The organism is Geobacillus thermodenitrificans subsp. thermodenitrificans DSM 465, from assembly GCF_000496575.1.
Classification (GTDB): domain Bacteria; phylum Bacillota; class Bacilli; order Bacillales; family Anoxybacillaceae; genus Geobacillus; species Geobacillus thermodenitrificans.
In genome coordinates, this window is sequence record NZ_AYKT01000017.1 from 1 (window position 1) to 54,795 (window position 54,795).

64 protein-coding genes, 1 tRNA gene and 1 pseudogene (1 of these 66 only partly in view) are annotated in these 54,795 nt (G+C 50.7%); 19 read left to right on the plus strand and 47 right to left on the minus strand.

Features of this window, described 5'->3' with window-relative positions:
- Positions 1–642 precede the first annotated feature (642 nt).
- Positions 643–1,461, plus strand: coding sequence for a protein-glutamine gamma-glutamyltransferase (locus tag DSM465_RS0114630; RefSeq protein ID WP_008881779.1), 819 nt, complete (start codon positions 643–645; stop codon positions 1,459–1,461).
- Here DSM465_RS0114630 and DSM465_RS0114635 read toward each other — a convergent pair.
- Entirely contained in the window at positions 1,432–2,340 is a 909-nt protein-coding gene (locus tag DSM465_RS0114635; protein ID WP_008881780.1) for a DMT family transporter, read from the minus strand. The genes DSM465_RS0114630 and DSM465_RS0114635 overlap by 30 nt on opposite strands.
- A gap of 57 nt (positions 2,341–2,397) precedes the next feature.
- Here DSM465_RS0114635 and DSM465_RS0114640 point away from each other — a divergent pair, with 57 nt between their 5' ends.
- Positions 2,398–3,075 (plus strand): MgtC/SapB family protein, encoded by a 678-nt coding sequence (locus tag DSM465_RS0114640; RefSeq protein ID WP_008881781.1) that lies wholly within the window; start codon positions 2,398–2,400, stop codon positions 3,073–3,075.
- Between the two features lie 69 nt (positions 3,076–3,144).
- Positions 3,145–3,217 (plus strand) — tRNA-Ala (locus DSM465_RS0114645).
- Positions 3,218–3,383: 166 nt separating this feature from the next.
- On the opposite strand, the gene DSM465_RS0114650 is transcribed toward DSM465_RS0114645, so the two are convergent.
- Positions 3,384–4,973 carry a DnaD domain-containing protein gene (locus DSM465_RS0114650; RefSeq protein ID WP_029761670.1) on the minus strand — a complete coding sequence of 530 codons (1,590 nt, stop codon included), beginning with the start codon at positions 4,971–4,973 and terminating at the stop codon, positions 3,384–3,386.
- Positions 4,974–5,280: 307 nt separating this feature from the next.
- On the opposite strand from DSM465_RS0114650, the gene DSM465_RS0114655 reads away from it, so the two are divergent.
- Positions 5,281–6,153, plus strand: a complete 873-nt coding sequence (locus DSM465_RS0114655) for a thermonuclease family protein (RefSeq protein WP_394359150.1) — start codon at positions 5,281–5,283, stop codon at positions 6,151–6,153.
- Between the two features lie 161 nt (positions 6,154–6,314).
- On the opposite strand, the gene DSM465_RS0114660 is transcribed toward DSM465_RS0114655, so the two are convergent.
- The 5 genes from DSM465_RS0114660 to DSM465_RS0114680 form a co-directional block, all read right to left on the minus strand.
- Entirely contained in the window at positions 6,315–6,563 is a 249-nt protein-coding gene (locus tag DSM465_RS0114660) for a hypothetical protein (protein ID WP_029761672.1), read from the minus strand.
- Between the two features lie 56 nt (positions 6,564–6,619).
- A complete protein-coding gene (locus tag DSM465_RS0114665; protein WP_008881786.1) occupies positions 6,620–7,120 on the minus strand; it encodes a GNAT family N-acetyltransferase in 501 nt (166 codons plus the stop codon).
- Positions 7,121–7,140: 20 nt separating this feature from the next.
- Entirely contained in the window at positions 7,141–7,419 is a 279-nt protein-coding gene (locus DSM465_RS0114670; RefSeq protein WP_050772226.1) for a hypothetical protein, read from the minus strand.
- A 277-nt stretch (positions 7,420–7,696) separates the two neighbouring features.
- Positions 7,697–10,879 (minus strand): efflux RND transporter permease subunit, encoded by a 3,183-nt coding sequence (locus tag DSM465_RS0114675; protein WP_008881788.1) that lies wholly within the window; start codon positions 10,877–10,879, stop codon positions 7,697–7,699.
- A gap of 1,514 nt (positions 10,880–12,393) precedes the next feature.
- Positions 12,394–12,591, minus strand: coding sequence for an H-type small acid-soluble spore protein (locus DSM465_RS0114680; protein ID WP_008881789.1), 198 nt, complete (start codon positions 12,589–12,591; stop codon positions 12,394–12,396).
- Positions 12,592–12,704: 113 nt separating this feature from the next.
- Between DSM465_RS0114680 and DSM465_RS0114685 the strand changes: the two genes are divergently transcribed.
- Positions 12,705–13,700, plus strand: coding sequence for a potassium channel family protein (locus DSM465_RS0114685; RefSeq protein ID WP_029761673.1), 996 nt, complete (start codon positions 12,705–12,707; stop codon positions 13,698–13,700).
- Here DSM465_RS0114685 and DSM465_RS0114690 read toward each other — a convergent pair.
- Together DSM465_RS0114690 and DSM465_RS0114695 are read right to left on the minus strand one after the other, a co-directional pair.
- Positions 13,697–14,101, minus strand: coding sequence for a YugN-like family protein (locus DSM465_RS0114690; RefSeq protein ID WP_011888104.1), 405 nt, complete (start codon positions 14,099–14,101; stop codon positions 13,697–13,699). The two genes, DSM465_RS0114685 and DSM465_RS0114690, sit on opposite strands and share 4 nt — an antisense overlap.
- 333 nt (positions 14,102–14,434) lie before the next feature.
- Positions 14,435–15,784: a glucose-6-phosphate isomerase gene (locus DSM465_RS0114695; protein ID WP_008881792.1), complete on the minus strand. Its 1,350-nt coding sequence runs from the start codon at positions 15,782–15,784 to the stop codon at positions 14,435–14,437.
- Positions 15,785–15,855: 71 nt separating this feature from the next.
- Between DSM465_RS0114695 and DSM465_RS19455 the strand changes: the two genes are divergently transcribed.
- Positions 15,856–16,026 carry a hypothetical protein gene (locus tag DSM465_RS19455; protein WP_008881793.1) on the plus strand — a complete coding sequence of 57 codons (171 nt, stop codon included), beginning with the start codon at positions 15,856–15,858 and terminating at the stop codon, positions 16,024–16,026.
- Here the strand turns inward: DSM465_RS19455 and DSM465_RS0114705 are convergent.
- Positions 16,021–17,184 (minus strand): iron-containing alcohol dehydrogenase, encoded by a 1,164-nt coding sequence (locus DSM465_RS0114705; protein WP_008881794.1) that lies wholly within the window; start codon positions 17,182–17,184, stop codon positions 16,021–16,023. The two genes, DSM465_RS19455 and DSM465_RS0114705, sit on opposite strands and share 6 nt — an antisense overlap.
- 149 nt (positions 17,185–17,333) lie before the next feature.
- On the opposite strand from DSM465_RS0114705, the gene DSM465_RS0114710 reads away from it, so the two are divergent.
- On the plus strand, positions 17,334–17,567 hold the full coding sequence (locus tag DSM465_RS0114710; protein ID WP_008881795.1) for a DUF378 domain-containing protein: 234 nt from the start codon (positions 17,334–17,336) through the stop codon (positions 17,565–17,567).
- 32 nt (positions 17,568–17,599) lie between these two features.
- Here DSM465_RS0114710 and yugI read toward each other — a convergent pair whose 3' ends face one another.
- The 4 genes from yugI to DSM465_RS0114730 all read right to left on the minus strand — a co-directional run bounded on the left by yugI (position 17,600) and on the right by DSM465_RS0114730 (position 20,062).
- Positions 17,600–17,965, minus strand: a complete 366-nt coding sequence (gene yugI, locus DSM465_RS0114715; protein WP_008881796.1) for a S1 domain-containing post-transcriptional regulator GSP13 — start codon at positions 17,963–17,965, stop codon at positions 17,600–17,602.
- Positions 17,966–18,070: 105 nt separating this feature from the next.
- Positions 18,071–19,243: an aminotransferase gene (locus tag DSM465_RS0114720; protein ID WP_029761674.1), complete on the minus strand. Its 1,173-nt coding sequence runs from the start codon at positions 19,241–19,243 to the stop codon at positions 18,071–18,073.
- On the minus strand, positions 19,240–19,740 hold the full coding sequence (locus tag DSM465_RS0114725) for an Lrp/AsnC family transcriptional regulator (RefSeq protein ID WP_008881798.1): 501 nt from the start codon (positions 19,738–19,740) through the stop codon (positions 19,240–19,242). Before DSM465_RS0114725 ends, DSM465_RS0114720 begins: the two co-directional genes overlap by 4 nt.
- 55 nt (positions 19,741–19,795) lie before the next feature.
- Positions 19,796–20,062 (minus strand): DUF1871 family protein, encoded by a 267-nt coding sequence (locus DSM465_RS0114730; protein ID WP_029761675.1) that lies wholly within the window; start codon positions 20,060–20,062, stop codon positions 19,796–19,798.
- Between the two features lie 81 nt (positions 20,063–20,143).
- Here DSM465_RS0114730 and DSM465_RS0114735 point away from each other — a divergent pair, with 81 nt between their 5' ends.
- The gene (locus DSM465_RS0114735) at positions 20,144–21,304 is read left to right on the plus strand and encodes a MalY/PatB family protein (RefSeq protein WP_029761676.1); all 1,161 of its coding nucleotides are present in this window, start codon (positions 20,144–20,146) and stop codon (positions 21,302–21,304) included.
- A 152-nt stretch (positions 21,305–21,456) separates the two neighbouring features.
- Here DSM465_RS0114735 and DSM465_RS0114740 read toward each other — a convergent pair whose 3' ends face one another.
- The 11 genes and pseudogenes from DSM465_RS0114740 to DSM465_RS19340 form a co-directional block, all read right to left on the minus strand.
- Positions 21,457–21,981: a superoxide dismutase family protein gene (locus DSM465_RS0114740; protein ID WP_008881801.1), complete on the minus strand. Its 525-nt coding sequence runs from the start codon at positions 21,979–21,981 to the stop codon at positions 21,457–21,459.
- A 57-nt stretch (positions 21,982–22,038) separates the two neighbouring features.
- Complete coding sequence (locus tag DSM465_RS0114745) at positions 22,039–22,254, minus strand: hypothetical protein (protein ID WP_008881802.1); 216 nt, start codon at positions 22,252–22,254, stop codon at positions 22,039–22,041.
- 74 nt (positions 22,255–22,328) lie between these two features.
- Complete coding sequence (gene kapD / locus DSM465_RS0114750) at positions 22,329–22,949, minus strand: 3'-5' exonuclease KapD (RefSeq protein WP_029761678.1); 621 nt, start codon at positions 22,947–22,949, stop codon at positions 22,329–22,331.
- Positions 22,950–23,120: 171 nt separating this feature from the next.
- Positions 23,121–23,444 (minus strand): monovalent cation/H(+) antiporter subunit G, encoded by a 324-nt coding sequence (gene mnhG, locus DSM465_RS0114755; RefSeq protein WP_049756697.1) that lies wholly within the window; start codon positions 23,442–23,444, stop codon positions 23,121–23,123.
- Between the two features lie 22 nt (positions 23,445–23,466).
- A complete protein-coding gene (locus DSM465_RS0114760; protein WP_008881805.1) occupies positions 23,467–23,748 on the minus strand; it encodes a Na(+)/H(+) antiporter subunit F1 in 282 nt (93 codons plus the stop codon).
- On the minus strand, positions 23,745–24,221 hold the full coding sequence (locus DSM465_RS0114765) for a Na+/H+ antiporter subunit E (protein ID WP_008881806.1): 477 nt from the start codon (positions 24,219–24,221) through the stop codon (positions 23,745–23,747). Before DSM465_RS0114765 ends, DSM465_RS0114760 begins: the two co-directional genes overlap by 4 nt.
- A 6-nt stretch (positions 24,222–24,227) precedes the next feature.
- The gene (locus DSM465_RS0114770) at positions 24,228–25,700 is read right to left on the minus strand and encodes a Na+/H+ antiporter subunit D (RefSeq protein ID WP_029761679.1); all 1,473 of its coding nucleotides are present in this window, start codon (positions 25,698–25,700) and stop codon (positions 24,228–24,230) included.
- Positions 25,693–26,034 (minus strand): Na(+)/H(+) antiporter subunit C, encoded by a 342-nt coding sequence (locus DSM465_RS0114775; RefSeq protein ID WP_008881808.1) that lies wholly within the window; start codon positions 26,032–26,034, stop codon positions 25,693–25,695. Before DSM465_RS0114775 ends, DSM465_RS0114770 begins: the two co-directional genes overlap by 8 nt.
- A complete protein-coding gene (locus tag DSM465_RS0114780; RefSeq protein ID WP_008881809.1) occupies positions 26,035–26,451 on the minus strand; it encodes a Na(+)/H(+) antiporter subunit B in 417 nt (138 codons plus the stop codon).
- Positions 26,444–28,840, minus strand: coding sequence for a Na+/H+ antiporter subunit A (locus DSM465_RS0114785; RefSeq protein ID WP_008881810.1), 2,397 nt, complete (start codon positions 28,838–28,840; stop codon positions 26,444–26,446). The genes DSM465_RS0114780 and DSM465_RS0114785 overlap by 8 nt, the downstream gene beginning before the upstream one ends.
- A gap of 285 nt (positions 28,841–29,125) precedes the next feature.
- A pseudogene (locus DSM465_RS19340) lies at positions 29,126–29,245 on the minus strand (RNA-guided endonuclease TnpB family protein); the annotation flags it as partial.
- 139 nt (positions 29,246–29,384) lie between these two features.
- On the opposite strand from DSM465_RS19340, the gene DSM465_RS0114795 reads away from it, so the two are divergent.
- Positions 29,385–29,738 carry a hypothetical protein gene (locus tag DSM465_RS0114795; RefSeq protein WP_008881811.1) on the plus strand — a complete coding sequence of 118 codons (354 nt, stop codon included), beginning with the start codon at positions 29,385–29,387 and terminating at the stop codon, positions 29,736–29,738.
- Entirely contained in the window at positions 29,681–30,115 is a 435-nt protein-coding gene (locus DSM465_RS19460; RefSeq protein WP_161627863.1) for a hypothetical protein, read from the plus strand. The genes DSM465_RS0114795 and DSM465_RS19460 overlap by 58 nt, the downstream gene beginning before the upstream one ends.
- A gap of 66 nt (positions 30,116–30,181) precedes the next feature.
- On the opposite strand, the gene DSM465_RS19645 is transcribed toward DSM465_RS19460, so the two are convergent.
- Complete coding sequence (locus DSM465_RS19645; protein WP_008881813.1) at positions 30,182–30,340, minus strand: hypothetical protein; 159 nt, start codon at positions 30,338–30,340, stop codon at positions 30,182–30,184.
- Between the two features lie 204 nt (positions 30,341–30,544).
- On the opposite strand from DSM465_RS19645, the gene DSM465_RS0114810 reads away from it, so the two are divergent.
- Positions 30,545–31,153: a biotin transporter BioY gene (locus DSM465_RS0114810; RefSeq protein WP_008881814.1), complete on the plus strand. Its 609-nt coding sequence runs from the start codon at positions 30,545–30,547 to the stop codon at positions 31,151–31,153.
- A gap of 35 nt (positions 31,154–31,188) precedes the next feature.
- Here the strand turns inward: DSM465_RS0114810 and DSM465_RS0114815 are convergent, their stop codons facing one another.
- The 3 genes from DSM465_RS0114815 to DSM465_RS0114825 form a co-directional block, all read right to left on the minus strand.
- A complete protein-coding gene (locus tag DSM465_RS0114815) occupies positions 31,189–32,187 on the minus strand; it encodes an inorganic phosphate transporter (RefSeq protein WP_029761681.1) in 999 nt (332 codons plus the stop codon).
- 17 nt (positions 32,188–32,204) lie between these two features.
- Entirely contained in the window at positions 32,205–32,825 is a 621-nt protein-coding gene (locus DSM465_RS0114820; RefSeq protein WP_008881816.1) for a DUF47 domain-containing protein, read from the minus strand.
- Positions 32,826–33,022: 197 nt separating this feature from the next.
- Entirely contained in the window at positions 33,023–34,516 is a 1,494-nt protein-coding gene (locus tag DSM465_RS0114825) for a leucyl aminopeptidase (RefSeq protein ID WP_029761683.1), read from the minus strand.
- A gap of 195 nt (positions 34,517–34,711) precedes the next feature.
- On the opposite strand from DSM465_RS0114825, the gene DSM465_RS0114830 reads away from it, so the two are divergent.
- Complete coding sequence (locus tag DSM465_RS0114830) at positions 34,712–35,524, plus strand: cobalamin-binding protein (protein ID WP_029761684.1); 813 nt, start codon at positions 34,712–34,714, stop codon at positions 35,522–35,524.
- An 18-nt stretch (positions 35,525–35,542) separates the two neighbouring features.
- On the opposite strand, the gene DSM465_RS0114835 is transcribed toward DSM465_RS0114830, so the two are convergent.
- From DSM465_RS0114835 to DSM465_RS0114860, 5 genes are all read right to left on the minus strand, one after another.
- Positions 35,543–36,163 carry a 3D domain-containing protein gene (locus DSM465_RS0114835; protein ID WP_029761685.1) on the minus strand — a complete coding sequence of 207 codons (621 nt, stop codon included), beginning with the start codon at positions 36,161–36,163 and terminating at the stop codon, positions 35,543–35,545.
- Positions 36,164–36,420: 257 nt separating this feature from the next.
- On the minus strand, positions 36,421–36,744 hold the full coding sequence (locus DSM465_RS0114840; RefSeq protein WP_008881820.1) for a YuiB family protein: 324 nt from the start codon (positions 36,742–36,744) through the stop codon (positions 36,421–36,423).
- Between the two features lie 62 nt (positions 36,745–36,806).
- Entirely contained in the window at positions 36,807–36,944 is a 138-nt protein-coding gene (locus DSM465_RS19465; protein ID WP_008881821.1) for a YuiA family protein, read from the minus strand.
- Positions 36,945–37,066: 122 nt separating this feature from the next.
- Entirely contained in the window at positions 37,067–37,570 is a 504-nt protein-coding gene (locus DSM465_RS0114850; protein ID WP_008881822.1) for an NUDIX domain-containing protein, read from the minus strand.
- 119 nt (positions 37,571–37,689) lie between these two features.
- Positions 37,690–38,913 (minus strand): NAD(P)/FAD-dependent oxidoreductase, encoded by a 1,224-nt coding sequence (locus DSM465_RS0114860; RefSeq protein ID WP_011888116.1) that lies wholly within the window; start codon positions 38,911–38,913, stop codon positions 37,690–37,692.
- 278 nt (positions 38,914–39,191) lie between these two features.
- Between DSM465_RS0114860 and DSM465_RS0114865 the strand changes: the two genes are divergently transcribed.
- Positions 39,192–40,190: an NAD(P)/FAD-dependent oxidoreductase gene (locus DSM465_RS0114865; protein ID WP_029761686.1), complete on the plus strand. Its 999-nt coding sequence runs from the start codon at positions 39,192–39,194 to the stop codon at positions 40,188–40,190.
- A gap of 255 nt (positions 40,191–40,445) precedes the next feature.
- On the opposite strand, the gene erpA is transcribed toward DSM465_RS0114865, so the two are convergent.
- The 3 genes from erpA to DSM465_RS0114885 all read right to left on the minus strand — a co-directional run bounded on the left by erpA (position 40,446) and on the right by DSM465_RS0114885 (position 42,101).
- A complete protein-coding gene (erpA, locus tag DSM465_RS0114875; RefSeq protein WP_008881826.1) occupies positions 40,446–40,811 on the minus strand; it encodes an iron-sulfur cluster insertion protein ErpA in 366 nt (121 codons plus the stop codon).
- A 46-nt stretch (positions 40,812–40,857) separates the two neighbouring features.
- Positions 40,858–41,730, minus strand: a complete 873-nt coding sequence (gene dapF / locus DSM465_RS0114880; protein WP_029761687.1) for a diaminopimelate epimerase — start codon at positions 41,728–41,730, stop codon at positions 40,858–40,860.
- Between the two features lie 131 nt (positions 41,731–41,861).
- Entirely contained in the window at positions 41,862–42,101 is a 240-nt protein-coding gene (locus DSM465_RS0114885; RefSeq protein ID WP_008881828.1) for a YuzB family protein, read from the minus strand.
- Positions 42,102–42,270: 169 nt separating this feature from the next.
- Between DSM465_RS0114885 and DSM465_RS0114890 the strand changes: the two genes are divergently transcribed.
- The gene (locus DSM465_RS0114890; RefSeq protein ID WP_029761688.1) at positions 42,271–43,341 is read left to right on the plus strand and encodes an NAD(P)/FAD-dependent oxidoreductase; all 1,071 of its coding nucleotides are present in this window, start codon (positions 42,271–42,273) and stop codon (positions 43,339–43,341) included.
- A 182-nt stretch (positions 43,342–43,523) separates the two neighbouring features.
- Here the strand turns inward: DSM465_RS0114890 and DSM465_RS0114895 are convergent, their stop codons facing one another.
- Positions 43,524–43,853 carry a YuzD family protein gene (locus DSM465_RS0114895; protein WP_008881830.1) on the minus strand — a complete coding sequence of 110 codons (330 nt, stop codon included), beginning with the start codon at positions 43,851–43,853 and terminating at the stop codon, positions 43,524–43,526.
- Between the two features lie 84 nt (positions 43,854–43,937).
- On the opposite strand from DSM465_RS0114895, the gene DSM465_RS0114900 reads away from it, so the two are divergent.
- Complete coding sequence (locus DSM465_RS0114900; RefSeq protein ID WP_011232431.1) at positions 43,938–44,180, plus strand: NifU family protein; 243 nt, start codon at positions 43,938–43,940, stop codon at positions 44,178–44,180.
- 41 nt (positions 44,181–44,221) lie between these two features.
- On the opposite strand, the gene thrB is transcribed toward DSM465_RS0114900, so the two are convergent.
- The 5 genes from thrB to yutH all read right to left on the minus strand — a co-directional run bounded on the left by thrB (position 44,222) and on the right by yutH (position 49,705).
- Positions 44,222–45,136 (minus strand): homoserine kinase, encoded by a 915-nt coding sequence (gene thrB, locus DSM465_RS0114905; RefSeq protein WP_011888121.1) that lies wholly within the window; start codon positions 45,134–45,136, stop codon positions 44,222–44,224.
- Positions 45,133–46,194 (minus strand): threonine synthase, encoded by a 1,062-nt coding sequence (thrC, locus tag DSM465_RS0114910; protein ID WP_008880199.1) that lies wholly within the window; start codon positions 46,192–46,194, stop codon positions 45,133–45,135. The genes thrB and thrC overlap by 4 nt, the downstream gene beginning before the upstream one ends.
- Positions 46,194–47,492 carry a homoserine dehydrogenase gene (locus DSM465_RS0114915; RefSeq protein WP_029761689.1) on the minus strand — a complete coding sequence of 433 codons (1,299 nt, stop codon included), beginning with the start codon at positions 47,490–47,492 and terminating at the stop codon, positions 46,194–46,196. The genes thrC and DSM465_RS0114915 overlap by 1 nt, the downstream gene beginning before the upstream one ends.
- Positions 47,493–47,584: 92 nt before the next feature.
- Positions 47,585–48,559 (minus strand): 2-hydroxyacid dehydrogenase, encoded by a 975-nt coding sequence (locus DSM465_RS0114920; RefSeq protein WP_008880201.1) that lies wholly within the window; start codon positions 48,557–48,559, stop codon positions 47,585–47,587.
- Between the two features lie 144 nt (positions 48,560–48,703).
- Positions 48,704–49,705: a spore coat putative kinase YutH gene (gene yutH, locus DSM465_RS0114925; RefSeq protein WP_029761690.1), complete on the minus strand. Its 1,002-nt coding sequence runs from the start codon at positions 49,703–49,705 to the stop codon at positions 48,704–48,706.
- Positions 49,706–49,995: 290 nt separating this feature from the next.
- Between yutH and DSM465_RS0114930 the strand changes: the two genes are divergently transcribed.
- On the plus strand, positions 49,996–50,493 hold the full coding sequence (locus tag DSM465_RS0114930) for a phosphatidylglycerophosphatase A family protein (protein WP_008880203.1): 498 nt from the start codon (positions 49,996–49,998) through the stop codon (positions 50,491–50,493).
- A 41-nt stretch (positions 50,494–50,534) separates the two neighbouring features.
- On the opposite strand, the gene DSM465_RS0114935 is transcribed toward DSM465_RS0114930, so the two are convergent.
- Together DSM465_RS0114935 and DSM465_RS0114940 are read right to left on the minus strand one after the other, a co-directional pair.
- On the minus strand, positions 50,535–51,305 hold the full coding sequence (locus tag DSM465_RS0114935; RefSeq protein WP_008880204.1) for a TIGR01457 family HAD-type hydrolase: 771 nt from the start codon (positions 51,303–51,305) through the stop codon (positions 50,535–50,537).
- A gap of 204 nt (positions 51,306–51,509) precedes the next feature.
- Entirely contained in the window at positions 51,510–51,947 is a 438-nt protein-coding gene (locus DSM465_RS0114940) for a DUF86 domain-containing protein (protein ID WP_011888125.1), read from the minus strand.
- A 97-nt stretch (positions 51,948–52,044) separates the two neighbouring features.
- Between DSM465_RS0114940 and DSM465_RS0114945 the strand changes: the two genes are divergently transcribed.
- Complete coding sequence (locus tag DSM465_RS0114945; protein ID WP_008880206.1) at positions 52,045–52,314, plus strand: DUF3055 domain-containing protein; 270 nt, start codon at positions 52,045–52,047, stop codon at positions 52,312–52,314.
- A 57-nt stretch (positions 52,315–52,371) separates the two neighbouring features.
- Positions 52,372–52,656, plus strand: coding sequence for a hypothetical protein (locus DSM465_RS0114950; protein WP_008880207.1), 285 nt, complete (start codon positions 52,372–52,374; stop codon positions 52,654–52,656).
- Positions 52,657–52,790: 134 nt separating this feature from the next.
- Here DSM465_RS0114950 and DSM465_RS0114955 read toward each other — a convergent pair whose 3' ends face one another.
- Positions 52,791–53,066 carry a YutD family protein gene (locus DSM465_RS0114955; RefSeq protein ID WP_029761691.1) on the minus strand — a complete coding sequence of 92 codons (276 nt, stop codon included), beginning with the start codon at positions 53,064–53,066 and terminating at the stop codon, positions 52,791–52,793.
- Between the two features lie 112 nt (positions 53,067–53,178).
- On the opposite strand from DSM465_RS0114955, the gene DSM465_RS0114960 reads away from it, so the two are divergent.
- Positions 53,179–53,865 (plus strand): YhcN/YlaJ family sporulation lipoprotein, encoded by a 687-nt coding sequence (locus DSM465_RS0114960; protein ID WP_008880209.1) that lies wholly within the window; start codon positions 53,179–53,181, stop codon positions 53,863–53,865.
- 65 nt (positions 53,866–53,930) lie between these two features.
- Here the strand turns inward: DSM465_RS0114960 and lipA are convergent, their stop codons facing one another.
- Positions 53,931–54,795, minus strand: the 3' portion of a protein-coding gene (gene lipA, locus DSM465_RS0114965) for a lipoyl synthase (protein ID WP_029761692.1). The gene runs 32 nt beyond the window's last position; only the last 865 of its 897 coding nucleotides appear in the window; its start codon lies beyond the right edge, outside the window — the gene reads right to left on this strand; the stop codon is at positions 53,931–53,933.

Consider the following 54,795-nt stretch of genomic DNA (forward strand, 5'->3'; position numbering starts at 1 on the left):
CGTTTCGTTCAGTTTTCAAGGAACGAGATTAGTCGATATAAATTGCTTTCTCTTGCAAGAACCAGTTCATCGAACTTATCTCTCGCAAGCAGCTTCTTTATATTAGCATAACATCTTTCCGATGTCAACCACTTTTTTCTTTCTCATCACCGCCGAACATCTTGTTCAGCAGCGACGCTATTTAATATACCACCCTAATCTCCAAAATGCAATACCTTTTTTTAAAATTTTTTTTGGTTTTTTTAAACTGTACTCTTCTCAAAAGTCCCCACTTCCCATTATCTTAATACGTAATCCTTCTCCTTGGCAACCTCTCTAATCCTCCACACAACGATATTCGTTGCGAACCCTTTTCTTGATCCCACCATCAATAGTCATTACACAAGAAAGCAAAATCGACAGTCCCACTTCTTCCCCGTATTATAAAAAAACGTTTAGAGATAGGCTCCTTCCTACCTTCTATAACTGAAACATCAAGCGGGGTTGTGTATGCCTCATTGTTGTTACCAAAAACCATAAAGGACAGTACCTGATCTTTCTTACACCATAACTGATCAGTTTTGTTCAAAATGAATGAATACGCCCACCGGCGGACGCATACATTTCAATATAATATGTTGTTTTCAAGGAGGCATCTAGACTTTGATCCGCATTTTAGCTTTACCGTCCGGTTTGAGCCCGTCTTACTCGTCTTCCCTTTCGAAAAACGAGCAGGCGATCCTAAACGCTCTTATTTCTTCGCCCGTGCTGTACACATATCCAAATGAACAACAGCTGCGATTTGAAATTGCGCTGCGTGCTAACATCGTCCAAGCTGCAGTCGACTTAGCAAAGAGCCGGGCGCGGTTTGCCATTTTTCGTTTTTCACGCTGCAACAGCGAGTTTTGGGAGCGGGACGAGCGAGGTGGTTTTCAGCTGCGACCGGGCATCCCTCCTTCAGAGGCCATCAAAGACATTTTCGTTAACAGTGAACGATACGCCTTTGAATGTGCAACTGCCATCGTCATCGTCTTTTACAAAGCCGTGCTCGATACGATTGACGTATCAGCGTTTAATCGCCTGTTCGCCGATCTACTCCTGTATGACTGGCATACTGACCGCGATCTTGGCATCCATACAAAAAAGGGAGAACACTTTCTCCCTGGGGACTGTCTTTATTTTAAAAACCCGGAGTTCGATCCGACGACGCCGCAATGGCAGGGGGAAAATACGATTTACTTGGGCAACGGCTTGTTTTACGGGCATGGCATCGGCATTCACCCAAAAGAGGTCATTATCGATGCACTCAATCGGAAGCGAAAACCGGGAGCGACGAAATCCGCCTATCTTCTCCCCCAAATTACGCAAGTCAACTTCACGTATTTGTCCCAATTCGCCCGCCCGTTGAACGAATTCCGCTTGCCGCTCCGCCCATCGTTTATCATCGGAACGTTAGGGTCCGCTACTTTCTTGTATCGTTAGCGGCCCTTTTTCGTTTTTCTCCCACAAATACAAGCCAATTCCTGTTAAAATAAAAATACCGCCGATCCATTGAAACAGGCGGATCTGTTCGTCAAACAGCCAATACGCCAAGGCTGAAGCGCCAATAGGTTCCAATAAAATGGCCATCGACACGGTCGATGCGCTCACCCATTTGACTGCCCAGTTCATTACGGAATGGCCGAACAGTGTCGGGATGATGGCTAAAGCAAGAAAACAAAGCCAGTCGGTCGGTTGGTACGCTGTTAGGGAAAAGCGGGATAGTACGGTATACAAATACAATGTCGCAGCGCTGATGCCATAGACGATATATGTATACGTCATAAGCGACAATCGCTGGCGCAATTCTTGACCGAATAGCCAGTACGCTGTCACCATCGCGCACGCCAATAATGCCAACACGTCCCCATACAGCGCTTCTCCACTGGCGCGAAAGTCGCCCCAGCTGATGAGGATGCTTCCGACAATGGCCAAAAGAGCGCTCCCGATCGCACCGATCGTTAGCCGTTCACGGAAAAAGATCGCTCCTCCAGCAAAAGCAAACAGCGGCTGCAACGTCACAAGCACGACTGAGCTCGCAACAGAGGTATAGTCGAGCGATTCAAACCAAAGAATAAAATGAAACGCAAGTAGCACGCCGGAACAAACGGAAAACAACCAGTCGCGCCGGGAGATGCGCTTTAGTTCATCGATATGACGGAGACAAAACGGCGTCATGATCACGACGGCGAAAAAGAGCCGATAAAAGGCAATAACCGCCGATGGCGCTTGTGACCATTTGACGAAAATGGCCGATGTCGACACAGCGAGCGCACCGATCAATAAGGCGACATACGCCTTTGCCGAACTTGGCGGTTTCATCTCTCCATCTCCTTGCCAACTGTTTTCTTACATTATATCACGAACGAGGTGAGAAAAATGGTGTTCGATCCGTTCCTCAAATTAGGGATTTCAGCCATCCTCGGGTTGATTATCGGGCTGGAACGGGAATTGAAACGAAAACCAGTCGGTTTAAAAACGTGCCTTGTCATTTCCATTTCCAGCTGCTTGTTGACGATCGTTTCGATTGAATCAGCGTACATCTTCCCATCGAAAGATCATATTACGATGGATCCGCTCCGTCTGGCCGCCCAAATCGTATCCGGGGTCGGTTTTTTAGGAGCTGGCGTGATTTTACGCCGCGGTAACGACAGCATCACCGGATTGACGACGGCTGCGATCATTTGGGGGGCCGCGGGCATCGGGGTGGCCGTCGGCGCAGGCTTTTATTGGGAATCAGCGTTCGGTGTGGCGCTGCTCATTGTCAGTGTCGAACTCATTCCATTTTTAATTAATTTTTTCGGACCGAAGCAGCTGCGTGAAAAAGAAGTGATGCTGCAAATTACAGTCGCCGATGAAAACAATATTACGAAAGTGATTGATCATTTAAAACAGCAGCACATCAATATTAAAACGATGCGCATTAAAGATGTGGAAGAAAACCAGCATTTATTGAAACTAAGGGCTGTCGTCGACCAACGACGCTCGACCGCTGACATTTATTACACCATCCGCTCCATTGACGCGATCGTTCATGTCGATATTGAAAGCGGCTGATAAAAAAAGATTGCCAACAGCCATTCATCTAGATATAATAGGAACTGGACAAATCATCCATATTCTTTTGGGGCATTAGCTCAGTTGGGAGAGCGTCGTGCTGGCAGCGCGAAGGTCACCGGTTCGAGCCCGGTATGCTCCATTCACCCCCCCTTGCGTGGCAAGGGGTTTTTTGTTTGACTGGGAAAGGTCTCACACCGAAACGCTTCGTCGACGAATCCGCGGCCGTAATCTCCTAACGAACGGCGGGCGGCAAAGTCACATGCGAGGGACGCCCGCCGTTCCCTTCATCCCATGGAGATCGTCTTTCAGGATGGTTCTTTATATTTTTTTAAGCGCTCCTCGAGCTCCCGGCGCGCTTGTTCGATGTCAAAGTCGTCATCTTCCGGCTGGCTGTAGTCCATGTTCAGCCAATCCGGCACGATCTCTGTGCGAATCGGCTTCCGCATCGTTCGACTGCTCTCCGTTGAAGAAGAGGTAGACCGTTGGTTCAGCCGCTGCTTTCGAAACGCAAGCCGTGCCGCACGCACTTCGTCGACCGTTCGATACCCTTTTTCCATCCAGTCGCGCAAGATCGTCTCGACGTACACCCACCGTTTCGCCCCGTTTTCCACCGCAATTTTTAACGCTTCTAAGACTAATTCCTCGGACGTGTCATCCACCCACATATTGATTTTTTCCCGCAAATATCCTCCGATCACCCCAAATCCGTTTTGCTCATAGAAACGAACAATCTCCTTGTAGGCGCGCACGCGCTCATCATCTTCTTTCTCTTCTCTGTTCCTCTCTGATGTGATCTCTGTCGTATTCTCTGGTATCGGGCTGTTCACATTGAGCACCCCGATTGACCAATTTGACCAGCTGGACGGCTCAGTTTGAACAGATGGTCGGGCGATTTCGCCCGTCGGCCGCCCGTTTTGGGCAGATGGACGGTGGATTTCATCCATCGACCACTCATTTTGGACAGACGGCCGAACCCATTCATCGACGGATCGTCCAATGAAAACCGGCAAATCGGCCACTTCATCTGCTGGCCGCTCATGTTGAACCGATGAATGGGCAATTTCATCCGCCAGCTGCCCGATGGGAACGGGTGGGCAGGCCATTTGCTCTGTCGCCCATCTATTTTGAATCGACGGATCATCCGATTTCCCTTTCGTCCATCCATGTTGAACCGATCGATCAGCCAATTCATCGCTCAGTTGTCCATGTTGAGGAGGTGGATCGGCCGTTTCACCTGCCATTTGTTCGTTTTGGAAAGATGAACAAGCGATGTCTCCCTCTGTCCGTTGATTTGGTATCGTCAGAACGATCGGCATGCCATCAAAAGACGCCCCACGGTCGTCTCGAGCGATGGAAGCGGCATCGGAACCTAGCCCCTTGCCGTCTTGAACGGTTGACATGCCTCCTTGAAACATCGGCATGCGATCTGGAACAGTTGAATCGCCATCGTGGGACATCGACGCACCATAAGAAACAGTTGCAAGGCGATCGAGAACGGTTGAACCGCTGTCCCCCGCTGGACCGCCATTCGCCCCCGGTGGCTGTTCCTTTTGCCTAGCTATTATTTTTTGCGTCCATTCGGCCAGTTGGTTGTAATCGATCCGATACCATTTCGTTTTATCGATTTTGGAGCGGTTAAAATTCGCCGAAACGATGATCCCGAGCTTTTCGAGCTTTGTGATGATCCGGCGAATCGTACTTTCCGACCAAAACGGGAATTGCTTCTGCCAATCTCCATACGTGTTGTACACCCATTTGTAGCCGTCACGAACATTTTCACTTTTCTCGAGCCAATAGTGCAATTGCTGTACGATAATGCTTTCGTTCAATCCGATCGCCACAGCGAGCTGTGGTAAAATGATTAACGGCTCGTCGTCTAAAAGCAATTTGGTCATCGTCCCTCTCCCCCTTCATAAACGATGAATGAAGAACTCGTTCGCAGCGAAATGGCTTTATGATTGCTCCCTTTCTTTGATAAACTTTATTTCGAATGCCATCAAATCACCTAATGGCGCGACAGCAGCGATTTTAGCCCGATTTCACGCTAAAAAACGCCAAAAATACGCCAAAAACGGTTGAATATGCGTTCAAAGAGCAAATCGACATGTTCCGTTGCTTTCATCGCGTCTTTGCTGAAACAGCAACACCTTTTCGATCGGAGGGAGAGCTTTGAAACAAACTGCGATTTTGTTTTTTTGCCTGATGATTCTATTTCCCGCTTCCGTTTTCGCCCATCCAGGCACATTGGATGAATTGGGCGGGCATTTCCGCAACAGTGACTGCACCTACTTGTTGCACGAACCGACCGCATTGGCGAAGCAGGCGAAAACGAAAGAAGAGCTGGTCAAGCTCATTCAAAAATATAACGGCAATGAACGGTGCAAACGGAACCTCACTCCAGAACGGATTGACTTAGACGGCCATACGCTCGGGGGAAAAGAGGACAATGCTTCGCTGCGGCTTGGCCGGACATACAAAGCGGCATTGGTGAAGTGCATTGACGGAGACACGGCCAAATTCCGTGTGAACGGCCACGTGTATACGACGCGCTTTTTGTTCATCGACACCCCAGAAAGCACCATCGAAGTCGAACCATACGGAAAAGAAGCGAGCCAGTTTACGTGTTCCCGACTGAAAAAAGGGGACATTGTGCTTGAAACAGATGGAAATACGTTGTTTGACAAATACCAACGGCTGCTCGCTTGGGTATGGGTCGACGATCGCCTGTTGCAAGAAGAGCTCGCTAAAGCCGGGCTAGTCGAGGACTTTTATGACTATGGCGATTACAAATACGAACAACGCATCCGCAAAGCATACGAGGAAGCCAGACAAAATGGCGTCGGCATATACAGTGGGCACTCTGCCGAGGAGAAGCCGAAAGTCGATTCGAAAACGAAAGCAGAGCCGGCGCAAACCAATCCGCAGACCGAAGAGGAGACGAACGAAGCCGATCGTGAACGTAACCGTGAGCAAGAAGAACGAACTTCGGAGCCATCAAGCGGTCTCGCCCTTTATACGTTGCTCGGTGCAGCGGCGGCTGCAGGGGTGTATTGGCTCATCCGCCAGCTGAAATAACGACCGCCAACACCAAAAAGACCTGTCCGTGTCGGACAGGTCTTTTTTCATCGAAAGCAAGTTGCCGGTTTTGCTTCAAAAAAGTTATTCATTCCCGCCTTGGCTTTGAAAACAGCTTCCTTAATGATTTCCGTAAACAAATGTTTCCCCGTTGTTTCTTGTCATTGCTTCGGAAGCAATTCTTCAACACCGGCATCATTGGCCATTCGCCCCGGCTCCATCCCGAGCCGACGGAAGCCGTATTTTTCGAGGCGCATGATTTGCTCATCGGTCAATTCTGTGTACGCAATGACCGACGGGGTGCCAGACGATTTGTAAATCAAGTTGCCGGTCACCGGGCATTGAAACGCGTCGGCGACAAACCCCTCCCCGTCTTGAATCGTAAACAGCCGGATGGGCATCACATTCATGTTATTCCCTCTTTCCATACATCGTCATGATTATAAGTGCCCGATCCATCACCATTTTATACGAGCCGTTTGCCGACGATGACTAAATCGCGCTCAATGCCGTCAAGCTCAGCAACACGCGGAAAATAGCCCCACCGTTCAAACCCGAAGCGAGAGAACAGCCGCAAACTCGGTTCGTTATGGGCAAAAATAAAACCGAGCAGCGTCTTCATTCCAAGCGCCGGCGCCTTGTCGATCGCCCGCTTGAGCAGCTTCGTCCCAAGCCCTTGACCGCGGTGCGATTCGGCAATATAAATGCTCACTTCGGCCGTATGGCGGTACGCCGGGCGGCCGTAAAACGATTGGAAACTAAGCCAGGCGCAAATGACACCGTCATCTTCGACTACCCAGAGCGGCCGATGGTGCGGATCGTGCGCTTCAAACCACGCTCTCCGGCTTTCCACTGACACCGGCTCCAAGTCCGCCGTCACCATCCGGCTTGGAATCGTTTCATTATAAATGCGGACGATTTGCGGCAAATCCGCCGCCGTTGCATCACGAATCAACCATCGCTCCATTTGGCATCCCCCTTTTTCCATCAGCCTTTCATTTCAAAAATCAGAAACATCTCTATGTACAGCGAAAGAACACGAAACGCCAGCTCGTTTTGTATCGTGTCGCTTGCGGCGTTTCTCAGCCCGTGTTCCCAAATGACGCGCACTCCTATTTTATCAGAAATGGGGGACGTTCGCGCCTTCTTCATATGTTCACCTGTGCCTCGCTTGTTATTGCCGGCGCGCCCGCACCGCAAAGCGACTGTCCCCCGCCCAATCACCCGTGTCCCCCATTTAGGACGGCGGCCCGTTTCTTTCTCCAAGACGCAGCCCGCTCTCCCACGAAGGCCCCGCCTTCCTCCGACAAAGGCAAAAAAACGGCGTGAGTTCGGTCATCCCAGACTCACGCCGTTTTGTGTTTACCAGAATGGCAACGCCCATCTGCAAAACAACGCAACCGTCTTATCTTTACGTCACCCCAATGAAGCGACAACGTCGAATGACGAAGGCATGAACATTTCTTCCTCTAACGCAGCGACAAAGCGGCGTCCAACGATCGGCGAGCATCCCCGCCTATAGAAGTCAAGACGCGAGTGCTCGTCACTCGCTTGCGGAAGCGCCTTTTTTCTTCCACTTCATCAAGGTCTCATAAACGATCGGGACAATGATCAGGGTCAAAAGTGTAGAGCTCGTCAATCCACCGATGACGGTCACGCCGAGTCCTTTCGAAATCAACGCCCCGCCTTCCATTCCAAACGCAAGCGGAAGCAACGCGCCGACGGTCGCAATGGCCGTCATTAAAATCGGGCGCAAGCGCGTTCCGGCCGCTTCCAAAAGCGCCTCGCGCGTCGACAATCCGTCGCGTTCTTTATGAATGACACGGTCGATTAAGACGATCGCATTCGTCACCACAATCCCAATCAACATCAACATGCCGATCAGCGCCGATATGCTGATGGTTTCGTCAGCAATAAACAGAGCCAGCAGCGCACCGATGACGGTAAACGGCAGCGAGAACAAAATCGTAAACGGCGCCAGCCCGCCACCAAACGTGACGACAAGCACAAAATATACGATCGCTACGGCAGCGAGCATCGCCAATCCGAGCTGGGTGAACGCCTCTTCGATATCTTCGGTGACTCCTCCCATGTGGACATCGACATTGGACGGAACGCGCAGCTTGTCGATGGCCTTTTGCACGTCTGCCGACACAGCGGCGACGTCTTTCGTTTTCACTTCCGCCGACACGCTCGCGTATACTCGGCCGTCATAGCGCTGAACCTCACTGTACGTATGTCCTTTTTTCAACTCGGCCACATCTTCAATCGGCACTTGAACACCGAGCGGCGACACGATCGTTTTCTTCATCAAATCTCGAATATCGTCGTATTGCTCTTTTTCCGTTGCAATGTAGACGTTGAGATCTTCACCATCTTGCTTAACCGTCGCAATCGCTTGGCGCTCGCCATTCTCGGACAACGCTGCGGCGATTTGTGCAGCAGTCAGCCCGAATTCACTTAATTTTTTCTGGTCGGCGACAAGCGTATATTCTTCAAACCGGGCGGACATGCTTGTTTTCACATTGGTCAACCCATCATGATCGCGCAAAATGTCCGCTACTTTCTCAACAATTGGCTCGATTTCTTCCATTTGATCTCCATACACGTTAAGCTCAATCACATTGGATGTCCCGGTGCCCGAAACGTCCTGGCTTTGCCATTCCCCTTTGTCTCCGCGCTCATCAAGCGCCTTCATCACTTTTTCCTTCTCTTCGGCAAAGTTTTTCACATCGGGGTCATACTCGACATAAAACAGCGCTGCATTGTCCTGACCCGGGTTCATCGGGTTGCCCCCGCCGACAGACAGTTGAATGTTCTTTACTCCGTCGCGCTTCTCGAAAAACGCCTCCACTTCTTTGGCAATGCGTTCCACTTGATCCACCGTTTGCCCCGGAGCAGGACTGTACGTAGCAACGATCATTTTTTGCTCATCAGATGGCAAGAAGCTGACCCCAACATACGGGACGAGGAACAAACTTGCGACAAGCAGCAGCACGGCTGCGCCGCTCACGATGAGTTTATGATCCAACGACCAACGGAGCACCGTTTTATACCAAGACGCCAAGAGGCTTTTTCTTTCCTTTGCCCGGACGCGTTTCGCTGCCACGCCATTGCGGAACAGCCAGTGAGCCAACGCCGGAACAACGGTAACCGCAACAATTAGCGAGGCGAGTAACGCAAACACGATCGTTAGCGCAAACGGCAAAAACAGCTCGCCAACCATCCCTTTGACCAATCCGAGCGGCAAAAAGACGGCCACCGTTACAATCGTCGACGACGCGATCGGGATAAACATTTCTTTCGTTGCCGAGACGATCAGTTCTTTTCCAGTGAGCGGTTCATCCGGCAATGTCATGCGCCGGTAAATGTTTTCCACAACAACGATCGAATCGTCAATGACGCGGCCGATCGCCACCGTCATGGCACCAAGCGTCATGAGATTGAGCGTAATATCCATCTCATACAGCAGCAAAATCGCAATCAACAGCGACAGCGGAATCGACACGACGGAAATCAACGTCGTGCGGATGTTGCGCAAAAACAGGAAAATGACAATGACCGCAAACAGTGCGCCAAACACTGCTTTGTCCACCATCGTGTTCACCGAATCTTCAATCGGCTGCCCTTGGTCAAACACGGTGATAATGCGCAACCCGTCATAGCGCTTCTCGAGATCTTTGATTTTTTCCTTGACGGCGTTGACGACAGTGACCGTATTAGCGTCTTGCGCTTTCACGATTTGCACGCCGATTGACGGTTCACCGTTCGTCCGCGAAATCGATTCTGCTTTAGCGACGACTTCCACTTCAGCCAGATCGCTCAACGAAACAGAAGGAATCGAAGGAGATGTACCTGCTTGGCCGGAAGCGGCGCCTTGCATTTGGGCCGCTGCTCCTTGACCTGCCGCGATTCCTTGCATCTGACCGGCCGCTCCCATTCCTTCGCCGCCTGCCATCGGTGACTGCGCTGCTCCATTAGCAGGGGCGATCGGAATGCGGAGCGCTTTTAAGTCATCGACCGTGACGATGCGTCCGTCGATGACGACCGATTTTTCCGTATCTCCAAACGTGTACAGACCGAGCGGAAGTGAAACAGCGGAAGCCTGAATGACGTTGATGACCGATTGTTCAGTCAGCCCGTACTGCTTCAACTTCTGTTCATCGAATCGAATGTTCACTTCTTGCATTTGCTGGCCAGCGACTTCAACCGAATCAACGCCGTCGATGCCCTCCAATTCCGGGACGACATGACGCTCAACCGTTTCCGTCAGCTCAGCCAACGATTCGTCCGGATTGGTCACGCTTAATGAGATGACCGGAAAAGCGGAAAAGCTAATCCGGGAAACGTCTGGCTCCTGCGCCCCATCAGGCAGCTTCAAATGACTAAGCGCCTCTTTCACTTCATTTTGCGCTTTTTCCATATCTTTGTCGAACTCATATTCAATTTGTACAAACGATGCATGTTGAAAGGAAGAGGAACGGACAACCGTGACACCGTCCAAATGTTCGACCCGCTGTTCAATCGGCTCCGTCACCTTCTTGGCCACTTCTTCCGGCGTAGCCCCCGGATAGACCGTCGAGACGGAAATGAACGGAACGTTAATGTTCGGGATCGTTTCGAGTTTCATGTTCATTCCCGAATACAACCCTGCCACAGCAACAATAATCGTCAAAATCCAAATGGCGAGCTTATTATTGAGCGAAAACTGAATGACTTTCCTCACGCGCTTCTCCCCTTTAAATCCATGATCATATTGGTTCCACTCCACTATGACTGTACGGTCACAAGTTATATACTAATTGACCAAATGGTCATTTGTCAAAATGGGAAACCCACCTCATCTGATTGCTGAACATCGATCCGACATGCTGCTATGTATTCGAGCCTATTTCTAGGCCAACCATCCCGTCTTTTCTTCATTCAGGTTCCACCTTATCACACACCTCCCATCTTTTGTTATGCTCTAGCGACATATTTTTAATTACGACTCAAGACGTATTTTGGATTCAACTGTGTAAAAAAGACATGGATGATCTTGCTTCTGCGGTTGGCTTTTGTTTTTTGACCGTAAAATTACGTGAACAGCCGCGCGGCGAATACATCCGGTTGGGACAATCCGGCAATCGCCACGTAGATAAGCAAAACAAAGGATATAAGAAAAGCAAGATGGAGGATATGTGCAGTTACCGTATGGAGCTTGAAAAAGCGTCGGGCTCATGCTCCTTTTTCACTTGATTAGATGACTCACCGGCAGGAAATAAAAAGTTCTTGAAAGAGCGCCTGCTCCATCAAGTCCCCAAACCATTTCCTAACTATGTTGGTTTAATAGCTTCTTTTCATTGTTTGACTACATGTTCTATCCATTCTAAAGATGTGAATCCAATAGAAAATCAAATTCCGTATGTAATTGAACAAAGTCTTCTTTCTCTTTTTCGGATGTATTCGTACTCCTAAAAACAAGCAAAGCGTTCTAAGACATCCTTTCATTGCTTCATGGATAAAACTAACTAACGATTGTTCCGACGACCCCATGTCTTGATGAAACGTTCCAACTAAAAAGTCAGCTATTCCTCAAAAGCTGATGATGATTCATTGATTCTCCCCTTATATTGATGTTTCTCCTTTATTTAGTTGAATGGCCTGTTGGAATAACCCTACCTTTTTCGTCTTTTTTTAACACAATATTTGCTCAATATTAACTCTGGTTTCGACGGGACATTTATTATGAGAAAAAAGAGTTAACGAAGCGTATGCAATTACAACAGGAAGTGCAACAAAAAGATACATGGGAGCCCCTTGATTAGTTATACAATGCCTTTGGATTCTAGTTATTCGGGCCATCGAATAAAAAATGGAAGGATCTACGAGGTCCTTCCCGAGAATTTTACACTGATGAGAAAAACATAGTCAGATTTGTGATTTTGAACTGAAATAATTGGAAAAAGACAGTTCAAAATAATGTGCTAGTTACATTCTCATTTTTAATCTTAGCTTTTGTAAGATGTCTTTTTCAACATAATATACACCTTGACCGTCGGTATGACTTCCATACATCATTTGTTCATTAAAACACCAACAAAAATCCGCCCTCGTTCAATGAGAGGGCGGTTCATTCGGGTGGAAATCGACACAAAGGCCCCGACGTCTTTTATGACAAGAAGGCGGTAAACGGTGGGGGAACGATTGCTGTCTTGCATCTACACTGGATCGAAACAAAGGCTGTCTTGGCTCATTCGGTTAGTGGGCAGCTTCTCCTTTTTCCTCCAGTTCGGCCACCGGCACGTCCCGACGCTCATTGAGCCGGCCGTCGCGCAAATGGACAGTTGCCATTTGGTTTTCTTCGTCATACCCGTCAATCCAAACCGATACCCCGTTGTAATACACAGGAATATCGGCAGGTGATGAAACGATTTGTTTCACACGGTTCATATCCATAACCCACTATCCCCTTTCACTGACGTTTCGTTTCCTAGTATGGAAAAGAACAGGAATGTTTATGCAAAAACCGTCCACACTAAAGAAGGAATCAACCAAAAGAGGGATAGATGATGAAAATGAGGAACTTGCTTGTTTCCTATTGGCGGATGTCAACCGTTCTCCGTCTGTTCGCTATCGCGAGCGCCATTATCGTCTTGTTTGGTGCACTGATGCATGTGATTGAGCCGGAGACATTCCGCAACATCTTTGATGGCATTTGGTGGGCGAGCGTGACGACAACGACGATCGGCTATGGGGATATCGTTCCGAAAACGCTCGCGGGAAAGCTTGCTGCGATGGTGCTTATCGCCCTCGGCACTGGAATCATCGCTGCTTATTTCGCTTCGATATCGGCAGCAGCAGCTTCTCGGGAAACGGCGCATACGAACGGGCAGCTTCCATATACAGAGCGGGGACACGTCATTATTGTCGGTTGGAATGAGCGGGCACGCGAAATGCTGCTTCGCTTCGCTAGACAAGATTCGCTGCCCCGCTTTGTCCTGATCGACGCTACTGTACCATCCCATCCGCTTCCACACGTTCCTTTTCATTTTATTAAAGGGTCGGCACACGATGATGCGGTACTTGAAAAGGCCAATATTGGCCATGCTCAGTTTGTGATCATTACCGCCGACCCGCATAAAGCAGAAGAGGACGCCGATAAAGATACGATCGTCGCGCTGCTCGCTGCCAAGAGCCTCAACCCGTCGGTGTATGCCATCGTGGAAATATTGACCGCCCGCAATGTCCAAAACGCTTTTCGCGCCGGAGCGGATGAAGTGGTTCAAACGAACTTGCTGGCGAGCACTGCGATGGCGGCCAGCCTTCGCTCACCGGGAGTCGCCGGCGCCATCGAGAGAATGCTCGGTCGATTTGGCGAACAAACCTTGCGCCTTCTCCCCCCCACCGAGCAACAAATCGGCCAGCCGTTCGCCACCGTTCAGCAGCTGCTGCTTGAGCAAAATATCACGCTGCTTGGTGTCATCCGCGGGGACAATGGGAACCTTTCCATTTTGCCGCAGCGCCCGATCGAAGAACATGATCGCCTGTTCGTGTTTGTTCCTTAATCGAGCAGGAGGCGCTCCAGGTCTTGAACGAGCGCTTTGCCGACGGAAATATATTGCTCCGGAACGGTCGCATCCGGGTCTTGCGGTTCGGAAAACTGGTTGAATGCCGCTCCCACATTGCCGACATCAGCAAAATCGTCAATGCCGCGCTGATATTTATGCGCAAGCAAAAACGGACGCCCGAGCTCGACCGTTGTGCCATGTGAATCGAGCTGTCCATCAACTGCTTGAAACGGCACGCGCAAAAATTGGTAACCTACATGGTCAGCGATTTTATAGTCAAAATAGCCATGATCGTAATCCCAGCCGCCGCCAATCACATAACCGAGCGGCTTTAATTTTTGCTCTAAATCATAAAGTTGAAACTGCTTTCCTTCTAACCGTGATGGAATTTCAATCATGCACAACCCCTCCTTTCCTTTTATCGTTTCCCGTTTAGCGGCAATTATTTGCCCATCCCAGACTCTGGCACTTGGCGAAAAATGGACTGATGAGATGCAAACAAAGCCATGCAGAAACGATGGACTGTCTTTCAATGGCAACATGCCGCCGCGGAAGGAATTCATCGTTCACCATTTCTGCCATTCGCCTTCAACGAGCGTCAAAGTCATAAACAAAAAACGCCTCTTCCCCCGACTAAAGGAGAAGAGGCGTTGTTCGTTTCGATTCACTCTGGAAAATGCGGCCGAAACCGGCCGTACATGCCGAGAAAAAGCGGCTTGACCATCCTTTTGTTATTTCAACCGTTTCTCCAGTTCGTCTTTCAGCTCTTCGTAACCCGGTTTGCCTAAGAGGGCGAACATGTTTTTCTTGTACGCCTCAACACCTGGCTGGTCAAACGGGTTCACCCCGAGCAAATAGCCGCTCATGGCGCATGCCTTTTCAAAGAAGTAAACGAGATAGCCAAACGTGTATTCATCAAGCTTCGGCAAAGTGACAACCAAATTCGGCACGCCGCCGTCCGTATGGGCGAGAAGCGTCCCTTCGAACGCTTTCGTGTTGACGAAATCGACCGTTTGGCCGGCTAAATAGTTCAGCCCGTCTAAGTCGCTTTCTTCCGCTTCGATGACCAATTCATGGCGCGGCTCTTCAAGTTTCAGCACCGTTTCAAACAAATCACGGCGACCTTCTTGAATGTATTGGCCGAGCGAATGCAAGTCGGTCGAGAAGTCAGCCGAAGCCGGATAAATGCCTTTTTGGTCTTTCCCTTCGCTTTCGCCGAACAGCTGCTTCCACCATTCAGCGAAATAGTGCAAGGCTGGTTCGTAGTTAACGAGCAACTCGATCGTTTTTCCTTTGTTGTACAAAATGTTGCGAATGGCCGCATATTGGTAAGCTGCGTTTTCTTCGAGCTCCGAGCGGCTGAAGTCTTCGCGCGCCTTCGCTGCCCCTTCCATCATGGCGTCGATGTCAGCGCCGCTGGCAGCGATCGGCAGCAATCCAACCGCCGTCAACACTGAATAGCGACCGCCGATGTCATCCGGAATCACAAACGTTTCGTATCCTTCCTCGTCAGCGAGCGTCCGCAGTGCGCCGCGTGCACGGTCGGTCGTTGCGTAAATGCGGCGGCGTGCTTCTTCTTTGCCGTATTTGTCTTCAAGCAGCTTGCGGAAAATACGGAAAGCGATCGCCGGCTCAGTCGTCGTTCCCGATTTGGAAATGACGTTAATCGAGAAGTCTTTTCCTTCAAGGAAATCAATGACATCTTTCATATACGTCGAGCTGATGTTGTTGCCGACAAAGATGATTTGCGGTGTGGACCGCTTCTCTTTCGGCAAGGCGTTGTAAAACGAATGATGCAGCATCTCAATCGCCGCACGCGCCCCGAGATACGAGCCACCGATACCGATGACAAGAAGGACATCGGAGTCTGATTGAATTTTTTTCGCCGCTTGCTTGATGCGCGCAAATTCTTCTTTGTCATAGTTGACCGGCCAGTCTAACCATCCTAAAAAGTCATTGCCGACTCCAGTTTTTTCATGGAGCGAATGGTGTGCGACTTTCACCGCATCGCGCAAGTATGTAAGTTCGTGTTCACCAAAAAAAGCGAGCGCTTTGGAATAGTCGAAACGAATATGGGTCATTCAATTCTTCCTCCCATTCAATAATCATTGCCTTCTTTCACTTTAGCGGAACGGGCAAGGGAAATCAAGCGATGCTCTCAATTGAAAACGGATTCAATTCCGACAATTTTTTGCCGATCTATACGGCTTTCTTCGGCAGCCAACGTGCGATGGTCGGGGCCGCTACATTTGACATGTGGCTGCCATCAAAAAAAGCCGACCTAGCATTCAAGTCGCCGGCCGGCTTTGAAGGTTTCTTATAAAGACGCACGCAAAATGGCGAGCACATCATCACGATTTAACGTTTTGAAACGGCCAAACTCACCAAACGCCATCGCTTTATCCGCCATCAGCTCGAGATTTTCCTCGCCGATGCCATAATCAGCCAAGCGAGACGGCGCCCCGAGGCTCGACCAAAACGCGCGCAACCGCTCGATGCCCTCAAGCGCCACGTCGCGCTCCGTTTTGCCCGTCGGATCGACGTCAAAGACGCGCACCGCCAGTTGGGCGAAACGGCTGACATTTTCATCAAGCACATGTTTCATCCAATTCGGGAACAAAATGGCCAATCCCCCGGCGTGCGGGATATCGTATACAGCAGAGACCGCATGCTCGATATCATGCGTCGCCCAATCACCGCGCACGCCCATTTGCAGAAAGCCGTTTAAGGCGATCGTGCCCGAGTACATGATCGTCTCGCGCAGCTCGTAGTTCTCTAAGTCGTCTACCAATTTTGGCGCCGCCTCAATGACCGTTTTTAACACTGCCTCGCACATCCGATCTTGCAGCGGCGTGTTCGGCGTATGATGGAAATATTGCTCAAACACATGGGACATCATATCGACGATGCCGTAAACGGTATGGTCTTTCGGCACCGTCATCGTGTACGTCGGATCCAAAATCGAAAATTGCGGGAATGTCACCGGGCTGCCCCAGCCGTATTTTTCTTTCGTCTCCCAATTGGTGATCACCGATCCGGCGTTCATTTCCGATCCGGTCGCCGCCAGCGTCAGGACCGTCCCAAACGGCAACGCCTCAGTGACAGTCGCTTTTTTCGTAATGAACTCCCACGGATCGCCATCAAATTTCGCGCCGGCTGCAATCGCTTTCGTACAGTCGATCACACTGCCGCCGCCAACGGCAAGCAAAAATTCAATTCCTTCCCGTCTGCAAATGTCTACCCCTTTTTTGACGGTCGAAAGGCGCGGGTTCGGTTCGACGCCTGGCAGTTCAACGACTTCGGCGCCAATGTCCGTCAATAGGCTCATGACTTCATCATATAGTCCGTTTCGTTTAATGCTGCCGCCCCCATAGACAAGCAGCACTTTTTTGCCATATTTCGGCACTTCTTCTTTGAGCTGCTCAATTTGTCCTCTCCCAAAAATGAGTTTGGTCGGATTGCGAAACGTAAAATTTTGCATTATGTATCTTCCTCCTTTTGCTTCTTATTATGGGGACAGACGTCGTTGTTGTAAAGCCGGACGCTTCGACGGCAAATCATGCATATTTTCTGCGGCTATGATTCATCCTATAAGTGACTGAAGGAAATTTTTCAAAGGAGGTATACAGGATGGGAACATGGCAACGCATTGCCTTGTTGTTGACAATCATTGGTGCGATCAATTGGGGACTGATTGGATTTTTTCAATTTGATTTAGTTGCCGCCATTTTCGGTGGACAAGATTCGGCTTGGTCACGCATTATTTACAGCCTTGTCGGTCTCGCCGGCTTGGTCAACTTAGCGTTGTTGTTCAAGCCGGCTGAAGAGCTTGAGCGCACCGAACCAAACCCGACACGCACATGACGGGAGACACTCACCGCCTGGCGGTGGGTGTCTTATTTTTTCGGTAAATCTTCCTTCTTGGATTGCTCAATCCATTCACGCAACTTTTCTTTTAACGGACGAAAGCCAGGTTCAAACGACATTTTCATGCGCGTCTGGCGCTTTTGCTTCTCTCTACCTGGCTCAAGCGCCTTTAAGGACAGGCTCGCTCGCCCTGCCTTATAGTCGACATCGAGCACTTTGACGGTCACTTCGTCACCGACATGGACATAATCGCGCACATTTTTTACAAAGCGGTGCGAAATTTCTGAAATATGAATGAGCCCTTGCATGCCGCCCTCAAGCTGGACGAACGCGCCATATGGCTGGATGCCTGTCACCTTCCCTTTCACAATCGCTCCTCGTTTCATCGTTGGCAAGCAAAACACTCCTATTGGCTAGTTTCATCTACGTTTCTGTATTATAACATAACCGAAAGGGAAAACCCAAAAAAAGATGTCCTGCCCATGGCAGAACATCGTCGATTACAAGCGTTCCAAAAACCGTTTCATCCGCTTAATCGCTTCCTGCAGCTGCTCAAGCGACGAAGCGTACGAACAGCGAATATAGCCTTCTCCGCTTGTACCAAAGACATTGCCAGGGACAACGGCCACTTTTTCTTCCAAAAGCAACCGCTCGGCAAACTGTTCGGACGTCAAGCCGGTATGGCGAATGGATGGAAACGCGTAAAACGCGCCTCCCGGCAAGTGGCACGGCAACCCGATTTCATTGAGCGAGGCGACGAAATAATTGCGTCGCCGCCGGTAGCTGTTGCGCATTTGTTCGACCTCGTGCTCCCCGTTGCGGAGCGCTTCAAGGGCGCCGTATTGCGCCATCGTCGGCGCACACATCATCGCATATTGGTGGATTTTCAACATCGCCTGCAAAAGCTCTTCCGGCGCTGCCGCAAAACCGAGCCGCCAACCGGTCATCGCAAATCCTTTGGAGAAGCCCGAAATCAAAATCGTCCGTTCGCGCATGCCGGGAACAGCAGCTATGCTTGTATGCTCACCTTCATACGTGAGCTCGGCGTAAATTTCGTCGGCAATGACCAGCAAATCATGCTTCTCCGCCAAGCGGGCGAGCGCTTTGAGTTCCGCTGGGCTAAGCACCGTTCCGGTCGGATTGTTCGGCGAACAAATGATCACGGCCTTCGTCCGCTCAGTGATCGCTCGTTCGATGTGCGCCGGCATGAGCTGAAACCCGTCGGCGCCAGACGCATGGACGATCACTGGCGTCCCGCCGGCGAGCACAACAAGCGGTTCATAAGCGACAAAACTCGGTTCCACCACGATCACTTCATCACCTGGATTGACAATCGCCCTTAGCGCCAAATCAATCGCTTGGCTCGCCCCAACCGTCACTAAAATTTCTGTCTCCGGACGGTATTCCACATGAAACTTGCGGCGCAAATAGGCGGCGATTTCTTGGCGCAGCTCGAGCAAACCGGCGTTGGCTGTATAGGACGTATAGCCTTGCTCGAGCGACAAAATGCTTGCCTCGCGGATGCTCCACGATGTGACAAAGTCCGGCTCGCCGACACCGAGGGAAATGACACCGTCAAGGCTCGAAGCGAGATCGAAAAACCGGCGGATGCCGGATGGCTTTAAGCTGGCAACCGTTTCTGACACATACATTTTTTTCGTTTGCGGATTCATGGTGCCACCACGATGCGGCGATCTTGATCTCCTTTGTCGAATATCGTGCCGTCATGTTTATATTTTTTCAAAATGAAATGGGTGGTCGTCGAAATGACGGAATCAAGCGTTGACAGTTTTTCCGAAACAAACTGGGCGACTTCCGCCATCGACCGACCTTCAATGACGACCGACAAATCATAGGCGCCGGACATTAAATACACCGATTTGACTTCCGGGAAACGGTAAATGCGCTCTGCCACCTCATCAAAGCCGACGCCGCGCTTCGGGGTGACTTTCACATCGATCATCGCCGTCACCCCTTCGTGGCCATCGACCTTCCGCCAATCGACAAGCGTCGTATACTGGACAATCACGTTCGCCTCTTCTAATTTGTGGACGAGCGCCTCTGTTTCTTCCACCGGCAAATCAATCATTTTCGCCAGCACATCGATCGGAGTCCGCGCATCTTTTTCCAATATTTCGATAATTTCCAGTTCTTTATCGCTCAGTTTCACGGAACATCCCTCCCTTTAAACCGTTTCGCTAAACCGATAGCCCGGCTGACCGTCGTCATGCCGGGAATGAACAAGATGCCATCCGTTTCAGCTCGAGCAGCCGATTAGCAAGTTTTAGGCAGTCGCGAAAAGGAATTGTTTTGTCAAACGCGAATTCATATATAGACTGAATGCAAGCAGCGAGCGTGTGGGCATCATCCGTATGATATACGGCCTGAAGCACGTCAATCGCTTCTATCTCGTACGCGTCATTTCCGTAGCCGAACGGATCCCAGGCGCCAATGGTCTCAAGAAGCAGCCGGTTCAATTGTTGTCCGTCCATGCGCCGCCATCCACCTTCTTTCTTGATTGGGATATACCAATTATAAGCCATCGACCTGAAAAAAAGAAGGGAGAAGATACGATGTTTTCATTTGACCAAGTCATCGACCGCCGGGGCACGCAGTCGGTGAAATGGGATGATGTTGAGCGTTTGTTCGGCCATAAAGATGTGTGGCCGATGTGGGTCGCCGACATGGATTTTCCGGCTCCCAAAACCGTACAAGAAGCGCTGCAAGCGCGAATAGAACACGGAATTTTTGGCTACACCGTCATTCCTGATTCGTTGAAAGAAGCGGTGGGCGAATGGCTCAAACGTCGCCACGAGTGGGAAATCGATCCGACCTGGCTTGTGTTTGCCCACGGTGTCGTGCCGGCGGTCGCCGCTGCCATTGAGGCGTTTTCAGAGCCTGGAGACCGCGTCGTTGTCTTTTCCCCCGTTTACCGGCCGCTGTTTGATCTCGTCCGCCGCCATGATCGCACGCTCGTGCTTAGCCCCCTTCGCTTGACTGAAGACAATTATGTCATCGACTGGGACGACTTGGAGCGAAAACTGCCTGGAGCAAAATTGCTCATCCTTTGCCACCCGCATAACCCCGGTGGCAAGGTGTGGACAAAAGGAGAACTCGAACGGCTTGGGGAACTATGTTTCAAACATGGCGTCTTCGTCCTTTCCGACGAAATTCACGCCGATTTGACGTTCCCACCCTATCGGCATATTCCGTTCGCCTCCCTCCATCCGGAGTTGGCGGCGCAAAGCGCCACGTTCCGTGCGCCGACGAAAACGTTCAACCTCGCCGGTTTGCAGGCGGCCGAAGCGATCATTCCCGACGAGTCGCGGCGTCGGGCGTTCCGCCGCGTTCAACAGCGGCAAGGGTTTTTCACGCTCAATGCATTTGCCATTGCCGGAGCGGAAGCGGCTTACCGCCATGGCGAGGCATGGCTTGACGCCTTGCTTGCGTATTTGCAGCAAAACATCGACACAACCATCGCCCATCTCGCAGCGGAACTGCCCATTCTTCGCCCCATCCGCCCGCAGGCGACCTATCTCGTCTGGATCGACGGCCGTGGTCTCGGCCTGTCCGAAGCCGAACTCAAAAAACAGCTTCTCGAAAAAGGAAAAATCGCCGTTGAGTTCGGCAGCAAATTCGGGGCGGAAGGGAGCGGCTTCCTCCGTCTGAACGTCGCCTGCCCGCGCTCGACGCTAGAAGAAGGACTGCGTCGGTTGGTTCTCGCGCTGCGCTAGATCATGCCCATCCATCGGCATGAGGTGGGAGTCTTAAACGCCACGTGTCGTTTGTCGCTCCTCAATAAAAAAGGTGTCCCGTTGCTTATGTTGGGACACCTTTTTATGATCTCAAACCGCGATGCCTCCCCCGGAAGTGCAGGAGAGAGCGTTCAAGATGACTTGATTTTCCCGCAGGCGATGCGCTCGTCGGCATCTCCCGCCGGTTGGGTCATGCCGTCGTCTTTCTTGGCATGAATAACGATTGACGTTCCGTCCTTCGTCAACAACGACCCTTTTTCTCCTTCTTTTAACGTCACGTTCGGCGCCGTCAGTTCGACGTTGACCGTGCCGTCCTCTTTGACAATAATGTTTGGCAAATCACCGGCATGCGCGCCTTCTGGGTGGAGAAGTCCGTGCTTTTTCCCGTCAGGGTTGTAATGTCCGCCAGCCGATTGAAAATCGGGCGGCTCGCAACTTCCTTTTTCATGAATATGAATGGCATGCTCTCCTGGCGGAAGCCCTTCTAAGTCAAGCTTCAGCCGGACTCCCTCCGCTTGTTCCGTCAGTTCAATCGTGCCAATCGGATCACTGTCGGCATTGATCATCTCCACCGTCCGACTCATACCGCTCTGTTGGCCGCAGCCAGCTAAAACGAGCGCCACAGCCAAAAGAATCCCATATTTTCCCTGCAACACAAAACTCCCCCCAGCATGGCAGATGTTACCCGCCAGTATTGCCGAAGGGAGCCCATTTTATACATCCGACCTCGGCCCGGACTCGTCCTTGTTGCCATACAGCTCTTGCTCGAGCCGTTCCGCTTCTTTCTCTTGACGACGCGAAATGACAATGATGAGCCGCATCGTGAACACCGCAATGAGCAAAAACACGGTCATTGAAATGACCGCAGGAATATACTCCCTCTTATCTTCCGGAAAGTATAAAAATAGATTCAGCACCCATGGCCACATCGTTAGACAACCTTTCTGACTCAAAATCGTCCATCCTCATTATAGCACAAAAAAAGCTGCCACCAATACAGCAGCTATAAAGCGAATTTTTTCCGCAGCTGGGTGAAATCGATCCGCTCCCCAATCGTCGGCGGCTTTGTCTTCGCCAAATATTTTTTATCGTTTTCAATGAGCCGGAAAATCGTATACGCGGTAAATGCGTCATCGAGCGCACAATGGGCTTTTCCAATCCCTTCGTTTCCGTACTCTTGCACAGCCTTGCGCAACGCCGTTTGATTTTTGTTGCCGAAAAAGCGCTTATACTCCATCGCCAAATCGCGGTGCTCTCCGGTAAATGGAAATTCCACTCGCGCCGACTGGCAGTTTTCCCGGAGCACTTTCATATCCATGTTTCCCCACGTTACAACCGTCGTCGGGCGCTCGCGGTCATATTGCCGAAGCAAGGAAACGAGCTCATAAAAACTCATTCCGCTGTCAATTTGCTCTTGGGTGATATTGAGAAACGACTTGCACCGGTCGGTGAGTTGCGGAAAACGGAGCGGTTTCACATAAGAGGAAAATTGGTTCACGATTTGCTCGTCAACGACCGCTACAAGGCCAACTTCAATAATTTCCGGAGAAAACCCGTTCGGGGTCGTTTTTGTTTCCGGCATCGTAAATTCAAAATCGAGAAACAAATATTGCGGGACGTCCATCATCGCTTCCCTCCTTTCCGCACAGCCACAGTCCGTCTTACTATTATTATATCACGGGAAAGCGATTGTTTATTTCTTTTTTCAGAAAATGGCGAAAAAGGGGCGGATGTCGGAAAAAACTTGACTGCTTTAAGAGAAAGAAGGACATCCCGCTATTTTGATTTTGTCTCCTCACTTTGCACGTTTTGCTAGTTTTTCTCTCTGTTTTGCCAAATCATCACGAACCGTCCCTTCCCATGGCCGAACCCCGGAGTAGTATGCGGCACGGCTAATCAAATGAGCCGACACCGGGGATGTTAAAAAAATAAAGACAATGGCCAGCAACAAACGGGAATTGAAATGGTGGTGCTTCAACCAAAAGTAAAATAACGTCCCCGTTAAGATGAAGATCATTCCAAGGGTAGTGCTTTTGCCAATGGCATGGCTTCTCATATAAACGTCGGGAAGGCGGAGGGCGCCGATGGCGGAGATCAACGTTAATAGCGCACCAGCCATGACGAGCAATACGATCAACCCATCAATGATTTCCGTCACGTTCAATCACCACCCCTTTTTGCAAAAACTTGGCAAACGCCGCCGTGCCAAGAAACGCCAAAATTCCGATCAACAAAATAATTTCTAAAAACACACTCGTCTCTAACACGATTGAAAGCACCGCCACAATGCCTGCAAGACAAATCCCGATCGCATCAAGCGCAATAACCCGATCCGCCACGGTCGGTCCCTTGACGACCCGATAGAGGAAACAAACAATGGCGAGCGACAAAAGAGCGAGCGCGATATAGAACATCACGGTCATCGACTCACCTCCAAAATCGTTTTTTCAAACGATGTCTTGATTTGCCGGATGACTTCGTCCACATCCGGCGCATCAATCGCATGAATATAAATCTCTTTCTTGTCATCAGAGACGTCGACTACAAATGTCCCGGGCGTCAATGTAATCAAGCTGGATAACAATGTAATTTCCCAGTCTTTTTTCACTTCAAGCGGAAAGGCGAAAATGCAAGGCTTTATGTTCAACGACGGAGAAAGGACAATTTTTAAAACCGCCCAGTTGGCCAACAACAATTCTTTGATGAAAATGAGCGCCAACTTCCCGATCACAAACAACGGTACGACATAAAACCGCGTCGAGAAATATCTTCGCAGCGCAAAAATGATGCCTAAACCAAGGAGATATCCAATGACAAACGATGACCCGCTAAATGAATCAGCAAGAAACATCCAAACGAACGCCAATAGAACGTTGAGCAGCAATTGCTGTGCCATTTGCCTCTACTCCTTCAGAACGGACTCAATATACAGCGACGGATCTGCCAACGTCGCCGCCGCTTGGGCGATGTATGGACGAACAAATTCGGCCCCGATCCCGTATAAAACGGCCAAGGCAAGAAGCGCAACAATCGGCACATACAGCGGGGCGACTCGTTTTTGCTCATATCCGCGCGCTTCTCCCCAACAAGATTGAATAAAAATTTTCATGACCGAATAAAGCACGAGTAAACTGGACAATAACACAATCAGTGCGAACAGAAGCTGTCCTTTTTCAAACGCCGCCCGAATAATCAGCGCTTTTCCGATAAACCCGCTAAACGGAGGAATGCCGCTAAGCGCAAGAGCGGTAAGGAATACGGCCCAGCCAAGCAACGGATACGAACCAAGCAGCCCGCTAAACCGTCCGAGTTGATTCGTTCCTGCGACATACGCGATCGCACCGACAATAAAAAAGAGCGCAGTTTTCATCACCATGTCTTGCAGCAAGTAAAAGATCGTGCCTTCCAAACTTTCTTTTGTCATTAAAGAAATGCCAAACGCCATCACACCGATAGCCGCGACAATGTTATAAATGGCAATTTGCCGCATATCGCGGTAAGCCACCGCACCAATGACGCCAAGCACAATGGTCGCCATCGCCAACCACGCTAAGATGGTATGAGTATAACCGATATCTTGGCGGAAAATCAGCGAAAAAGTACGCAAAATCGAATACACACCGACTTTCGTCAACAAGCCGCCGAACAACGCAAGCACAGCCGATGGCGGAGCAGAATAGGCCCCTGGCATCCAAACATAAAACGGAAACAACGCCCCTTTTAACCCAAATACAATGAGAAAAAGCAAACAAATGACCGTCAACACGGCTGTGTTTTCCGCTCCAGAAATCCGTACGGCTAAGTGCGCCATATTCAATGTGCCGGTCACAGCGTACAAATAGCCGACGGCGATGACAAACAACGCGGAAGAAAACACATTGATGATCATGTATTTCATCGTTTCCTGGAGCTGGATTTTGGTGCCGCCGTGAACGAGCAGTGCATACGATGACATGAGCATCACTTCATAAAACACGAATAAGTTAAAAATATCCCCTGTACTAAACGCCCCGTTCACTCCGACAATGAGGAACTGAAAAAAAACATAGTAGTACATGGACGCCTGCTTCGAGTCAATCGTGTAAAAGGAATACAATAGACCAGCAAGCGCGATCACGCTCGTCGTCAACACTAACAGCGCCGAAAGCATGTCGGAGACGAGCGTAATCCCAAACGGCGCCGGCCAGTTTCCGACGTCAAGCTTTTGCACCCCTTCATGATCGACAAGGCGCACAAGCCAAGCGCCCGCAGCGATGAGCGCCCCCGCTGAAACGAGGGAAATCACCTTTTGCGCCTTCAACGATTTCACACAAAAAATCAAGATAACCGCCGTCGTCAATGGAATGGCAATCGGAAAAATTACTGCATTAGTCATGGTCTTCCTTTCCCCTCATTTGTTCAATGTTGTCCGTTCCAATCTCCTGATAAGAACGATACGCTAAAACGAGCAAAAAAGCCGTGACACCAAAGCTAATGACAATCGCCGTCAAAATAAGCGCCTGCGGAACGGGGTCGACATATTGTTCCGCCTGCACACCAAGCAACGGCGGTGCTCCTTTTTTCAATCCTCCCATCGTCAATAAAAGCAAATGCGCTCCGTGGCTTAACAATCCTGTGCCGATAATGATCCGAAGCAAACTTTTGCTCAACATTAAGTACGTGGCACCGGCAAACAAACAGCCGATGACGATAATCATGACGACTTCCATTTATTCTTCCTCTCCTATCGTTTCGATAATCGTCATGGTGACCCCGACAACGACGAAATAGACTCCTAAGTCAAACAAGACGGCCGTATGGAGCGAAACATCTCCAAGCAACGGCAGCATGACATGGCCGTGAGCATGCGTTAAAAATGGGACATCGAATACAAGGCCGCCAAGCCCCGTTCCTAAGGCAAACAGCAGTCCGATGCCAATGAGCGTCCGATAAGAAATAGGGATCATCGATCGGACCGTTTTGATGTCAAACGCCAACAGCAACAAAATGATGGCACCGGCGGTAACGAGGCCGGCGATGAATCCGCCGCCCGGATAATAGTGGCCGGCGAAAAAAAGCTGAATCCCGAACAAAATGATGATAAACGTGACAACGGCCGTCACCGTCCGCAAAATGAGTTCATTCATACTTGCCGTTCTCCCCTTTCGGAGCTTTCAGCTTCACTAAGGCGTAAATGCCGAGCGCCGCGATCGCCAGCACACAAATTTCAAATAGCGTATCAAATCCGCGGAAGTCGACTAAGATCACGTTAACAATATTTTTTCCAGCCGCTTTTTCATACGCGTTTTCGATATGGTATTGGGCAATCGACGCAAAGTTTTTCTCGCTGTACGCCAACAGGGCGATCACGCTGACCAATGCGCCGACGCCAAGCGAAATGAGGGCGTTCCCAAGACGGAAACGGACGCCTTTCTCATGGCGGCTAAGCTTCGGCAAGTGATAGAAACAAAGCAAAAACAGAGCGACGGAAATCGTTTCAATGACAAGTTGGGTTAATGCCAAGTCAGGCGCCCGGAAGAGCACAAAGAAAAGCGAGACCGTATAGCCGACCGAACCTAAAGCGATAATGGCGACAAGGCGTGATTTGGCCACTAAAGTCGTCACCGTTCCGACCAAAGCTGCCAACACCAACATCAGTTCATGGACGCCCACGTCCGCTAAATGGCTTAACGAAAACTCCCCATCCACTTTCAGAACGATCGTCACAATAAGCAACGCGAGCATCGCGGACAAAATATACAAGAAATACGTCCGAACATACCCGGTCATGTAACGGCTTGTCAAGGAATGAGACCGCTCTTCCATCTGCCGCACAACCGTGTCATATAAGTGATTCAATGAAAGGCGCTGCGAAAACGCACCGTACACGCGCTTCCATGAATCAAACGTCCGATACAGCAACACGCCAAGGACAATCACTCCGATGGTCATCCATACTTCGATCGTCCATCCGTGCCAATGGCTAATGTGCACAGAAAGCCCTTCCTGGCGGAACACACCGTTGACAATGGCATCGGCCGCCGGAGCAATCACCGCATTGGACAACACATTCGGAAACAGTCCGAAGCCAATGACAAGGACAGCCAAAACGACCGGCGCCACAAGCATCCCCACCGGAGCTTCATGCGGCTGTTTCGGCCATTCGGAAGGCTTCGGGGCGCCAAGAAACGTTTTCCCAACAAAAAGAAGACTATATAAAAAGGTAAACACGCTTCCTACCCAAGCGAGCACCGGAAATAAGATCCCCCAGACATCAAGCGAAAACCAATGGGCGTTCGCCACTTGCACCATCGCAGCAAAAAACATTTCTTTGCTTAAAAATCCGTTAAACGGAGGAACACCCGCCATCGACAACGAACCAATGACCGCAATTGTAAATGTGATGGGCATGAAGCTAAGCAAGCCGCCAAGACGCCGGATATCTCGCGTCCCGGTCTCATGATCGACAATGCCGGCAGTCATAAACAAACTTCCTTTGAACGTCGCATGGTTGATCAAGTGAAACACCGCTGCAACCACGGCTGCCATATACAAGCGGCGATCACTCGGATCACCATGAAAGGCCAGCGCCCCAGCGCCGAGCAACGACATAATCAACCCGAGCTGGCTCACCGTCGAATAGGCGAGCAACCCTTTCAAGTCTGTCTGGCGGGCGGCATGAAATGACGCCCAACAAAGCGTCGCCATTCCAATGCCCATCACAAGCCAAACCCATAGCGAAGAAACAGCAAAAATCGGGGTGAAACGAGCCACTAAATAAATGCCGGCTTTCACCATCGTCGCCGAATGTAAATACGCACTGACTGGGGTGGGCGCTTCCATCGCGTCCGGAAGCCAAATGTAAAATGGAAACTGCGCGGATTTGGTGAACGCGCCAAGCAAAATCAAGAGCATCGCTGGCAAGAATAACGGATGTTGCGGCCACGCATCCGCCATATCGATCCAGTCACGAATGCTGTACGACCCTCCGCTCATGACCGAAAGCAATAAAAATCCACCAAGCAGAGACAGCCCGCCAAGCACGGTGATGAGCATGGATTTTTGGGCCCCGTATCGGGAACGTTCACGCTCATTCCAGTAGCCAATCAGCAAAAAGGATGAAAACGATGTCAATTCCCAAAACAGATAGAGCGCCATGGCGTTGTCTGAAAGAACGACGCCAAGCATCGCTCCCATAAACAAAAGCAAATACACGTAAAAGTGACCAAGTTTTTCCTTTTCCTTTGGCAAATAATAAATCGAATACAACACGACAAGAGAGCCGATCCCTGTGATTAACAGCGAAAAGAGCAAGCCTAACCCATCCATATAGACTTGAAAATCCATTCCGAGAGACGGAATCCAAGGGATCGTTTGTCCGTAGGGTTCAAGAGGGAGATGTTGAATAAAATACACAAACAATAAGACCGGAAGAGGGAGCACAAACCATCCAGTATGAATCGAACGCACATATTTATACAAAAACGGAATGAATAAAGCGAAAATCAGTGGTGAAACAATTGCCAAGTTTAACATAAACCATCCTCCTTCCCTAACTAACCAACTGTCATGTTTCCTTTTCCCCCTCGCATCGCCCCGCTTATCCTACTTCGTATTGTATCATAAACTCCCGCCTCTGTCGGCACAACGGTCTGCTGGAAATCAAGTCAGACTCTCGCCGCCTACGTATGTACGAAAAATTCCCCAAAAAGTTTCACCTTTCGCTGCCAATCCCATTGTTTCTATGGCACCGGCTTGCAGCGCAGCGAGTATATAAGTATTGACACTCCACACGCCTAAAGACGCGGGATTCTTGGATCGTTTGCTTATTGCTTTATTCAGCTCGGGATGATCCAACAGCCAATTGGTAAATTGGGTGTTGATCTCAGTCATCTGCTCGTATATCTCCTGTTTCGATTTGGTTGGCTTGTGAAGCTCCATCCAATTTTAAGGTGATCGCAGGCATCTTTTTACCTCCTGATGTTTATGATAGCATTAGGCTCGCTTTCATTCCGCCCCTAAAGGAGTGGGCTTTCTCGCTCGCGGGTCTGTAATCACGTAGGAAAGGAGGAGCCATCGAATGTTTTATTTCCCGCACCCGTCGGCATGGGCAAGGCAGTATCCGCCAATCGACCCTTCTATCTTCTCCCAATCGGCCGTCACCGCCCAGACACTCATGAACGATGTTGGAGTCATTTTAAAAAGGCTGGCCGAATCGCGTCCATTTGCCGCCTCGGTCATGTCCGCCGCCCAAGAAGGGAAAACCGAAGAAGTGAACCGCCTCATTCGTTCACTCGGCATCCGCTCGCAAACCGAAGTGTATTTCAATCCCGACGGCATCCGTCTGACGCTGTCGCCCCCTCCTGGAGCTCCTCGATGTTGCCAGCTCGTCATCGGCTTGCGTTGGAATGTGTTTCCGCCTTTGCGCCGATAGCCTTCGCCATCGCGGCGGCAAGCGAAATAGGAGGAAATGGTTGGCGAGCCGTCGCTTTTCGCCTTCATCACTTTGGCCGCCGTTGGACGATGAGCGGCCACACTCGATGCGACAACACCGCTTCCACCCGGGCGCTGGAAGCGGGCTGTCGTTGGCGTCTTGCCGCTCCAGAAGCCTTTTTCACACAAAAACAGTTCTTGCTGATGACGTTCGTGAACAAAAAAAGACGGCGATCGTCCCATCCCCGTCCAATGTCTTGGCGAACTCGCCGGCCTCTTCCGTTTCCATTGCGCATCCAATTGCGTGCGTCGATAGAAGATATCACCGAAAATGATCGTGACAACGAAATCAACATCATCAGCTTAACCGCCTTGTAGTCTAAAAAGCGCAGCATTTGTTCTTCAAACATGTAAACGAAAGAGGTCCGATCCATCCGTGCTCCTTCACGCATTGTCGTTTTCATCAAACGGCTGCCGCTTGCCGATTTCCGCCGGGGTGCGCAAATCGTAGCCGTCGTCATTTTTGCTTGTATGAATGATGTCTTCGTTTGCCCCCATTTTGCTCGCCCATCTTATCTCCTCATCAGGCATAAACCGCTCCATCGCGATCCCTCCTTTCGTTTTCCTTGCTCTCATCGCCCTTGATCCGTTTATGTCGCTCCTTCTCGCAACATGGCAGCTTGAGGACAGCGCTTTTGTTTAGCATGCCCCGCGGCGAATCACATCATCCGTCGAAAAAAGAGGATTGACAGTCAACCGTTTGTTCGATATGATTTTGTTAACTTAAAAACAAAAGGAGGTTTACATATGGACGGACAACAGACTTCCCTTCGCCCGCTCGATATGACGCTCGCCGCCATGTTCGTCGCCTTGATGGCAATCGGTGCAAACATCACGTCATGGGTGCCGTTTCTTGTTGTCGGCGGCGTGCCGATCACGTTGCAAACGTTCTTTTGCGTGCTTGCCGGTGCCGTATTAGGGCGGCGGCTCGGTGCGGTCGCAATGACTGTGTATATGCTCGTCGGCCTTGCGGGCGTACCGGTGTTCGCCGGCCTCAACGGCGGATTATCGATGATGTTCAAACCGACATTTGGCTTTATTCTTTCATTTATCGCCTCCGCTTATGCGACCGGTTGGATCATCAATCGCGGCCCGCAGCCGGCGTCAACCGCCCGCTTTATCACCGCAGCGCTCATCGGCATGGTGATCAACTATGTCATCGGCACGAACTGGATGTATATGGCGTATCAATTATGGGCCGAAGCACCGGAAGGGTTGTCGTATCAAATGGTGTGGGGGTGGATGCTCGCTCCGCTGCCGAAAGATATTGTGTTATCAGTCGTCGCCGGTTTGATCGCCCCACGTCTTTGTCGGGCGATTGGCCGATCCGTTTCCGCAAGCCGGCCCGCCGCATAAAAAAACGCGCCTGTTTATAGCAGGCGCATCTCTCGTTAGAAAAACAAATTGAACACTTGGTATAGAAAAGCAGCAATTAACGCCGAAATCGGCAATGTGATGATCCATGTGAGCACAATCCGGCGGGCGACGCCCCATTTGACTCCTTTCACCCGCTGAGCGGCACCAACCCCCATAATCGCCGAGGAAATGACGTGCGTCGTACTAACCGGCAGATGGAACGTGGTTGCTGAAAAAATGATGAGTGCGGATGATAAGTCGGCTGCTGCCCCGTTAATCGGGCGGATTTTCATGATCTTTCCGCCGACCGTTTTAATGATTTTCCATCCACCGACGGCTGTCCCAAGCCCCATCGCTGTAGCAGCGGAAATGCGCACCCACTCAGGGATGTCGGTCGTCGCGTGATATCCGCCGGCGATCAATGCCATCGTAATGATCCCCATCGCTTTTTGGGCGTCGTTCGTCCCATGCGTATACGCCTGCAATGAGGCGGTTACGATTTGAAACAGCCGAAAACCTCTCGTCGTGCTGTATAAGTTCGCGTTTTTAAAGATAATGCGAAAAATCGTCATAACGACAAAGCCGACTGCTAACGCCAAGAACGGCGAAAAGATGAGCGATTGTAAAATTTTCAAAAATCCGCTGTAGTTTAAAATCCCAAACCCAGCCGCGGAAATCGCCGCTCCGGCAATCGAACCGATCAGCGCGTGCGAGGAGCTGCTCGGAATGCCGTAATACCAAGTAATCAAGTTCCAAGCGATCGCTGACGTGAGGGCGGCTAAAATAATGACCGGTCCGTTTTCTAAGGCAAATGGATCGACGATGTCTTTCGTAATCGTTTTGGCCACGCCCGTAAATGTCAAGGCACCAATGAAGTTCATCGTAGCAGCTAAAAAGATCGCGCGGCGCGGCGTGAGCGCTCTTGTCGATACAGAAGTGGCGATGGAGTTGGCTGTGTCATGGAAGCCGTTAATAAAGTCAAACGCCAGCGCAAAAACGACAATTAATACCGTCAAGACAAGGATCATATCCATGAAAACAACGTCCCCTTTTATGCGTTGCGCATGATGATCGTTTCAAGCGTATTGGCGACATCTTCACAGCTATCGGCAATCTCTTCAAGCATTTCATAAAGCTCTTTATATTGGATGAGCTTAATCGGATCTTTTTGCGTCACAAACAAGTTTTTGATCGAAGCGCGCAAAATTTCGTCACATTTTGTTTCATAGTCTTTAATCTTAATGGCGTGTTGACGCATATCGAGCAATTTTTTATGCGAAAGCAGCTCTAAGGCATGCACAATTTCGATCGTGCTTTGATAAATGTAGTCGAAAAACTTCACCATATGTTCGTCAATATCCGTAAACGAGAACATTTCGAACCGAGCCGAACATTGCTCAAAGCCATCAAGTACATCGTCCATTTTCATTGCTAATTGGTGGATGTCTTCCCGCTCAATCGGCGTAATAAACGTTTTGTTTAAATGAACGACGAGTTCATGGATGTATGAATCGCCTTTCCGTTCATACTCCTTCATGACGCGGGCGAATTCTTTCAAGTCGCTCACACTTTGAATTTTATACTCAACAAAATATTGAGCTGCTTCCTTTACATTTTCGGAGATCGTGAACAACATGTCGAAGAAAACGTCCTTTTTTGGCGAAAAAATCATACCGGACACCCTCCATTGTTGGAATCAAAAAAAATCACCGCTACCTATTTTAACAATTTCAACTTCATTTACAATAAGCAAATAAGAAACTTTACACGAAATTTACATTCCCTTTACGTTTTGTTCGCCTCTTTGTACTATGTAGCGTGCCAAAAGAAAGCTGGAGCTATGCAACTTCGCTCCAGCTCTTCAACCGCTTATTCAAATCGTTCGACAAACGCCGTCAGCGTTCGCACCATTACACCCGTCGCCCCTGCTGGGCCGAGATCACCGTCTTTCTTCGTGGTCGCCGTGCCGGCAATATCTAAATGCACCCACGGTGTGTCTTCAGCAAATTCGCCGATGAACGCCCCGCCCATAATCGCGTGCCCTTCACGTCCTGGAGAATTGTTTAAATCAGCAATTTTGCTGCTTCGCACCCGCTCGCGGTCTTTTTCCGTAATCGGCAGCCGCCAAATGAATTCCCCGGTCTCCATGGATGCTTCCAGCAGCTGTTCAAACAGCGCTTCGTTGTTCGTCATCGCACCGGTTTTATCCGTGCCAAGCGCAACGATCACTCCGCCGGTCAACGTAGCAACATCAATCAAATAACGAGCGCCATGCTGTTTCGCGTAGGTGATCGCATCGGCCAAAATGAGCCGTCCTTCAGCATCCGTGTTTCTCACTTCAATCGTTTTTCCGGAAAGCGATGTAATGACGTCATCCGGCTTAAACGCCTCAGCACTAATCATGTTGTCGGTTGCCGGAATGACGGCGAGCACGTTTTGCTCCGGACGGAGTTCGCCGATCGCTTCCATGGCACCGAGCACCGCGGCGGCGCCGCCCATATCTGTTTTCATGTCGATCATGCTGTCGCGCGGCTTCAGGCAATATCCTCCCGTATCAAATGTCACCCCTTTGCCGACGAGGCCGATCACGTTCTCCCATTGCTCTTTTCCTTGGTATTTTAGAACGATCAGCTTGGGCGGCTGCTTTGACCCTTGATTGACCGCCAATAGCGCGCCCATACCGAGCCGCTCCATCTCTTCTTTTTCCAAAATTTCATAGTCAAAATCGTACCGTTTCGCCAACTCCACGGCATAATCAGCCAAATCGGATGCCGTCAGCAAATTGCCCGGCGTATTGACGAGCGTGCGCGCTGAGTTGGTCGCCTTCCCGTATACGGAGCCGACAAATAAGCTTGCCTCGATTTCTGCCGCATCGGCCGCCGTATATACGGTGAGCGATTCAAGCGCATAGTCTGGTTCCGACTTTTTCTGCTTATAGCCTGGGAACTCATATGTCGCCAAATAGTACGCCTCGGCTAACGCATGCGCCGCCTCGTTCGGATCGACCGTTTCTGTCGTAAATGTGTCAAGAGCGATCGCGGCCTCGGTCCGTTTCGCCTGCTTCCATGTGCGAAACAGCTTGCCGAACACTTCACGAAGCCGTTCAAACGTCAGTTCTTCTTTTTTGCCAAAACCAACAAAATACAGCCGCTTGACTCCGGTCGGCAACATCGTATGAATGGTGGCAATGCGCCCCCGTTTGGCGGAAATGTCGCCTTCTTTCCGCAGGTTGGACAACTGTCCACCGAGACGGGAATCGTACTCGCCGGCAAGCCCAGACCACGAATCTTTCCCCTCAAACAATCCAATAGCCAACGCCTCGTGCACCACTTCTGCCGATGACCATGGTTTTACCGTAAACATTCTTTCATCCCTTTCATGGTGATTCATTCCATTTCTCATTATAGCGAAACATGGCGATTATTTCGATTGTCTAATGGATTTTCCCTCTTTTCTTTTACTAGAAAAACGGATGAGTCGTCGGAAACAACGGAAGGGAAAATGATGAGACAAGGCGAATGAGTAAAAAAACGATGGATGAAGAAAGGACTAGCGCCCATGAGAATCGTTTCTCTTTGCCCAAGCAATACGGAAATGCTCGCCTACCTTGGCCGGCTCGATGATGTCATCGCCGTTGACCAGTCTTCCGACTGGCCGCCCGCAGTAAAGCAGCTGCCAACCGTCGGGCCGGATTTGCGCATCGATATGGATGAAGTCGAGGCGCTCAAACCGGATCTCGTCGTCGCCTCCTTAAGCGTGCCTGGGATGGAGCGCAACGTCGAGGAACTCGCGCGCCGCCGCCTTCCCCATCTCGTGCTGGCACCCCATTCGCTTGACGACATTGCCTCTGATCTCCTTCGATTGGGGGAAGCGCTCGGTGAAAAACAAAAAGCGGCTGAACTGGCTCGCCGCTACCATGAATGTCTGAACGAGTACCGCGAATGGGCAGCCGCTGTCACCGAACCGGCCCGCCTGTATTGGGAATGGTGGCCGCGCCCATTGTTCACCCCAGGCGGTGCCAACTGGCTGAGCGAGCTCAGCGAACTCGCCGGCGGACGCAATATTTTCGCCGACTGCGCCAAAGCGAGCGTCCAGACGGAATGGGACGAAGTCGTCGCCCGCAACCCGTCGCACATTTTGCTTGTGTGGGTCGGCGTGCAAACAAAAAAAATGAACGCAAATGCCGTGACCAAGCGCCCAAACGCAGAACAAACCGAGGCAGTCCGCACCGGGCGCATCCATCTTCTCGAGGAGGCGCTCTATTGCCGGCCGTCGCCACGCCTGCTTATCGGATTAAAAAAATTAGCGCCGCTGTTGCATCCGGCGCTGTTCCCTCCCGCTGACGACAGCGACCCGCTCTTCGATCGCTGACGGGCGGGAGCCCCTCTATTAACTTTTCGACTCTAAGTATTGCTGGCGGAACACTTGCATCGTTTCATCCTCATTCAGCCGCGTCAACTCTTCCTCGGACAACGTGCCGTTTCCTTTTTGCACAATGTAAACTTTCACTTTCTTTTTTCCCCAATATTTATATACATCTTCGACCGTTTCATAGTATAAGTCAATGCGGTGGCCTTTGATCGCCCCGCCTTTATCGGCTACAACACCGAAGCCATAACCAGGGATAAACAAAATCGTGCCAATCGGAAAAATGCTTAAATCCGCCGCAATCGTTGAATAAAGGTCACGTTTCACACGCACTCCCGAGTACGTAATGCCGTACTCAGGATGATCAGGGGTTTTCCCGGTCGATTCGACGCCGGCCGTATAGCCGGTGGCTATGACTTCAACCGACGGATATTTCGACCAGTCAAACTGTTCCTCAAGCCGCGGGGCGGATCCGTTGTTGCTTTTGGCGCTTCCTTTCACTCCCCGATCCGGTTCATGATCTGCTGGTGAACCAATAAGCAAGGGACGGAGAACTGTGTTTGCTTCAACCCCGGAAATGGATTGAAATGTAGAGAGCAACGCCATGATGAACAACAGCGTCATCGCGATTCGGCGTGCCATTTGCCTAAAACAATCCAATGTCCTCAACTCCTCCCACACCTCTATTTATCTCCATCCAAAATCGAAATATTCATTGCAAGAAACACAAAAAACGAAAAACTGTTTTTTCAGAAACATCCGTTTTCGATTTTTGTTTCTCTCCTCGTATCATAAAGGCTTTATTCACCGAAACATTCGCCTATCCATTGGGCACGAAAACGGCCATGGGCGCATACGTTAAGCAAAAATAAAAACGCCCCCGCTTGCGCGGAGGCGCTTTAAAACATTTGATATCCTTTTGCCCTTAACGTCCGAATCGCCCACCCAGCACAAAGAGCGCCGGCAAAGCCGCTAGACAAAATCAACAAATCGGCGGCTGCCAATGAAGTGATTTTCCGGCCGAGTGCTGCGAACGAATCAGACGGTGCGGTCAAATAACGAGTCCAAGGCACATCGTCAATAATGAAGATCGCGACGATCGGAAAACAAACGGCCATAATCCATGTCATGCGCAGCAACATATTTAACAAAAACCCAATGCCAAAAAATAAGACGAAAAATAAAAGCATAGAAATCAGCACAACCGGCAAACTCATTTGCATCCGCCCTCAAACCTCCCTTACACTCTTTTTCAGTGTACTGGATGGGCGGATGACAGTCAATGTCAATGCTTGTCGTCTTCTTCTGGCTCACTTCCTGTTCCTTGGCAACCGTAGCACGTCTCCGAGCCGCCTAGTAAGAGCTGGACGTACCCGTGTCCCTCACAATACGGGCAAGCGTTAATCGTAACCGTTCTTCTCATTGATGTCCCCTCCACTTCTTTTCTGTTAATATATCAAAATTTTCTGTAAAAACAAACAACGATTCTCCCTTATTTTTGTTCATGTAAGCGAATACATCTGCATCTTACTTTTGTTTTCTTGATTATTCTTTATATTTTGATGATTTAAAATAAAGGCGGTATTTCGTGTACCCGAATGGATCACCTGGGTTTAAGCCATCATGGGGGGAAAGAGAGGCCAACGGTTCCAACGCCAACAAATAGCGAATCAGCCCTGATGTCGCTGGATCGTTACTAAGCGCCTCTTTACTTAAAAACGCTGCTGCATGCAGCTCATCTTTCTGCACGGTAATGTCTTTCGAGCGCGGACGAAGAAGAAAAATGGCCATATTGTCACTGATTTCTTCATTGATGACACCGGTGCGCAAGCCGAGAAAGGCGACCGGTTCGGCGTCGATCCCTGTTTCTTCCTTCACTTCCCGGACAGCTGCTTCATCAATCATTTCCCCCGGCTGGACAAACCCGGCCGGCAGCGACCATTTTCCTTTCAGCCCGCTATATTTTTTCTTAACGACAAGCCACTCCCCTGCTTCATTGATGACGAGCCCGGCCGCCGCAATCCATACGTTTCCGCGTTTGTTGTTCATTGTCCTCATCCTTTTTCCATATCGTTTGACACGATTTGTATTTCGACAAAGAAGCGGCCGTTCCCTGTTTTTTGCCATAACAAAAAAGCTTCCGCCATCGCGGAAGCTTTCGTGACCGATTAGAAAAATTTAAATTTCCCTTTTTTCATGACAAGCGACGAACCGCCGATTAAATACAAGGCGCGGTTGTCAATCACTTTTTTCATGAAGCTAGCCTTCGTTCCCCACAATTTTTTGCCGAATACAACACCGATCGCATCATCATGGCCAAGCGAGCAGACCGTCCCTTTAATATCGGGTTTGAACGACTCGAGTTCCCCTTGACCGCGGATGAGCACGGCCAAGTTTTTCGCACACAGCTGGCCTTCTTGCATTGCGATTTGAGCCGTTGGCGGATACGGACGGTTCGTTTCTTCATTAATGATGAGCGCACAGTCACCAACGACGAAAATGTCTTCATAACCAGGAGCGCGCAAGAACGGGTCGACTTTAATGCGCGAGCGCATCGTTTCAAACCCGGATTGTTCAAGAACGCTGCTGCCGCGGACGCCAGCGGCCCAAACGACGGTACCCGCTTTAATTTCCTCGACTTCGTCACCTTTGGCGACAATGATTCCATCCGGTGTGCACTCTTTAATCGCCGTGCCGATTTTAAATTCGACCCCTTTGCGTTCAAGCTGGCTGACCGCGTATTCAACAAGCTCCGGATCAAAGCCTGGCAACACCGTCGGCGCCGCTTCAACACAAATGATGCGCACTTTGTTCGGATCAATGTCATACTCGCGGCACAACTCCGGAATCCGGTTGACGAGTTCGCCTAAAAACTCGATGCCGGTGAACCCTGCCCCGCCGACAACGATCGTCAGCCGCTCGTCTTTCTTTTCCTCTTCCACATTGTACGTCGCAAATTGATACTCAATATGTTCGCGAATTTGCCGCGCTGCATTGACATTGGCGATCGAAAATGCGTATTCTTTCAATCCTTTAATGCCGAACGTTTCCGATTCAAACCCAAGGGCGATGACAAGGTAATCGTACTCCAATTCGCCATTTTCGAGCAGCACTTTCTTTTCATTCGGAGCGATTTTTGTGACAGTGTCTTTAATAAACTTTACTTTGTTTCGGTCGATGACATCAGCGATCGGGTAGCGGACGCGGTCATGGTGCAACGTCCCAGCCGATGCTTCATGAAGCCAAGTTGTCTCATAATGATAGTCATGCTTGTTCACTAACGTAATATTCGCCTCGTTCACCCCGATAAGCTTTTGCAGGCGAACCGTAGTCATGAGTCCGCCATAACCGGCCCCTAAAATGACGACATTTGGTTTTCTCACCTGAATCACTTCCACCCTTTTTAATTTTTTTCCACGCGTTTCTTATAGCTTTTGCTGCTATCCCCGTTTTTATTGAGCGAAGTTTGTGAAAATATTCACGTTATTCTACAAAAAAATGTCGATAGACTGTCACAAAAAATTAACAATCTCTCCACAACAATATTAGTTCTTTTTGCTCCTCTTTTCAAGCCTTTTTTTCGACTGCATCAACAAAAAAATTGAACGTTATAACCGCCTACATTTATGGTAAGATAAACTTGTAGTGCCATTATTTTATGCGGGGAGGAATGTCGGTGAGAGAAGATCGGAACGTGTATGATGTAACGGTGATCGGCGGCGGGCCGACTGGGATGTTTGCTGCGTTTTACGGCGGCTTACGCCAAATGAACGTGAAGATCATCGAAAGCCTTCCTCAGTTAGGTGGGCAACTGGCCGCTTTATATCCGGAAAAATACATATACGACATCGCTGGATTCCCAAAAGTGCGCGCCCAAGAACTCGTTGATCAACTGAAAGAACAGCTAAGCAGATTTTCGCCCACCATTTGCTTGAACCAGTCAGTGGAAATGCTGGAAAAACAAGAAGACGGAACGTTCAAACTCACAACGGACAAAGAGATCCACTATTCGAAAACCGTCATTATCACCGCTGGAAACGGAGCTTTTCAGCCGCGTCGGCTCGAGATTGATAGCGCTTCCCAATATGAAGGGAAAAACTTGCATTATTTTATTAGCGACTTACAACAGTTTGCTGGGAAGCGTGTGCTCGTCTGCGGCGGGGGTGACTCGGCGGTCGACTGGTCGCTCATGCTCGAACCGATCGCTGCAAGCGTCACGATCGTTCATCGCCGCGATAAATTCCGCGCCCATGAACACAGCGTCGAGCAGCTGATGAATTCGCGCGTACAAGTGAAAACACCGTACGTGCCCGCTGAATTAATCGGCGATGAACACGGCATCCGCCAAGTCGTCCTCGAACATGTGAAAGAAGGAGCGAAAGAAACAATCGATGTTGACGCCGTTATTGTCAACTACGGTTTTATTTCCTCGCTCGGTCCGATCAAAAACTGGGGGCTTGACATCGAAAAAAATTCGATCAAAGTCAACTCGCGGATGGAGACGAACATCCCGGGCGTATATGCAGCCGGCGACATTTGCACATATGACGGAAAAATTAAACTAATCGCCTGCGGCTTCGGCGAAGCACCGATCGCCATCAGCAGCGCCAAAACGTATATCGACCCGACGGCACGGATGCAGCCGGCACACTCGTCGTCCCTTTTTTAAGCAAAGAGCGTCCCGAATGGGACGCTTTTTCGTTCATGCACGTTCGCCTTCGTTGGCGGCCGCCTCTTGTTCGCCGTCCTTTCTGGCCACAAGAGCGGGCAACTTCTCTGTCTCCTTGTTTACGGCCTTTTCCTTCCATGCCATTTGGAGCTCTCCCATAGACCGCTTTCGCCAACTGAGTGAATCGGCTTGCTTCCGACAGACGAAATCAATAATGATGAGAAACCGGTTTGTCGCCTCGATATTGTCAACCGTTTAACATTGCTCCGGCGTGCCGGCGTTTGTGGCCGTGCGGAATGACGAGCCGCAGCCGCATGTTGCAATGGCGTTCGGGTTATTGATCGTAAACCCGCCGCCAAGGAGCGACTGTTTGTAGTCAATGACCGTGCCGCGCAAAATGGGGGCGCTGTCGCGGTCGATCAAAATTTTAATCCCGTGCTGTTCCAATTCGATGTCATCATCGTTCCGCTCGTGCGCAAACCCCATGCCGTACGACAGCCCGCTGCAGCCACCGCCATGGACGCCGACGCGCAAATAGGCGTTTTCCTCTTCCTGCTCTTTCATCATGTCTTTAATTTGAAACGCTGCCGCTTCCGTCAGCGTAATGATCGCTTCGGTCATACCGATCCCTCCTTACTTATAGTATATCGTTTTGTCTTTCGGATGCTCAACCGTTCTGCCCGCCTCGGTAATAATACACACCGGTGCACACCGTTTCGGCTGGGCCGGTCATGCGCACTTTTCCGTCGTGTCCCCAGGTGATCGTCAAATCCCCGCCAGCTAAGTGAACGACCGTTTCCACCCCACGCGCCGTTTTGCCGTTTAACACAGAAGCAACAACCGCCGCACATGCCCCGGTGCCGCACGCCTGCGTGACGCCTGAGCCGCGCTCCCAAACGCGAAAGTGAAGCTCTCGCACACTGACTACTTCGACAAATTCGACGTTCACCCCTTCTGGAAAACGGGCATCCTTTTCGACGACTGGGCCGAGTGTAGTCACTGGTGCCTTTTCAATATCATCCACATAAAAAATGACGTGCGGGTTGCCCATCGATACAGCCGTAATTTCATACTCACGACCGTCAATCGCAAACGACTCGGCAACGACTTGCTCCGCTTCCGGTCCGGTCATTGGAATGGCGCTCCGCCGAAGGCGCGGCTCGCCCATATCGATCGTCACGCTCGTCACCTCGCCGTTTTCCACGGTCACTTCAGCCTCGACGAGCCCGGAAAGCGTTTCGATTAAAAACGAGCGGTCACGGACGATGCCATGCTCGTAGGCGTATTTCGCCACACAGCGCAAGCCGTTGCCACAGTTCTTTCCTTCCGAGCCATCGCTGTTAAAAATGCGCATTTTCACTGGCGCTTGCTCCGATGGGCAAATGAGAATGAGGCCATCGGAACCGATGCCGGTGTGGACATCGGCCACAGAGCGGGCGATCGCCGGCAGGTCTTCTTCCGGAAGCGTTTCACGGAACAGATCGACGTATATATAACTATTCCCCAACCCATGCATTTTCGTAAACGAAAACGAGTACACGGTATGCCCCTCCTCATGATTTTCACTTTCTTATGTATAACAATACCGCCCCTTGGACAAAATGGGAATATCCCCCGTTTTTTCATATACATTGAAGAGGATGCCACCTTGTGGGCATCCTCCTTTTTACGTTAAAACATCGGGTTTTCCTCAAGATGCCGATAAATATTTTCCACAAGCTGCTCTGGCGTCTCACCGCTGACAAACTCGCCGTTCACGAGCGCAAACAACGTATCGGCGCAACGCGTGCAATAGCTTAAGCAGCTGTATTCGATAATATCCAAATTCGGATCTTTTTCGAGTATTTCCATCGCTTTCTGCGATCCGCTTGCTAAGTTGCTGATGCAAAACTCGATGATTGGTAAGATCATGGGTGTGTTCACCTTCCTGATTCCCATCGTAGCGGTTTTGCGCCACGGCGTCAACGAACATGCTCGCTAGGCGGTTGGACAGAAAAATTGTTGTTCTTTTGTCACAATTTCGCTATACTTTTTTATGGCATTGGCGGCTTGAGAAACTGAACAAAAGGGGACTTTAGCCATGAAACATCTCGTACTGCTTGGCGGGGGATACGGCAATATGCGCATTTTGCAACGCCTTCTCCCGGATGGAGTGCCAAACGACATTCATATTATCCTCATTGATCGCGTTCCATACCATTGTTTAAAAACAGAATATTACGCTTTAGCCGCAGGGACCATCAGCGACCACCATATTCGCGTCCCATTTCCGGAACATTCACAACTTACATACCAGTTTGGCGAAGTCGTCTCGATCGACCTCGACAAACAGCTCGTCCATCTGAAGGATGGAAACTCCATCCGTTACGACGAACTTGTTATCGGGTTGGGCTGTGAAGATAAATACCACGGGGTGCCGGGCGCTGAGGCATACACGTACAGCATTCAGTCCATCGACAAGGCGCGCGCTGCCTATGAAGCGCTGAACAACTTACCGCCAAAAGCAACGGTCGGCATCGTCGGCGCCGGCTTAAGCGGCGTTGAGTTGGCAAGCGAACTGGCGGAAAGCCGCCCGGACTTGCACGTGAAGTTGTTTGACCGCGGGGAACGCATTTTGCCGATGTTCCCAAAACGGTTGAGCGATTACGTTGAACGATGGTTTGTCGAACACCACGTCGAAATCGTCCGCCATTCGAATGTCACGAAAGTCGAGCCGGGCGTCTTGTACAATCATGATGAGCCGGTGCCTTGCGACGTCATCGTCTGGACGGCCGGCATTCAGCCAAACCGCGTCGTCCGCGAACTGAACGTGGAAAAAGATAAACAAGGCCGCGTCGTACTGACAAAACAGCATTACATCCCTGGCTATGAAAACGTATACGTCGTCGGCGACTGTGCGAGCTTGCCGCATTCGCCAAGCGCCCAACTCGCTGAAGCACAAGCGGAGCAAATCGTTCAAGTGATGCAAAAACGGTGGAACGACGAAGAGCCGCCGAGCGAATTCCCGCCGATCAAATTAAAAGGCATTCTCGGTTCACTCGGCAAAAAGCATGGCTTTGGCCTTGTCGCTGACCGCCCGCTTACCGGCCGGGTGCCGCGCCTGTTAAAGTCAGGCGTTCTTTGGATGTATAAATACCATAACGGCTATTAAGCCATCTTACAGAGCTAGTGATGGAATGGCAAATGCGGCACAAAAACAGTGTTTCTCTACATTCAGAAAACTGGATGTTTGCCACAAACACCTTTCATGGAAATAATCATTGTTTGCTGATCTGCCAGGCGGCCGTCTAACCGGGAAGGCAGCGGGGAATCCCCCGCTGCATGGCCTTGCCGCTATGATGAACGATAGCCGTACTTCTCCATTTCAGCATAAATGGCTTTCAATCGCGGATTGCCTTCTGCCACAACCGTTCCCTCAACAACAACGACCGGGTACACCCAGTCCTCCTCGACGATCGTTTGCGCCAACGAGCGTTTCGCTTCATCGTCAGCCGGCGGATGGAAAATATCAACATACACCATGTGAAACGGCTGATCCGGGTATTTGCGGCGCAGCGCAGCCTCCAGCCATTCGTACGTCTCTTTCGACGACGGCAGCTGCACGCACGACGGGCAAATCACCTCGGCGCCATACACACAAATTTCAACCGGTTTGAACGCCATCATTGTCACCCTTTACAAAAGTAAAATTTATCATTAGATTTTTTCGGATACCATGATTATAATAAAAAGTAAGGAAAGGAGTCGATGGAAATGACGGACCAAGAAATTAAAGAACAAGTGCAAGAAGTTTTAGATAAACTCCGCCCGTTCCTGCTTCGCGACGGCGGTGACTGCGAACTTGTCGATGTGGAAGACGGCGTTGTAAAACTCCGCCTTCTCGGCGCATGCGGCAGCTGCCCAAGCTCGACGATCACATTAAAAGCAGGAATCGAGCGCGCCTTGTTTGAAGAAGTGCCAGGCGTCGTTGAGGTCGAGCAAGTGTTTTAATCTCAAAAAAATCCGAACAGCCCACCGCTGTTCGGATTTTTTTACGCCTCAAGCGCCAGTTTGTACACGCGGCTACCGTGCGGTTCGATAGCGAGCCATGTGACTTCGCAGGCAGGGAAATGCGGGCGCAGCTGCCGTTCAAGCTGTTCGCCTTTTCCCGGTTCAGCGAACACAAGCACCGTCGGTCCCGCCCCGCTTAACGCGGCGCCAATCGCCTCGTATTCCTCAGCCAGCGCTTGGGCTCGCTCCAATTCCGGGACAAGTGATTTTCGGTATGGCTGGTGAAACAAATCGGCTGCCATCATGCGACCCGCTAGTTTCCAGTTTTTCGTCAACAACGCGGCGACAAGAACATTGCTGATGGCGCTCGCCTCGACCGCTTGCTGCCTCATCCATTGTTCAGGCAACTGCCCGCGCGCTTTTTTCGTTTCCAATTCATACGCCGGGATAATGGCGACAAGTTCGATAGCCAATTCCGGAACATGGACGACGTCCACACCCGCTTCGCGGTAGCAACCGATGACCAATCCGCCGTAGAGCGAGGCACCGACATTGTCGGGATGGCCTTCATAACGAGTGGCCAGTTCCATTTTTTGTTCGCGCGTCAATCCTAATTCAAGCAGCGCATCAGCAAGCTCAATGCCAGCGACGACCGCTGCCGCACTGCTTCCGAGCCCCCGCGTAAACGGAATATCGCTGTATACATCCACCTCACAGCTCGGCAGCTGACGGCCATGCGCTTTCGCCGTCTCATTGGCCACTTTGTATACTAAATTGTCCGTCCCGCGCGGAATGTCGCTTACTTCCGCTGTTTTTGGCGTAAACGACCATGTTCTCGCCAGGCGGACGTCAAGCGTTAAGTAACGGGAGACGGCGAGCCCAACCGAATCGAAGCCGGGCCCTAAGTTCGCCGTACTTCCCGGAACGACGATTTTTAACATCTCATCTTCTTTCATGTATGAACAACCCCTTGCAAATGCTCCAGCACGACTTGTTCATCGTTCGGCAGCACGATCGGTTCAATCGCTGCGGTATCGAGGGCGACGGCCGGGTCTTTCAAGCCGTTGCCGGTGAGAACCGCGACAACGAGGCTGCCGCGCTCGATTTCATTCCGCTCGCGCTGTTTGATCACTCCGGCGATGGCGGCGCATGACGCCGGCTCGGCAAAAATGCCTTCCGTCCGCGCGAGCCGTTTGTAAGCTGCTAAAATTTCCTCATCGCTCACTTCATCGATTTTTCCACGCGATTCGTTCGCCGCTTGGACCGCTTTCTGCCAGCTCGCCGGGTTGCCGATGCGAATTGCCGTCGCAATCGTTTCCGGCTGTTCAATCACTTGATTGCGGACAATTGCCGCTGCTCCTTCCGCTTCAAAACCGCGCATTTGCGGCAGTCCCGTTCCTTTTGCTTCATGATACTCCTTAAACCCTTTCCAATAGGCCGTAATGTTGCCCGCATTGCCAACCGGGATGGCGAGCACGTCCGGCGCGCGTCCAAGCTGGTCGCACACTTCAAACGCTGCCGTTTTTTGCCCTTCAATGCGGTACGGGTTGACCGAGTTCACCAGCGTGATCGGCGCTGTTTCACTCAGCCGGCGCACCATACTGAGCGCTTCGTCAAAGTTGCCTTCAATCGCAAAAATCTCCGCTCCGTACATGGCGGCTTGTGCTAGTTTGCCAAGCGCGATTTTCCCATTCGGGATGACGACAAGACAGCGCATCCCGGCGCGTGCGGCATACGCGGCGGCGGAAGCGGACGTATTGCCGGTCGATGCACAAATGATCGTATGGCTTCCTTCCTCTTTCGCCTTCGCCACCGCCATCACCATGCCGCGGTCTTTAAACGAACCGGTCGGGTTCGCTCCTTCCACCTTGACGTATAACGTAATGCCCAGCTCTTCCGACAGACGCGGCAGCGGGATGAGCGGCGTATTCCCTTCGCAAAGTGATAGTCTTGGCGTTGCTTCTGTCAGCGGCAAAAAGTCACCGTAGGCGTCAAGCAGCCCTTTCCATGCCATTACCGTTTCTCTCCTTCCACCCGATACGAGCTTTGCACCCGCTCGACGATTTCTAAATCGCTTAACTGCTGTAAAATGTCTTCATAGTCTTGCTGCGAGGCGTCGTGTGTCACAATCACGATTTCCGCCAAGCCGTTTTCTTTCAACGGCAATTGTAAAATTTTCTCGAAGCTCACCCCGCGCTCGGAAAACAGCGTCGTAATTTTGGCAAACGCGCCGACTTGGTCTTTGACATGAATGCGCAAGAAGTATTTCGAGAAAATTTCCGCCGGTGCTTTCAACTGTTTTTCATATTGCGGCGCGACGGCATAATGGCCGTTGACGCCAAGGCGCATGTTTTTCATTACCGCCACCAAGTCAGAGACGACTGCCGTCGCCGTCGGCAAGCTGCCAGCCCCCGGTCCGTAAAACATCGTTTCCCCGACTGCCTCTCCGTACACATAGACAGCGTTATATTCATTATGGACGGAAGCGAGTGGATGAGAATCAGGAAGAAACGTCGGTTGGACGCTTACTTCCACCTTGTTGCCATTACGCTGGGCGATGCCGATGAGCTTCATCGTATAACCGAGCCGCTTCCCATAATTTAAATCTTCTTCCGTTACATGAGTAATGCCCTTAACTTGCACATCGTCCAAGTCGATGTCCATCGAAAAGCCAAGGCGGCCTAAAATCGCCATTTTCCGTGCTGCATCAAGCCCTTCGACGTCCGATGTCGGGTCGGCTTCGGCGAACCCGAGCGCCTGCGCTTCCGCCAGCACTTCCTGATAGGAAGCACCGTTTTGCGACATTTTCGTTAAAATGTAGTTGGTCGTTCCGTTGACAATTCCCATCATCTTCGTGATTCGGTCCGACGCCAACCCGTCGACTAAGCTGCGCAAAATCGGAATGCCGCCGGCGACGCTCGCTTCGTAAAACAAATCGCAATGGTGTTCAGCTGCCACCCGAAGCAATTCCGAACCGTAAACAGCCATTAAATCTTTGTTCGCCGTCACCACATGTTTTCCTTGGCGCAGCGCCCGCAACAACAGTTCCTTTGTCTCCTCAATGCCGCCCATTACTTCAATAATGACATCAATATCCGGATCATCAATTACATCCGCAGCGCTCGTCGTCAACAACGCCGAATCGACGGCAACCTCGCGCGGTTTCTGCACGTCACGAACGAGGATTTTTTTCACCTTCACCGGACAACCGACTTGGTGAATCAATTTTTCTTGGTGGTTTTCAATAATTTTGACTACACCGCTTCCGACCGTTCCTAATCCTAATAATCCAACAAAAATTGGCTTTTCCATCCTTACCGCCCCTTCTGTTTACGTACAGTAGACATCTGTATTTTTATAGTAGACATTATAAAAGACGCTCTGCCATTTGGCAATGAAAATTTTTACGATGGCTGATTCACCGGCGTCAATGGCGACCGTCCTTCAAGAACGGCAATGATGTTGTCGCGCGCCAGCGTCATCATAGCGCGTCGCGTTTCGTACGTCGCGCTGCCAATATGCGGCAAAGCGACGACGTTTGGAAGCGAAACGAGCGGATGATCGGCCGCAACCGGTTCTTTTTCAAATACATCCAATCCGGCCGCGGCGATCTCCCCACGAACGAGCGCCTCATACAGCGCTTGTTCATCGACGACCGCGCCGCGCGCCGCATTAATGAAAATGGCCGTCGGTTTCATTTGCCGAAACGCCTCGCGGTTAAACAAATGACGCGTCTCCGGGGTGAGCGGCGTCAAGCAGACGACAAAATCACTTTCCGCCAACAAATCGAAAAACGGGCGGTAGACCGCGCCAAGCTTCTCTTCCGCCTCCGGACGGCGGGAACGATTGTGATAAAGCACGTTCATATCAAACCCTTTCGCCCGCTTGGCCACCGCTTGTCCGATGTTCCCCATGCCGACAATGCCGATCGTTTTATGATGAACGTCGGCGCCAGCAAGCAAAAACGGACTCCAGCTTTTCCATTTTCCTTCTTTCAAAAAATCAGCTGCTTCTACAAGCCGCCGGGCGGTCGCCAATAACAGCGCAAACGTCAAATCTGCTGTGGTATCGGTTAACACATCGGGTGTATTGCAAACGACAATGCCGCGCTGGGTGGCCGCTGGCACGTCAATATTGTCATAGCCGACCCCCATATTGGCGACCACTTTGAGCGCCGAGCCAGCAGACAACACCCCTTCGTCGATCGGATCGGACACCATCGGCAAGATGGCCGTCGCCCGTTTCGTTTTTTCCACGAGCACGTCGCGCGGCACAGCCACGTCTTCATGTGGCCACATCTCGACTTCTGCGATGGCCAAAAGCGGTGCAACAACGTCTTCTGGCAGTTTTCGCGTAATAAAGACGTACGGTTTTGTCATCAAGCAGCCCCCCATATGATTTTTTCTAAATCTTATCACAACTTCTACCAAAAAAAAATGAGAAGTTGTCCCGGCTGCGACCGGCAGGAAAGCATCGCGGTTCGCTTTGGCTCAAAAAAAAAAAACGGGAATGTCTTCCCGTTTCTACGCCGACGGCAGCCACTCGATCACCGGCAAGCGCACGCGTTCTGAGATGCCGGCGATCTCAGCGAACGAAGCCAAAAACCGTTCATACTCATGCGAACCATCAAGCAAACGATGCAGCTCGCCTTCATAGCGCACCTGCTCATTCCTATCCACAGCGGTATAATACGATTCCACGCACTCAAAATACGGAAGCGGAAACAACAGACGGGCGTAAATCAATCGCCAAGCAAACGGCGACAGCGGTGATAAATGTCCGTAATCTTGGAAAAACTGGCGCACCGCCCGTTGGCATCCAAGCCCGCGCTGCTGGTACAAATGGCGAACCCATTCGGCTAAATCGCGGGCGCAATGGTCGTACACCCAATCAATCGGCAGCTTCGCCTCTGCCCCTTCGACCCAACCGGCTTGCGGCAGCCGCTCATGACAAAACGCCGCATAATCGATGCGGAGCGGTTCCTCATCGAGCTCCGTATCTGCCACGTATTGTATGGCGTTTTCCGCCAAGCCTAAATAATACGGGAACGATTCGATAAACAGCCGGTCAAAGGGCGACGCCGGCCCCGTTGCCAGCATGTTCGCCCAAAACGCCTCCATTTGGTCGATCCGCTTCGCCCATAGTTCCCGCCATTGGCCGATGCGCCGGCAAGCGGTGATCGGCAGCGGACAAGAGCGCCCGTATTCATGGATCACCGCCAACTCGCGGCCGAGCGAACGAAAGCGAGCGGTCGGAAGCGGCGCCCGAACAAGTGCCATCGGCTTTCCATCCCAAGTGGCGATATACGTTCCGGACGTCGTTTTGACTAGCTCCCCTACGCTGCCCACTCCTTTCGTCCGCAAATAACGGCTCATTTGTTGGCGCTCTTCCATCTCTGCTTCGCTCCGCCCGTCAGCTGGAACGATCAGAAAGCGCTCCCGTTTATGCCAAACCGCTGTATGTGTCCCTCTTCGTTCTATCCGCTCGACGCGCATCCCGTACTGTTCATACACCCATTTTTCCATCGCCGCACCTCCGTCACGATGGGGTTCATGATCGTCTTTGGGCCAAACGCCATCGCTCGTCAACCGTTCCAACCATCCTCACGCTTTCTCATCGCATCTTTTTGTCACACGCCGGCCAAGCAGAGAACTCCGATGATGGTGCGACAAACCGTCTCCCCTTCCTTTTTTGGCGAAAGGGGCTATTGTTTATATATGCAGGCCGATGAGCATTTTTCTTTATATGATGGACTGTTTTATGACATGATACATATATATAAGAAACGACTTTTAAAAAGAAATAGGTGACTTTCATGAGTGAATTCATTATGAACAATTTAGAACAAATCGCCCGCCGCTGGTTGGAGGAGCGGGGGGTAACCGTGGAAAAAATAGCTGAACTTGTTTATTATTTGCAATCGAAATACCATCCGGATTTAACGATGGACGAATGCGTCGAAAACGTCAATCGCGTCATCTCGAAACGCGAAGTGCAAAACGCCATTTTAACCGGTATTCAGCTTGATAAGCTCGCTGAGAACGGCCAGCTGGATGAACCGCTGCAATCGATCATCCGCCGCGATGAAGGGCTGTATGGCGTCGATGAAATTTTGGCCCTTTCCATCGTGAACGTCTACGGCTCCATCGGGTTTACGAACTACGGATATATCGACAAACAAAAGCCCGGCATTTTGCAATACTTAAATGACAAATCGAACGGTCAATGCCATACGTTTTTGGATGACATCGTCGGCGCGATCGCCGCGGCAGCGTCAAGCCGCTTAGCGCACCGGGCCGCCAATGCTGAATAAAAAAGCACCGCTCCCCTGTCTTTAGGAGGGCGGCGCTTTTTTTACAACCGTTCAAGCCACTCACAAAGCGAATCGGCCGTATATGTCGGCTGTTGTTCATAACGGGCGAGCATCTCCTTCGTTGTGACGCCTGTATGGACCAAAAGCGTATCGATGCCCGCATTCATGCCGGCTAAAATATCCGTTTCGTAATAGTCGCCGATCATCAGAACCTCTTCTTTCGGAACACCAAGCACTTTGAGCGCCTGTTCCATGATGATTTTTTCCGGCTTGCCAATAAACGTCGGCTTCACTTGCGTCGAAACGGTGACGACTGACGTAATGGCTCCATTGCCTGGCAATAGCCCGCGCTCCGTCGGCAAGGCGATGTCACCGTTTGTCGAAATGAACATCGCGCCGTTGCGGACAGCAAGGCAAGCGACGGCAAGCTTTTCGTATGTAATTTGCCGATCGATGCCGATCACGACGACAGTCGCGTCCTCACCAGCAAAACGAAACCCTTTTTCCGCCAAAGCCGTACGGATGCCTTCCTCGCCGATCACGTAAACAGACGCGTCCGGGTTTCGCTCAAAAATGTAGTTCGCTGTCGCCTGGCTGGTCGTAAAAACGTGCTTCTCTTCCGCCGGCACGCCGAATGTGCGCAACTTTTCCGCCACTTGCGCCGGCGTGCGCGACGAGTTGTTGGTCACAAACAAATACGGAATGCCGCGGCGGTGGAGTTCATTGACAAACTCGCGCGCTTCGGCAATGCATTCCGTGCCGCGGTACATCGTCCCGTCTAAATCGATCAAATAGCCGCTATATCGTTTCAATGTATTCGCTCCCCTTCTTCTGCCATGATGTCAATCGTTCGTTCTCTGCTTCTCGATGAGCTTCAACGGTTCGAAAAACCATTTTCCACCATCCTTGAAACCGTTCCTTGGCCGAATGTCAGCCAACGACGAATCCGGCGCTGAAACGCGCCCCCAAGGTGGATCGTATTGAGTCTTCATCCCATTGTGTGACGATGCGATCGATCAATTACGAAACGCCGACACGGGACCGAGCTCATTTTCGAGATAATCGCGCACCGCCTTCGGATACGCTTCAAGCGCCGACAAGTGTGCATCGATGCTGGCGCGCAGTTTCGCATGATCAACGTTTGTATATTCATGAACGAGCATTTTCCGCTCAGCAATGAACGCTTTCAACTGTTCGGCGTCCGCTGGCGCAATCACTTGCTCGTCGGCTAAAATGTCGATAATGTCATTATAGCTGCCGGGGTCGCGCATAATAAAGCCGTCAATCATCGCATTGCCAACATCCAAAATCGCTTCAATGATGACATGGGCGATCCGTTCAAGCGCCAATCGTTCAAACGGCTCATCCCAACTATCCCGCATTTTGTAATAAGCCAACATTTGCTCCATGCAACCAAGTCGTTCTTCCATTTTTTTTCGATCGACAAAATACATGGGTGATCCCTCCTTTTTTTCTTACGCACATCCCCTCCCCTTTTCGCCGTCCGTCTGTTATGATGGATAGAGACGAAACCATAGGGGGGCTCAAAATATGGGCGAACGGTTCTACTTGTACGACGACACCGTCAATGCGGCGGTTCGTTTTGTCAGCTTTGTCGGCGAACGGCAGCGGTTCGATTTGGCCTTGATGGAAACCGATCGTTTTTATGGCAAATATGTCGTGCTCGATTTGCAAAGCAACCGCTTTGCTATTCTCGGCCGCGACGATTTAGAGGAGCCTGGTTATTTAGAACACGCCTACCAGCTGGACGAACAGGACGCCAACGACTTGCGCGCCTTTTTGGCCGAATGTCTTTCATAACCTTCCTCTGTTTTGGGCATCTTATGAAACAACCCGGCACCAAGGAAGGTGAGACGAATGGCGGAACGGGAAACCTATGCCGATTTTTCCGTCGTCGAAAAACAGCGCAATTTTTTAACAGCTGAAGAATTCCCGGAAGGGCCGTATGGCTCACCGCGTCGCGACGACGCTCCAGTCGAGAATAAAAGCACGCCTTGGAAAGAAGGGCAACGGTATTACAGCGCCTTTAACTATGAGTTTAAGTCATTCCACCAAAATATTCCAAGGCGCGACCCGGCGGCCCACCCGCCGCACGACGATCCGCGCAAAAGCGAACAATTTCCGTACAACGAAGGCGAATGAGCAGGCAGCCGCTCCAAGTGGGCGGCTGCTTTGTATGTTTGCTGTCCGTCAGCCGCCGCTCCGGCCTCAGCCTGCACTCCGTTCGGAACCATCTTTGTTGCCCAGCACCGTTGCGCTGCAATCCGGCCACACCATTACCGCTTCACTTTGCGCAACACAAAATAGGCGCAGCCGAAATTGCAATATTCATACAAATACTCCGACAGTGTGCTAATTTTTGTATCGTATGTCGCCTTTTGGTTATGGTCATCGAAAAAGCCGCGCAAGCGAAGCTGATTGTATCCCCAGTCGCCGACAATGTAGTCATACTTTCCTAAAATATCCGCATAACGGGCGCGAAACGCTTCCTCGTTAAAGCCATTTTTTACGTTTTCAACCAGTTCGTAACAATGGTTGTTAATGCAAATCACCGCTCTCACCTTGCCTTTCCACTTTCATCATAAACGATGCACCGCACCCAATCAATGACGGTTATGAAACAGAAGACCGTGTGCCACTCTAAAAGCGAAGGGGGTGCTGACGATGAAACGATCATGGTTGGCCGTTGCATTCGGAACGGCTGTCGCCCTAGCCGGCTGCGCACAGACGGCTCAGGACGAAAATACCAACGTCTACAAGCGGAGCGGCAATACGATCAATGTCACCGACCGCAACGAATTGTATAATGAAAAAGGAGTACCAAATGGCGATGACACGCCGCTAAACAACTTTGGCTACGTCCGTCATCAAAAAAGCCCGACCCTCGGTGATGTGAACGGCTATAATAACATGCCGTCATTCAACCGCGAGCAAGCGGCCGATATCATTAGCAAGTTGTGCACGCAGCTGCCGAACATCAAGGACGTCGCTACGCTAGTCACGGATGAGGAAGTGCTTGTCGTCTATGACGCTGATACAAACAACCGGGAACAAACAGCCGATCAAGTGAAAAAGACGGCGCTTTCTGTCGTTCCCCGTTACTACCATGTGTATGTCGCCGACAATCCTCAGCTGATGAAGGATATTGAGCGTTTTGGACGCCTTGATTCAAATGCGCGCAACATCGATCAACTTCTTGACGCGACCATCCAGCAAATGTTGAAATATCCGCAAGGGAAAAAACTGAACGACGGGGAAAATGAAAACGGCGAAATGATCAATGAAACAAACGACGAGCTCGATCGCGACTTCCGCGACGGCACACCGCGGCCGACGCCGAAAGGACGCTAGGGCAAAGAAAACGGTCTGCCTTCTTGACGAAGAGGCACGACCGTTTTTCATTTGCGTAGCTGCTATTATGCCTTCAGTTGCCGCGCCTTTGCTGCTTCGTTCACCTGCTCGTCAGCATGGTACGATGAACGAACGAGCGGGCCGGCCTCGCAATGGCTGAATCCTTTGCTTAACGCGATTTCTTTTAGCTCTTGGAATTCATCAGGATGGTAATATTTGACGACTTTCAAATGTTTTTTCGTCGGCTGCAAATATTGACCGATCGTCAAAATATCGACATGGTTGGCGCGCAAATCGTCCATCGCCTGAATAATTTCCTCTTTCGTTTCCCCAAGACCGATCATGATGCTTGATTTCGTCGGAATATCCGGCTGCAGTTCTTTCGCGCGCCGCAAAAATTCAAGCGAACGCTCGTACGTCGCGCGGGCGCGCACCCGCGGCGTCAGGCGGCGCACCGTTTCGATGTTATGGTTTAAAATATCAGGACGGGCGTCCATTAACGTTTTTAAGTTTTCGTACACCCCACCCATATCAGACGGCAACACTTCAATCGTCGTAAACGGGTTTTTCCGGCGGATGGCACGCACCGTTTCCGCAAATACCGCCGCTCCCCCATCTTTCAAATCATCGCGAGCCACAGCGGTGACAACGACATGTTTTAAGTTCATGATGCGCACGGATTCGGCGACGCGTTCCGGTTCTTGCCAGTCCAGCTCGGTCGGCAGCCCCGTTTTAACGGCGCAAAAGCGGCAGGCGCGCGTACAGACGCTGCCTAAAATCATAAACGTCGCGGTCCGCCGTACTGCCCAACATTCATGAATGTTCGGGCATTTCGCTTCCTCGCATACAGTATGTAAACGGTTTTCCCGCATCAACTTCTTCAATCCGGTATAATGTTCGTTCGTATTCAGCTTGATTTTTAACCAATCT

Bases quoted from the DNA above. Each gene is read 5' to 3' on its own strand.
- DSM465_RS0114795 (WP_008881811.1), top strand. From the start codon at position 29,385: ATGTTTTATTTCCCGCACCCGTCGGCATGGGCAAGGCAGTATCCGCCA.
- DSM465_RS0114895 (WP_008881830.1), bottom strand. From the start codon at position 43,853: ATGGCGTTCAAACCGGTTGAAATTTGTGTGTATGGCGCCGAGGTGATT.
- kapD (WP_029761678.1), bottom strand. From the start codon at position 22,949: ATGGACGTCCCGCAATATTTGTTTCTCGATTTTGAATTTACGATGCCG.
- DSM465_RS0114775 (WP_008881808.1), bottom strand. From the start codon at position 26,034: ATGGAAGTCGTCATGATTATCGTCATCGGCTGTTTGTTTGCCGGTGCC.
- DSM465_RS19645 (WP_008881813.1), bottom strand. From the start codon at position 30,340: ATGGAGCGGTTTATGCCTGATGAGGAGATAAGATGGGCGAGCAAAATG.
- DSM465_RS0114690 (WP_011888104.1), bottom strand. From the start codon at position 14,101: ATGATTGAAATTCCATCACGGTTAGAAGGAAAGCAGTTTCAACTTTAT.
- DSM465_RS0114820 (WP_008881816.1), bottom strand. From the start codon at position 32,825: ATGATTTTTTCGCCAAAAAAGGACGTTTTCTTCGACATGTTGTTCACG.
- DSM465_RS0114810 (WP_008881814.1), top strand. From the start codon at position 30,545: ATGGACGGACAACAGACTTCCCTTCGCCCGCTCGATATGACGCTCGCC.
- DSM465_RS0114785 (WP_008881810.1), bottom strand. From the start codon at position 28,840: ATGTTAAACTTGGCAATTGTTTCACCACTGATTTTCGCTTTATTCATT.
- DSM465_RS0114730 (WP_029761675.1), bottom strand. From the start codon at position 20,062: ATGGACGGACAACAATTGAACCGGCTGCTTCTTGAGACCATTGGCGCC.
- DSM465_RS0114960 (WP_008880209.1), top strand. From the start codon at position 53,179: ATGAAACGATCATGGTTGGCCGTTGCATTCGGAACGGCTGTCGCCCTA.
- DSM465_RS0114900 (WP_011232431.1), top strand. From the start codon at position 43,938: ATGGAAATGACGGACCAAGAAATTAAAGAACAAGTGCAAGAAGTTTTA.
- DSM465_RS0114735 (WP_029761676.1), top strand. From the start codon at position 20,144: ATGTTTTCATTTGACCAAGTCATCGACCGCCGGGGCACGCAGTCGGTG.
- DSM465_RS0114720 (WP_029761674.1), bottom strand. From the start codon at position 19,243: ATGAATCCGCAAACGAAAAAAATGTATGTGTCAGAAACGGTTGCCAGC.
- DSM465_RS0114640 (WP_008881781.1), top strand. From the start codon at position 2,398: ATGGTGTTCGATCCGTTCCTCAAATTAGGGATTTCAGCCATCCTCGGG.
- erpA (WP_008881826.1), bottom strand. From the start codon at position 40,811: ATGACCGAAGCGATCATTACGCTGACGGAAGCGGCAGCGTTTCAAATT.
- DSM465_RS0114945 (WP_008880206.1), top strand. From the start codon at position 52,045: ATGGGCGAACGGTTCTACTTGTACGACGACACCGTCAATGCGGCGGTT.
- DSM465_RS0114665 (WP_008881786.1), bottom strand. From the start codon at position 7,120: ATGGAGCGATGGTTGATTCGTGATGCAACGGCGGCGGATTTGCCGCAA.
- mnhG (WP_049756697.1), bottom strand. From the start codon at position 23,444: ATGGCTGGTGCGCTATTAACGTTGATCTCCGCCATCGGCGCCCTCCGC.
- DSM465_RS0114635 (WP_008881780.1), bottom strand. From the start codon at position 2,340: ATGAAACCGCCAAGTTCGGCAAAGGCGTATGTCGCCTTATTGATCGGT.
- DSM465_RS0114745 (WP_008881802.1), bottom strand. From the start codon at position 22,254: ATGTGGCCATGGGTGCTGAATCTATTTTTATACTTTCCGGAAGATAAG.
- DSM465_RS0114770 (WP_029761679.1), bottom strand. From the start codon at position 25,700: ATGACTAATGCAGTAATTTTTCCGATTGCCATTCCATTGACGACGGCG.
- DSM465_RS0114825 (WP_029761683.1), bottom strand. From the start codon at position 34,516: ATGTTTACGGTAAAACCATGGTCATCGGCAGAAGTGGTGCACGAGGCG.
- DSM465_RS0114705 (WP_008881794.1), bottom strand. From the start codon at position 17,184: ATGCAAAATTTTACGTTTCGCAATCCGACCAAACTCATTTTTGGGAGA.
- DSM465_RS0114660 (WP_029761672.1), bottom strand. From the start codon at position 6,563: ATGAATGTGATGCCCATCCGGCTGTTTACGATTCAAGACGGGGAGGGG.
- DSM465_RS0114655 (WP_394359150.1), top strand. From the start codon at position 5,281: ATGATTCTATTTCCCGCTTCCGTTTTCGCCCATCCAGGCACATTGGAT.
- DSM465_RS19465 (WP_008881821.1), bottom strand. From the start codon at position 36,944: ATGAGAAGAACGGTTACGATTAACGCTTGCCCGTATTGTGAGGGACAC.
- DSM465_RS0114850 (WP_008881822.1), bottom strand. From the start codon at position 37,570: ATGAACAACAAACGCGGAAACGTATGGATTGCGGCGGCCGGGCTCGTC.
- DSM465_RS0114930 (WP_008880203.1), top strand. From the start codon at position 49,996: ATGAGTGAATTCATTATGAACAATTTAGAACAAATCGCCCGCCGCTGG.
- DSM465_RS0114835 (WP_029761685.1), bottom strand. From the start codon at position 36,163: ATGGCACGCCGAATCGCGATGACGCTGTTGTTCATCATGGCGTTGCTC.
- DSM465_RS0114650 (WP_029761670.1), bottom strand. From the start codon at position 4,973: ATGACCAAATTGCTTTTAGACGACGAGCCGTTAATCATTTTACCACAG.
- DSM465_RS0114765 (WP_008881806.1), bottom strand. From the start codon at position 24,221: ATGGCACAGCAATTGCTGCTCAACGTTCTATTGGCGTTCGTTTGGATG.
- DSM465_RS0114830 (WP_029761684.1), top strand. From the start codon at position 34,712: ATGAGAATCGTTTCTCTTTGCCCAAGCAATACGGAAATGCTCGCCTAC.
- thrB (WP_011888121.1), bottom strand. From the start codon at position 45,136: ATGAAAGAAGATGAGATGTTAAAAATCGTCGTTCCGGGAAGTACGGCG.
- DSM465_RS0114685 (WP_029761673.1), top strand. From the start codon at position 12,705: ATGAAAATGAGGAACTTGCTTGTTTCCTATTGGCGGATGTCAACCGTT.
- DSM465_RS0114915 (WP_029761689.1), bottom strand. From the start codon at position 47,492: ATGGAAAAGCCAATTTTTGTTGGATTATTAGGATTAGGAACGGTCGGA.
- DSM465_RS0114710 (WP_008881795.1), top strand. From the start codon at position 17,334: ATGGGAACATGGCAACGCATTGCCTTGTTGTTGACAATCATTGGTGCG.
- DSM465_RS0114780 (WP_008881809.1), bottom strand. From the start codon at position 26,451: ATGAATGAACTCATTTTGCGGACGGTGACGGCCGTTGTCACGTTTATC.
- thrC (WP_008880199.1), bottom strand. From the start codon at position 46,194: ATGGCATGGAAAGGGCTGCTTGACGCCTACGGTGACTTTTTGCCGCTG.
- yutH (WP_029761690.1), bottom strand. From the start codon at position 49,705: ATGGAAAAATGGGTGTATGAACAGTACGGGATGCGCGTCGAGCGGATA.
- DSM465_RS0114890 (WP_029761688.1), top strand. From the start codon at position 42,271: ATGAAACATCTCGTACTGCTTGGCGGGGGATACGGCAATATGCGCATT.
- DSM465_RS0114865 (WP_029761686.1), top strand. From the start codon at position 39,192: ATGTCGGTGAGAGAAGATCGGAACGTGTATGATGTAACGGTGATCGGC.
- DSM465_RS19460 (WP_161627863.1), top strand. From the start codon at position 29,681: ATGTTGCCAGCTCGTCATCGGCTTGCGTTGGAATGTGTTTCCGCCTTT.
- DSM465_RS0114680 (WP_008881789.1), bottom strand. From the start codon at position 12,591: ATGGATATGAACCGTGTGAAACAAATCGTTTCATCACCTGCCGATATT.
- DSM465_RS0114695 (WP_008881792.1), bottom strand. From the start codon at position 15,784: ATGACCCATATTCGTTTCGACTATTCCAAAGCGCTCGCTTTTTTTGGT.
- DSM465_RS0114815 (WP_029761681.1), bottom strand. From the start codon at position 32,187: ATGGATATGATCCTTGTCTTGACGGTATTAATTGTCGTTTTTGCGCTG.
- DSM465_RS0114885 (WP_008881828.1), bottom strand. From the start codon at position 42,101: ATGATCTTACCAATCATCGAGTTTTGCATCAGCAACTTAGCAAGCGGA.
- DSM465_RS0114920 (WP_008880201.1), bottom strand. From the start codon at position 48,559: ATGACAAAACCGTACGTCTTTATTACGCGAAAACTGCCAGAAGACGTT.
- DSM465_RS0114760 (WP_008881805.1), bottom strand. From the start codon at position 23,748: ATGACCGTGATGTTCTATATCGCGCTCGCTCTTTTGTCGCTCGCCATT.
- DSM465_RS0114840 (WP_008881820.1), bottom strand. From the start codon at position 36,744: ATGCAAATGAGTTTGCCGGTTGTGCTGATTTCTATGCTTTTATTTTTC.
- DSM465_RS19455 (WP_008881793.1), top strand. From the start codon at position 15,856: ATGCTCTCAATTGAAAACGGATTCAATTCCGACAATTTTTTGCCGATC.
- DSM465_RS0114940 (WP_011888125.1), bottom strand. From the start codon at position 51,947: ATGTATTTTGTCGATCGAAAAAAAATGGAAGAACGACTTGGTTGCATG.
- DSM465_RS0114950 (WP_008880207.1), top strand. From the start codon at position 52,372: ATGGCGGAACGGGAAACCTATGCCGATTTTTCCGTCGTCGAAAAACAG.